This window comes from uncultured Microbulbifer sp. (assembly GCF_947504145.1).
GTDB lineage: Bacteria > Pseudomonadota > Gammaproteobacteria > Pseudomonadales > Cellvibrionaceae > Microbulbifer.
Window position 1 is genome coordinate 114037 of the sequence record NZ_CANNGQ010000002.1, and the last position, 57671, is coordinate 171707.

The window sequence follows — 57671 nt, forward strand, 5'->3', positions numbered from 1 at the left end:
GCGGGCTGCGCCAGTTACCGGGGCTATTTTGACAAGCGCGATGCCGAGGCCCAGGCCGGACACCTGCGCGCCGAAGGCTACGATGTTTACCTGGGGCCGGTGCCCGCCTACAGCACTCTGGGTTGGTTTGACGACCCGGTGCTGTCGAGCTTTGTGGACTGGAGCCCGGACCGGCTGGCGAGCCTGCTGTTCCACGAGCTGGCTCACCGGCGGGTGTATATCGCCGGCGACACCCGTTTTAACGAGAGCTTCGCCACCGCGGTGTCGCGTATTGCGCTACCCGATTGGCGCCGGCGCAACGGTCTCCCCGCCCCAAAGGTGGCCAATGTCGAGCAGGCGCGGCGGGTCAATGGTTTGATGGTGGCTGCGCGCAAACAGCTGCAGGATATTTATGCCTCGGATCTGGCGGATAGTGAAAAGCGGTCGCGCAAGGCGAGCACCCTGCGGCGGCTGCGCCAGTGCTACCGCAAGGAGTCGGAAGGCTGGACGCAGGACGAGAAATTCGCGCAGATGATCGAGAAAACCAACAATGCCACCCTCGCTCTGGTCAGTGAGTATCAGTCACAGGTGCCGGCGTTTGTGCAGCTGTATAAAGATAGCGGTGGGGATTGGGATGCGTTTTACCGCGCGGTGGAGCAGCTGGGGGCGCAGTCCAAACAAGAGCGCAAGGCGCGGCTCGAATCCCTGAACAAGCGCGCCCAGGCGTCAGTGGAGGCTCAGGCCTCCAGCAAGAACGTCACCGGCCCATCGTTGCAGAGCGAAACCTGCATGTCCGCGGCAAACTGACCGCCGGCAACCGCACAGCCTTCCGCGATCACCTCCCGCGCCCGCTCAAGGAAGTAGTCGTACAGCTCTTCCGCCTGATGGGGGCTGGCACCGCGGCTGAAGCTGGGCCGCAGGCCCTTGGCGGTATCCGCCACCAGGGTGAACTGGCTCACCACCAGCAGGCCGCCGCCGGCCTGCTGAACATTCAGATTCATCTTGCCCTGGTCGTCGCTGAAGATGCGGTAGTGCAGCACCTTGTGCAGTAGTTTGTCGGCGGTTTCCCGGGAATCCGTAGCCTCGACCCCCAACAACAAAAAGATCCCGTGATCAATGGCGCCGACGGATTCACTGCTGACTTCCACTTTCGCGTGTTTTACCCGTTGAATCAGGCCTTTCATCGATAACCTCTTCTAAAATGCAGTTGCCCGCTGGATGCTTGGCGGCGAATTTTCTAGATTAGCCTATCAGGTTGCTGAAAAGCCGAAAATTAAAAACCGGAAGTCCCAATGAACAAGACCGCACTGACCCTGATCGCCGGTGCCGCGATTCCCGTGCTGGCCGCCGTCGTTGCCATCGCTGCCAATAGCGACAAACCCGCTGCCGACACCGCCAAGACCGCACACCCCGAGACCCGCTATCCCGAAACGAAAGTCGTCGCCCAGAAGGACGAGTACTTCGGCAAGAGCGTGAGCGACCCCTACCGCTGGCTGGAGGATCAGGATTCAAAGCCGGTCAAGGAGTGGGTGACCGCGCAAAATGATTTTGCACTGCCCAAGCTGAAGGCCCTGCCGGGCTGGGAGAAGATCAACAAGCGCCTCACCGAGCTGTGGCAGTACGAGCGCTACGGTGTGCCCTACAAAAAAGCCGGCCAGGTGTTCTACGAATACAACGACGGCACCTGGGATCAGAATGTGTTTTACAGCACCCGGGATATCCACAAAGACGGCGGCGTGGTGCTGGACCCCCGCGCGCTGAGTGAAGACGGCACCATCGCGGCCAAGCGCTACTCCGTCAGCCCCAACGGTCGCTATCTGGCCTACGGCACTTCCGACGGCGGCACTGACTGGACCGACTATCACTTACGCGATCTGAAAACCCGCCGCCTCATGCCAGACCACCTCACCGGGATCAAATTCAGTGGCGCCAGCTGGGCCAAGGACGAATCCGGCTTCTACTACAGCCGCTATCCGTTCAACAAAGACGGCAGTGCCGACGACAGCAAACAGGTCTCCGTCTATTTCCACAAGATCGGCGAACCCCAGAGCAAAGATCAGTTGGTGTACGAAATCACCGATCACCCCACCCGCAATCCCGGGGCGGAAGTGAGTGACGATGGCAAATACCTGATCCTGGGCATTTTCGACGGCTACGACAGCAACGGTATCTACTACAAGGATCTGACCGATCCCAACGCCAAGGTGGTGAAGCTGCTCGACAGCTGGGATGCCCTGTACAGCTTCCTCGGCAACAACGGCAAAACCTTCTATTTCGAAACCAATGCCGACGCCACCAATGGCCGCATCGTGGCCATTGATCTCGACAAGCCGGAAAAACCCCACTGGAAAACCCTGGTACCCGAGCAGAAAGACGCACTGCAGAGTGCCAGCCTGATCGGCGGACGCTTCGTACTGCACTACCTGGAAGACGCCAAATCCAAGGTGCTGGTGACCGATCTGAATGGCAAACAACAGTACGCACTGAAACTGCCGGGCATGGGCACCGTGGAAGGCTTTCACGGCGATCCGGACGACAGCGAGACGTACTACGCCTTCAGTAACTTTCTGACCCCGCCGAGCATTTACAAACTGGACGTGGCCAGCGGCAAGAGCGAAAAAGTCAAAGCGCCGAAATATCCCGCAGACTTTTCCGATTACACCGTCAGTCAGCATTTTTTCACCAGCAAAGACGGCACCCGTGTACCCCTGTTCCTGGTGAATAAAAAAGGCCTGAAGAAAGACGGCAAAAATCCCACCCTGCTGTACGGCTACGGCGGATTCAATGCCGCACAGCTGCCGCAGTTTTATACCCGCTTTGCCGGCTGGCTGGACATGGGCGGCACCTTCGCCATGGTCAGCCTGCGCGGTGGCAGCGAATACGGTGGCGACTGGCACAAGGCCGGTACCAAACTGCAAAAGCAGAATGTGTTCGATGATTTTATCGGGGCTGCGGAATGGCTGATTAAAGAAAACATTACCGCACCGGAGAAGCTCGGCATTATGGGCCGCTCAAATGGCGGACTATTGGTAGGCGCCACCGAAGTACAGCGCCCGGATCTGTTCAAGGTCGCGCTGCCCATCGTCGGTGTACTGGATATGCTGCGCTATCACACCGCATCCGCCAACGCGCGCCAGTGGTCCAGTGACTACGGCCTGTCGGAAAACAAAGACGAGTTTGCAGCGCTCTACGCCTACTCGCCGGTGCACAACACCAAAAAAGGCACCTGCTACCCGGCCACCCTGATCACCACCGCCGATCGTGACGATCGCGTAGTACCCTGGCACAGCTACAAGTTCGCCGCCGCCCTACAGCGCGATCAGGGCTGTAACAACCCGATCTATCTCGCGGTAGAAACCCGCGCGGGCCACGGCGCCGGCAAACCGGTGTGGATGCAGGTGGAAGACTTCACCAACCAGTATGCGTTTCTTGCTCATGAACTCGGGCTCAAGATCCAGTAGTCTCTGATCTACCCGGGCGCGTACCTGCGCCCGGAAGTTGAGAGGCAAATTACAGAATGCGTGCATTTGTCACCGGCGGCACCGGCTTTCTCGGTGCCAACCTGATCGAGCAGCTGGTTGCGGACGGCTGGCAGGTCACCGCCATGTACCGGCCGGGCGGGAATACCGATCGCCCGCAGGCACTGGGTGCAACGCCGGTGCAGGCGACTCTGGATAACCCGGAGTCCCTGCGCGCAGCACTGCCTGAGGAGCTGGATGCGGTGTTCCACATCGCCGGCAACACCAGCATGTGGCGCGGGGGCAATGCCCAACAGTGGCAGGACAATGTGGTCGGCTCGGCCAATCTTGCCCGGGTTGCCCGAGCGCATTTTGCGCAACAGACCAGGCCGGGGCGGATGATCGTCACCAGTTCCATATCCGCCTACGGCTATCACCGGGGCGTCATCACCGAGGCCAGCCCCAAGCTGGCTACTCATCCCCGCGACCACTACCACTATTCGAAGCTGCACGCGGAGCTGGCGGTGCAGGAGGAAATTGCTCAAGGTCTGGATGCCGTATTTCTCAATCCCTGCGCCATCGTCGGCAAGTACGATGTCTCCAGCTGGGCACAGACCTTTTTTCTGCTGGCGGAAAACAAACTGCCCGGTGTGCCGCCGGGGGGCGGATCTTTCTGCCATGCGGGCGCAGTGGCGCGCGCGCATATCGAGGCGTTCCACCGCGGCCGCTGCGGTGAGAACTACATCCTTGCCGGCACCGATGCCAGTTTTCTCGAATTCTTCCGCCTGATCGCCGATCTGGTGGGCGTGCCCGCGCCCCGGCGCACCACACCGGCGTTCGCCATTCACACCGTCGCCGCGATTTCCGATTGGGTTTCCCGCGTGAGCGGACGCGAACCTGCGGTGACCCCGCAAAAAGCGCGCATGCTGACGGACCGTGCGCTGGCGGATTGCACCCGCGCACAGCGTGAACTGGGTTATCGCAATTCGGTGGCGCTTGCGGATATGCTCACTGAATCCCGGGACTGGTTGGTGGAGGAAGGGCTGCTGACGCTGCCGCGCTCCCAATAATTTGCTAGATACTGGTTATGAATCGTCAAAATATTATTTTTCTTCTGGTGTTGACGCTGTTGGTACTGCAGCTGGTGCAGCACTATTTCTTCTCCGGCGCCCCGTAGCGCCCGGGGCCTTGCCTGTCTTATGCTTCGCACTGCATTTTATTACTAGTCGGGGGATCGCTCTGTGGATGGATTGAAAGCGCAACTGGAAGAACTGTGGCCAGTGGTGATGGAAGTTGGCCTGAATGTGTTGTGGGCACTGATGGCGCTGGTGGTGACCTGGATCGCCGCAAAAATCGTGTCCCGCGCGGTCAATCGGCTCACCGAGCGCGGTATCGACGAAACCCTGGTACCGGTGCTGGAAACCCTCGCCGTGTGGGGCACCTATGTGGTGGGTGGCCTGGTGGTGCTGGACATCTTCGGCGCCAACACCACTTCGCTGGTAGCGCTGCTGGGTGCCGCCGGCCTGGCCATTGGCCTTGCACTAAAGGACACGCTGCAGAGCATCGCCGCCGGTTTTGTGCTGCTGGGGCTGCGGCCTTTCCGTGTGGGAGAGACCATCCAGTTCGGCAGCATCATCGGTACCGTGCGCAAGATCGGCCTGTTCACCACCGAGCTGGATACCCCGGACGGCCTGCGCATTTCTGCTCCCAACGACAAGGTGTGGGGTGAGACCCTGACCAATTTCACCCGCAATGCCAGTCGCCGTATCGAGATCATCGCCAGCATTGCCTACGGCGACGACATCGAGACCGGCATGCGCGTACTGCGCAACCTGGTGGCGGAAGAGCCGCGTATCCTCACCGACCCGGAGCCGGCTTACGCCGTGCGTGCGCTGGCCGACAGCTCGGTCAACCTGCACCTGCGCGCCTGGGCCAAGACCGATGAATACTGGGATGTGTACTGGGCGCTGATGAAGAAGCTCAAGCCCGCACTGGAGGCCGAAGGCCTGACCATTCCCTTCCCCCAGCGCGAACTGCATATCGTCAATGGTGCGGAAAAGAATATTTCAAAGGCGGAAACTCTGGAGCAGGAGTGAGCCGGCCAGTGGCATGGAACCTGCGCTTGAAAGTGAGCAAGTGCCAATTCTGTGTCATTCTGTAGCCCAATCGGCTCCGCCGCCCCGCACTGCCGTGCGAGTCGGCTGATTTTTTGTGACAAATCTGTATCGTTACCTTCGATATTCGAAGTTGAATTCTGATCGAATTCTCCTTCCCGAATCCACCTAATAACTGCAACGCTTTTACAAGAGGCTAAATTATGCGCAAGGCGCTCCTGAGTTTGGTGATCGCAGCGGCCGTGGCCGGCTGTCAGCAGAGTGAAGATCCGAAGAAAAACACTGAACAGGCCAATGGGGCCCAATCCGGCGAACAGGCCACCCAATTGCCGCTGACCCCGGAAGACCACCAGCAGGACGAGACCAAGCGTCTCACCGAGTGGTTTGACAGCAAATTTGAGGAGCAGCTGCAATTCAGCCCCATCCAGCTCAGCTACCTGGGCCGCAAGGAGCAGTACGACAAAATCGACGATATGACCAAGGCCGCCGACGAGCGCGAGCTGGCCTGGAAGAAAGCCACCGTCGAGGAAATGAAACAGCAGTTCGACTACGACAAGCTGGCCGCCGAGGGCAAAGAGTCCTACGACCTGTGGATCCAGCAATACGAACAGCAGAAAGCCAACCAGCCGTGGGCGGATCACGGTTACTTCGCCAGCGAGCTGGGCGGCCCGGAAGCGCAACTTCCCACCTTCATGATCAACCAGCACAAGGTGGAAACCGAGCAGGACATGCGTGACTACATCGCCCGTATCGGCGGTATCAGCACGGCCCTCGACCAGCTGCTGGAGCGCGCTCAGGGTTCCGCCGAAAAAGGCATTCGCCCGCCCCAGTTCACCTATGACCTGGCGATCGAGCGTGCCGAGAAGGTCACCACTGGCCAGCCGTTTGGTGATGGCGAAGATTCCCCGCTGATGGCCGACGCGAAGAAGAAAATCGCAGCGCTGAAAGACGCCGGTACCATTGATGAGACCACAGCCAAGGAGCTGCAGGCGGAAGTGGCGAAAGCCCTCACCAGCCAAATGAAGCCTTCCTACGACGCCTACATCGCCTGGCTGAAGGAAGACAAGCCCAATGCGGACGAAGTGCCGAGAGGTGTTTCCAACCTGCCGGACGGTGACGATTACTACAGCAACCGCCTGGCCCACTACACCACCCTGCCGATGACTGCCGACGAAGTGCACCAGCTCGGCCTGGACGAAGTGGCGCGCATCCGCAAGGAAATGGAAGCGATCAAGGACAAGGTAGAATTTGACGGTGACCTGCAGGAATTTTTCACCTTCATCCGTACCGACGACAAGTTCTACTACCCCAACACCGATGAAGGGCGTAAGGAATATCTCGAAGAAGTAGAGGGCTACCTCGCCGATATCGAAGCGAAGTTGCCGGAATACTTTGGCATCCTGCCCAAGGCCAAGCTGCAGGTGAAGCGTGTGGAGGCATTCCGCGAAGTACCCGGCGGCGCCCAGCACTATTCATCCGGCACCCCGGACGGATCGCGTCCAGGTACCTACTACGTACATATGTCTGACATGAGCGCCCTGTCCACCGCGGATATGGAAACCGTGACCTACCACGAGGGTAACCCCGGTCACCATATGCAGATCTCCATTGCCCAGGAGCTGGAAAATATCCCGCAGTTTCGCACCCAGGCGCACTTCACCCCGTATATCGAAGGCTGGGCACTGTACTCTGAAAAACTTTCAAAAGAGATGGGCCAGTTCCAGGATCCTTACCGCGACTTCGGTCGTCTGACTGCAGAAATGTGGCGTGCGATCCGCCTGGTGGTGGATACCGGCATGCACTCCAAAGGCTGGAGCCAGGATCAGGCGGTGGAATATTTCCTGGAAAACTCCGCGATTCCAGAAGGCGCTGTGCGCTCCGAAGTACGCCGCTACCTCACCTACCCGGGCCAGGCGACCTCGTACAAAATAGGAATGCTGAAAATCGAAGAACTGCGCGGCAATGCGGAAAAAGAACTCGGCGACCAGTTTGATATCCGCGCTTTCCACGACACCGTTCTGGGTGGTGGCGCACTGCCACTGCCGCTGTTGGAAAAACGTGTTAATGACTGGGTGGAAAGCGTGAAAAAATAATTTCATCGGGAATGAAGATAGCGGGCCAGGTGCCCGCTATTTTTTTGCCCAGAATGAACCCGACGTGAAATTCAAATAAAAATTACGCTCGACAAAATAATACGGATCACTAAATGCGCGCCGAATGACGATCTTGTGATTAAAGGCACAGAAAACCACGATCTCCCAAAATCTGATAATCCACACCCGAATTCCTACCGTAATTATTTCCGCAACGAATTAACAACGGGTTTGGAATATGTTGAATATCAAACAGAGTCTATTGGCTGCCGCCATGGGCGTGGCAAGCGTAAACGCTTTGGCGGATGGTTTTTATCTTTCCGGAAGCCTCAGTTACAACGAGATGGATGATACCTATAACGACGGTAGTTTTACCCAGCAATTCATCACCGGTCCTGGCACCGCCATTCCCGCTGGCGTTGTGCTACCCGTCGGTACGGCAGTGGGTTGGAATACGGACGTGGACAGCGGAGCCGGTGCCAATCTCGCTATTGGCTGGCAGATGAACCAGTTGCGTTTTGAAGCGGAATACGCCTACGCCAGCCATGACGTGGATTCACATTTCAATGTAATGGCGGCTGGGATCGATCTTAGCAACGAAGACGCTGGCGTGCTGGTGAGCGGCTTGCCCGGGAACCTGGGTATTTCCGTAGCGGACCTGGTTGCCGACGGTGCCGGAGACTTTACCGCGGACTATCTGTTCATCAATGCGTTTTACGATTTCGATATCAGCTGGACGCTGAAGCCATATATTGGTGCGGGTATTGGTAATGCCTGGGTAGATGTTGAGTACAACCCGTCGGGGGTGGGGATCATCGATGACGATGACAGCGTATTCGCCTATCAGGTAATGGCGGGGTTGAACTATTGGTGCAGCGAGCAGCTGAGCTTTTTCGGCGGGCTGCGCTGGCGTCAGACAGATGATATTGAAGTGAGAGCGGACCTGCTGCCCGCCAGTTTTGAAATAGAAAACGAAAGCTGGCTCGCAGAAATTGGTGCCCGCTGGAAGTTTTGAAGTATAAGAGTCATGCCCTCGAGTTGCCCCGTTCAAGCCGCCTTACAGGCGGCTTTTTTCTACGCCTTGCGAAATAGTTGCCTGGGGTGTCGCTCCATTTAACAGTCTCATCATGGAGACTAACCTGGAGCACAGAAGCCCCATGCGATCTGATTGATATGGTACTGCTAGATTGTAGTAAGGGCTCTCTCCCACAGATGGCCCCAGTATTCGTTTGTGCGAAAAGGGCATAACGTGCAGCAATCTACTCCGCCGGCGGCGTCGACAACAGCGAAAGACCTTGAAAAGGCCGACCTGGATAGCGTGTACGCCAAACTGAAGACATCCGGCAAAGGCCTGTCCGCTGCCGAGGCAGATACGCGCCTGCAACAATACGGTCCCAATGCGATTCTCGCCAAAGAAGAAAGCGCCTTGAAACGTTTCCTGCGCTATTTCTGGGGGCCTATCCCGTGGATGATCGAAGGTGCCGCATTGCTGTCGGCGATCATTGGGCACTGGGCGGATTTTTCCATCATTGTGCTGTTGCTGTTGTACAACGCGGCCACCGGGTTCTGGCAGGAGCGCAAGGCATCGATGGCGCTGGCGGCGCTGAAGGCGGGCATGGCGCCCAAAGCCGAAGTGTTGCGGGACGGCAAATACCAGAGCATCGATGCCGTGTCAGTGGTGCCCGGGGATATTGTACGCATCCGCCTCGGCCAGATAGTCCCGGCGGATGTGCGCTTTGTTGATGGCGAATCCATCAGCATCGATCAGGCGGCGCTGACCGGGGAATCTTTGCCGGTGGACAAGAAGGTCGGCGACATCGGCTATTCCGGCAGTATCGCCAAGCGCGGCTCCATGAGCGCGGTAGTGATTGGTACCGGCTCGAACACCTTTTTCGGGCGCACCGCCAGTCTGGTGGCCGGTGCCGGCAAGGGACTTTCCCACTCGCAGCGGGCGATGACGCAGATTGGCGATTTCCTGATTGTCCTGTGCTTGTTGCTGGCGTTGATACTGGTAGGCAGTGAGCTGCACCGGGATATCGTTTCCGCGGAACACTGGCACTGGTCCGATGCGCTGGATATTTTGCGCCTGGTACTGGTGTTGCTGATTGCCTCCATTCCCGTGGCCTTGCCTTCGGTGGTCACGGTCACCAATGCCCTGGGTGCCCTGGCGCTCTCGCGCAAGAAAGCCATTGTGTCGCGCCTGGAGGCCATTGAGGAGTTGGCCGGTGTGGACATCCTGTGCACCGACAAAACCGGCACCCTCACCAAGAATGCGCTTTCCCTGCACGAACCGCAGCTGTTTGACGCGGAAGACGCCGATACCCTGATTACCGGCGCGGCGCTCGCCTCCGAAGCGGGCTCCTCCGACCCTATCGACGCGGCAATTTTTGCCGGCGTCACTGATCCCGGCGCGCTGCAGAAATATCGGCGCGGCACCTTCACCCCCTTCGACCCAGTGAGCAAACACACGCTTTCCGAGGTCACCGATGCCGATGGCCATGCACTCACCTTTGCCAAGGGCGCACCCCAGGCGATCTCGCAGTTGTGCGGGCTGAAGGGTGAGGCGGCGGAAAAAATGGACCGCAGCGTGGCGCAATTGGCCGAACGCGGGTTGCGTGCTCTGGCCGTATCCATGTCCGCCGATGGCGGCAGCCACTGGTCGTTTCTCGGCATTCTGTCGCTGGAGGATCCGCCGCGGGAGGACTCCGCCGAAACGATTCAAAAGGCGCGCGAGCACGGCTTGGCGATAAAAATGATTACCGGCGACGACGTCGCCATCGGACGGGAAATTGCCCAACAGGTGGGCATCGGTACCAATATCCTCAACGCCGCCGATGTTTTCCCAAAAGACATGAACCCCGATCACCTGCCGGAAACCTGCATTGATAGTGTGGAAAAAGTCGACGGTTTTGGGCGCGTTTTCCCCGAACACAAATACGCCATGGTAAAAGCGCTGCAGGGCCGCGGACACCAGGTAGCCATGACCGGTGATGGCGTCAACGATGCGCCGGCGCTAAAGCAGGCGGATTGCGGCATTGCGGTGAGCGGTGCCACCGATGCCGCGCGCGCGGCGGCGGCGATTATTCTCACCGCGCCGGGCCTGTCCACGGTGGTAGATGCCATTGACGAGGCGCGCAAAATTTTCGAGCGCATCCTGAATTACATCCTGTTCCGTGTCGCCATGACCCTCGACATTATGGCGGTGGTGGTGATCGCTACGGTGTTTTTCAATTTTTCACCGCTCACACCGGTGATGATCGTTTTGATCGCATTGCTGGACGATGTACCCATCATGACTATCGCCTACGATAATACCCGGGTGCCACCAAAGCCAATGCACTGGCATATGTATCGCCTGTTGTTCTGCGCGGGTATCCTCGGCCTGTTTGCCATTGCGCAGACCGTCGGCCTGTTGCTGATCGGCATGGAGTGGCTGAGCAACCCGCACTGGCAATCCTGGATCAGCCTTAGCAAAGAGCAGTTGCAAACCATCGTGTTCCTGCAAATCGTCGCTGGCGGCCATTTACTGCTGTTTGTGGTGCGCGCGCGCCATGCATTTTTTGCCCGGCCCTGGCCGGCATTGCCGCTGTTTGCCGCCATCGCGGGCACGCAGGTTCTGGCGGTGCTGGTGTGTGGATTCGGCTGGCTGGTGCCCGCCATTCCCTGGAAAGTGATCGGGCTGGTGTGGCTGTATATGCTGGTGTGGATGTTGGTATTGGATATTGTGAAAAGGGTGCTTTATCGGCACCTGCAGAATGCCGACCAGGCGCAGGAGGTAGGCCGGTGAATTACTACGATGAATTCCGGGTGAAACCCGGCAGTAAGATCCGCCTGGATAAAATCGATGCGTCGTTTCACGGCGAGCATAAAGATGAAGATTCGGCGCTGCCGGTCATCGAGGAATACAAGCGCAAACTGCGCGAATTACAGTATCGGATGTACGCCGAGCACAAACGCTCCCTGTTGATCTGCTTGCAGGGGCGCGATGCCGCCGGCAAAGACGGCACCATCAATCACGTACTCGGCGCGATGAATCCGCAGGGTTGTACGGTGACCGGGTTCAAGCAACCGTCTACCGCGGAGCGGGAGCACGATTTCTTATGGCGTTGCCACAAGGTGACCCCGCGGCGTGGGCACGTAGCCATTTTCAACCGTTCCCACTACGAAGATGTACTGATCCAGCGGGTGCACAAGATGGTGCCGAAGAAAGTGTGGTCCGGGCGCTACGAACACATCAATAACTTCGAAAAGTTGCTTGCAGACAACGACACCGCCATCCTCAAGTTTTACCTGCATATCGATCCAGAAGAACAACTGGAGCGTTTCAAAAAGCGGATTGATGATCCCGCGCGTCACTGGAAAATCAGCGACAGCGATTACAGTGAGGCGCAGTACTGGGATAAATACACCAAGGCGTTTGAGGCGGTACTGAAAAAATGCAGCACTGATCACGCGCCCTGGTTTGTGATTCCCGCCAATCACAAGTGGTTTCGCAACCTGGCCATTTCCCACATTGTGGTGCGGGCACTCGAGTCGATGAACATGCAATTCCCCGAGCCAAGTGTGGATATTGACGAGATCCGGGAGAAGTATCACTCACTTCATCGGGCGCACAGCGACAGGGAATAAAATTATCAGAATCTCGTCGGCGTACAGCGCGGTTTGGCGAAAACAAACTGCGCCGTACTGATGGCGCGCTCAAGGAAACCACCCTCGCAGTAGCACAGGTAGTAGTCCCACATATGAATGAAGCGCCGGTCGAAGCCCTGTGCGCGCACCGCATCGAGCTGGGCGAAGAATGCCTCACGCCATGCGTGCAGAGTACATGCGTAGTCGTGGGTGATGTCTTCCAGGCCAACGATCTGCATATCGGTACTATCGGCAATGTGCTCGGCAATAATCTGGTTGGAGGGCAGGCAACCGCCGGGGAAAATATAGCGTTGAATAAAATCCACACGCTTGCGGTAGCTGTGGAAACGCTGATCCTGGATCGTGATCGCCTGCATCACCATCCGTCCTTCCGGCTTGAGCAGGTGGCTGCAGCGGTGAAAAAACTCGTGGTAGTGGGAGTAGCCGACCGCCTCGATCATTTCGATGGACACGATCTTGTCGTATTCGCCCTGTAAATCGCGATAGTCATTCAGCAGTAAGGTGACGCGGTCCTGCAGCCCCTCTTTTTCCACCCACGCCTTGGCATACTGATACTGTTCACGGGAGATGGTTGTGGTGGTTACGTGGCATCCATAATGTTTTGCCGCATGTACCGCCATGCCACCCCAGCCGGTGCCAATTTCCAGCAAATGATCGTTCTCAGTGAGCTGCAGTTTCTCGCAGATTTTTTCCAATTTGTATACCGATGCCTCGTGCAGGCTGGCGGATTCGTTGGGAAACACCGCCGAGGAATACAGCATGGTGGGATCGAGAAAGAGCTGGAAAAAATCATTACCCAGGTCATAGTGGGCGGCGATATTGCGCTGTGAACCGCGGCGACTGTTGTCGTTCAGGCGGTGCAACACTTTCGCTATTGCGCTGGAGATAAGGCTCCAACTGGAATCCAAATTTTCCAGCAGCGCCATATTCCGCACCATCAGGCGCACCACAGCGACCAGGTCCGGGGAGTCCCAATGCCCATCCATATAGGCTTCGCCAGCGCCGATGGAGCCACCGAGAAGAATCTGAATGTAGGCCTCCGGGTCTCGTACCCGAATGCGGGCGTTCGCGCCGGATTTGTCGCCGAACACAAACAGTTTGCCGGCCGGCTCCTCAATGGTCAGCCCGCCGAACTGAAGGCCCTGCAGGCGATCGTGCACCAATCGGCGGGCCAGACGCGTGCGCCAGCGCGGCTGGGTATTGGAAGCATCCGGTGTGGCATCGGTTGCTGAGTGCGCCAAATGGTGAATACTTTTCATCAGCGGAACCTTCTATCGGCGAAATTCTTTATCGACGAAATCTTTAATCGGCGAAACTTGTTATAAAAAACGCGTCCTATTCGGACTGCTCTTCCGGCTCTCGCTGTGGCGGTGATTGCCGTGAGGGATGCGCGATCACCGGTATACGCTTGAGCCATAGTTTAAGTGCCTGCCAGTATATAGCGGCAATAACTTTTACGGTCATCAGTGGGTATTGGATCAAAACCCGGTTGAGTGTTTTTGCGGAGACTTCGTGGCGGGTCAGTGACAGGGTGGCGTCGTGCACTTTCGTGTCTTCTTGGACATTCTGCAGGAATGCCGTCAACCGTTTACCCGGGGTACAGCTGCGCCAGTGGTATACCTGTTCCATTGGCATAAATGGGGAAACATGCATGGCTTTATCAAAGCGGGTTTTTTGGACGCTGTTCTGGTTTCGGCAATCGAGCACATAACCGTGGCGTTCGTTCCATGGGGTGTTGTGAACATCCAGTAGCAGCCACTGCACTTGGCTGCCGGTTTCGTCGAAGCAGTAATAAATGGAAATGGGGTTCATGTTCACCCCGAAGTAACGCCAGTTCGCCAGTACGCGAATGGGGCCGGTGGGTCGGGTGCCGGCCTCTTCTTCAATCCGGTTGCGCACCGCTTCGTCGAGGGGGATTTGCGCATCGCCAAAAAAATCCGCGCGGCGAAAACGCGCCAGTGCCCAGGGACCCTCTCCCCAGAAAACCGAGCGCGAAGATAGCTGGGCGAGTTCCGCCAGATCCAGGTAGACCATAAACACCTGGTAGCGGAAGTGGTGCGCCCGGGGTGCAAAGCGGCGGTGCTGTACCCAGCCGCTATAGATTGCGCTGTGCATGGATGAGATCGGTGTCGGCTGTTGCATGATTCTTCTCCCCCGGGCAGTGCTCGGATTCAGGGGGTAATGTGGCGGTGGCAGATTGCGCAGGCAGGGATGCGCCAAACTGCCGGGCGACACGCAGGGCGCTGGTCACGCCGTCCTCATGGAAACCATTGGCCCAGTAGGCGCCGCAGAACCAGGTGCGGCGGACGCCATTAATAGTTGCCCAGCGTTCCTGAGCCTGTCTGCCTGCCACCGAAAACTGCGGGTGTGCATATTCAAATCGTTGCAGCACCTTGTCCGGGTCGATCGAGCTCTCGGCATTGAGTGTAACGCAGTAGGTTTTCTCCGTGTCCAGGCGCTGCAGGATATTCATGTTGTAGGTGAGAATCGGGGGGCTGGATGCGTCTTCGCCGAGCCGGTAATTCCAGCTCGCCCAGGCTGTGCGACGACTGGGCAGCAGGCTGGTGTCGGTGTGCAGTACCACCGAATTGTTTGCGTAGGGGATGGCCTCGAGAATTTCGCGCTCGTCCTGGCTGGGATCGCTCAGGCAGGCCAGTGCCTGGTCCGAGTGGCAGGCGAAAATGACCTCGTCGAAGCGCTCGACCTCGCCCGTCGCAGTCTGAATATCCACATGGGATTCCGAACGGATTACCCCGGTGACCGGTGTGTTCAGCCGAATGCGCTCGGCGAAACCGCGCACCAGTGGTGCGATGTATTCCCGGGAGCCGCCGCGAATAACGCGCCACTGGGGCCGATTAAAAATATTCAGCAGGCCGTGGTTGACGAAAAAACGGATAAAAAACGCTGCGGAGAAGCTGCGCATCTGCGTCAGGCTGGCAGACCAGATCGCCGACCCCATGGGGATCAGGTAGCGCTGGCAGAACTCCTCGGAATAGTGATTGCGCGTGAGGTAGTCGCCAAGTGAGATCGCCTCGTCAATGTTTCCGTTGTTGAGGTCGCGCACGGCGCTGCGGTTGAAGCGCACTATATCGCCGAGCATTCGCCAGTGGCCTGGGCTGAGCAGGTTGCGGCGCTGGGCGAACAGGCTATTGAAGTTATTGCCCGCGTACTCAAACGGCTGCTGTGGATTACTGACACTGAAGCCCATGTCCGTGGGCTGTGACTCCACGCCGAGTGTGTCCAGCAGGCGGATGAAGTTCGGGTAGGTCCAGTCGTTGTAGACGATAAAGCCGGTATCAATGGGCAGGGTGCGCTCACCTTCCTGCACATCGACGGTGGCGGTGTGCCCACCGAGCCGGGGTCCGGCCTCGAACAGGGTGATGTCGTGCTGGCGGTGCAGCAGGTAGGCGCTGGTGAGGCCGGAGATACCACTGCCGATAATGGCGATTTTCATATTCTGTGTCTCAACTGGTGAATGCGTGTCAGGCGCGGTGCCACCAGCCCGAACCACAGGCTTTGCATGCAGCCCATGAGTCGCAGGGGCCAGCTCAGCCGGCGGGGAAAGTCGATGGTGCGCGCGCCGGAGGACAGTCCGGCGAGGATACGTTGTGCGGCTTTTTCCGGCGTCATCAGAAACGGCATGGAAAAATCATTGCTCGCGGTCAGCGGGGTGTCGATAAACCCCGGGCGAATCTCCACGATACGCAGGGGAACACGGGCGGTGTCCGCGCGCACCGCATCGAGAAAGTAGCCGAGCGCTGCCTTGGACGCGCCATAGGCCTCCGCTCGGGGCATGCCGACGACGGAAGACAGGCTGCCCACGGCGGCGAACACCGGCGGTGTTTTGCCCGCAGCGCGGTGATTCAGCAGGGGCAGTGCGGTGCGCAGGGTATTCACCACACCAAAAAAGTTGCTGTCGAAAACCCGCCGGTAGCTGGCGGTGTCGAGGCGCAGGTCATCCTCATATTCACAGGTGCCGGCGCAGGCAATCACCAGGTCGAGCTGGTCGGTGAGCGATTCCAGTTCGCTTTTCGCGCGCTGCATATCCTCGTCGTTGCCGACATCACAGGGCAGCAGGCGTATCCGTTGCGGGCACAGTTTCTGCACCTCGAGTAGCTGCTCGCTGCCGCGGCCGCTGATGATGAGGAAATTGTTTTGCGCGACCAGCAAACGCACCAGTGCCTGGCCGATACCGGAACCGGCGCCGGTGATCCAGATGCATTGGTCGCGGATTTCGCTCATGGCTCAGGCCTCCGGCGGCAGTTTGGCGAGACGGGACTTCACCCCGCGCACCAAAGCGCCAAGCAAAGGCACCCGCTCGTAGGTCATGGCGCCGAGGTCATAAAAATCTTCGTGGTAGTCGATGCGGTCTTTGAATCGCACCAGGCTGCAGCCACGCAGGGTCAGGTCCCGGCCGCCATTGAGGGCGGGGTGCGCGTAGTGCATCTGCCACGGCAAGCAGGCGCTGCCGTCGCCGAGGGTGGTGGCGTCAAACTCGAATTCGCAGCGTTTGAGCCCTGCGCGCATCTGGGTGAAGTAGTGGGTCACCGAATCCAGCCCGTGCAGCTCGTGCAGCGGGTCGCGAAATACCAGAGACTTATCGTAGAACCGCGTCAGTGCTTCAGTATCGGCGCGGAGAAAGTCCTGGTAGTAGGTCTGCAGTTCGGTGATCAGCGAGGACATGTCCGCCTCCGTGTTGACGGGTGAGTTCTTTATGACTGTTGGAGTTTACGCCGGCCAGCCCAGATTGGATCTATAGCCTGCCCCGGAAGTGACTTGCTGGTGCAGCTACGACTTGTCAGTCAACTTTTCTGCCGCAGCGGGCAGAGGCGCCGGACACTAAAGTGATCCAACCTGCTGGAATCCACGTAGTAAACCGTCGACAGGACAGTTCAGATGGCTAAGATGGTGGAACCATTGGGCGGAATAATACAGTTCGGAGACAGGGTGCAGCCTGAACAGCGGCGAGACGACGACTGGAGCAGATTGCTCGTGCTGGTTGGCGACAAGCGCGACCGACGCGCGTTCGAGCAGCTGTTCGGCCACTATGCACCGCTGATCAAGGGGTTTCACTACAGCCGCAACACCCAGGCGCTGGCCCCGGAGGCCGCAGACGAGCTGGTGCAGGAAGTGATGTTCCGTGTGTGGCGCAAGGCGCCCAGCTTCGACCCGCACAAGGCGTCTGCCAATACCTGGGTGTACACCATCATGCGCAACTGTCGTATCGACCTGATGCGGCGCGGCAGCCGCCACGTTACGGATAGTGAAGTGGACGTGGACGATATCTGGGATGAGAGCGCGGATAACCAGCCGCTGATCAACCTGCAACAGCGTCGCAACGAGAGCGAGATTGCCGAGGGTATAAAAACCCTGCCGGCGGACCAGAGCCACGTTTTGCACAAGGCGTATATGGAGGGCAAATCCCACAGTGAAATTGCACAGGAACTGGGTTTGCCACTGGGGACGGTCAAGTCCCGAGTGCGATTGGCGCTGAAGAAGCTACAAACCGCGCTGAAACGTGTCGAGTAACGAGGTCAGTATGATTCGCCACCACCCCGAAAAAGAAATGCTGCTGGAATATGCCGCGGGCACCCTGCCCTGGGCGCAGAGCCTCGCCGTCAAGGCGCACCTGGAAATGTGTCCGGCCTGCCAGCAGCAGCACCAACAGTTGAATGGCATCGGCGGCACCCTGCTGGACAATTCCGATCCCCAGCCGGTGGCCGGCACCGCGTTTGATCAGTTGATGCAGAGAATTGATCGTGCTGATCAGGACTCCTCACCGGAACAAGATTTGCCGAATAACGATGCGCGTCAACCGCGGTCAAATAATCCATCCACGGACCCGGCGCTGGCGTCGTTGCCGCGGGTGGTGGGCAAGCTGGTTGCAAAGAATGGGCCGCTGAAATGGCGACGGGTTTCGCCCGCGTTGAAAATGACCCGCCTGAAAACCGGCCAGGATAAATACGAGGTGGCCTTCCACCGCATCTGCCGGGGCGGGCGCACCGCAGAGCACGATCACCGCGGGCAGGAAATCATCATGGTGTTGCACGGTGCCTTTTCCGATGCGGATGGATTCTACCGCCCGGGGGATTTCCTGGTGCGCAACCCCGGTGAAGTGCATCGCCCGATCGCCACCGAAGATCAGGAGTGCCTGTGTTTATCGGTAGTGGAAGCACCGGTGTCGGTCACCGGGGTACTGGGCTGGCTGGTCAATCCGTTTCTCGGATTTCGGCCGGGGTAAGGCTGCTCTTCGGGATCCATTGGCAACAGCTGCCAACAAATAAAAAAACCGCGGATTTCCGCGGTTTTTTTATGGGGCGCTACTATTTTTGGGGCAGTGTTTTTTGGGGCAGTGTTTTTTGGGTCAGTGTTTTTCTTGATCCGTGTTCTGAATCAGAAAGCCACGCGCCGGTAGCGCCGGTAGTTTGGCGACCAGAAATTTTTCTCGATATTCTTTTCCAGCTTCTCGCGGGTAATCCCCGGCGCCACGCCGTCTTCCTGCGCCTGCAGGCCCACGGCCATGGCAATGGCCCTGCCCACTTCGCGGATATCCGACAGGGAGGGCAACAGCGCGCCGCTGCCCTTCTGCACCACCGGTGCGTTTTCCGCCAGCGCGTTGGATGCGGCCATCAGCATATTCTCGGTCACCCGGTTGGCGTTGGCGGCGATCACACCGAGGCCGATGCCGGGGAAGATATACACATTGTTGCACTGGGCGATGGGGTATTTCTTTCCGTTCAGTTCCACCGGCTCAAATGGGCTGCCGGTGGCCACCATGGCCTCGCCGTCCGTCCACTCCAGCACTTCCTGAGGGGTGGCTTCGGCGCGGGAGGTGGGGTTGGATAGGGGCATTACCAGCGGGCGCTTGCAGCCCTTGTGCAGCGCCTCGATCACCGGCTGGGTAAACAGGCCGCCCTGGCCGGATACGCCGATCAGGATGGTGGGTTTGACCTGTTCGATCAGGGTCTGCAGATCCCACTCCGGGGATTGCGGGTATTTGTCGGTGCTCTGGGCCAGTTTTTCCTGGAAGTCGTGCAGGCCCTTCATGTCGCTGGTGACCAGGCCGTAGCGGTCGAACATGAAGATGCGTTCGCGGGCCTTGGCGTCGCTCAGGCCGTCGTGCACCATCGCCGACACCACCTGCTCGGCGATGCCACAGCCGGCAGAACCGGCCCCAACCACTAGCACCTTCTGCTTGGAAAGCTTCTCGTCTTTTGCCTTGCACGCCGCGAGCATGGTGCCGAGCGCCACAGATGCGGTGCCCTGGATATCGTCGTTGAAGCAGCACACCTGGTCGCGGTAGCGATTCAGGATCGGCATGGCATTGGCCTGGGCGAAGTCCTCGAACTGGATCAGCACCTTGGGCCAGCGGCGTTTCACCGCGGCGATGAACTCCTCGATAAATTCGTCGTATTCCTCCTGGGAAACACGTTCGTTGCGCCAGCCCATATACATGGGATCGTTCAGCAGAGTCCGGTTGTTGGTGCCCACATCGAGTGTGACCGGCAGTGTGTAAGCCGGGCTGATGCCGCCACAGGCGGTGTACAGAGACAGCTTGCCGATGGGGATGCCCATACCGCCAATGCCCTGGTCGCCGAGGCCGAGGATACGCTCGCCATCGGTCACCACGATGACTTTGACGTTCTCCTTGGTCGCGCTGCGCAGAATGTCGTCCATATGTTTGCGGTCCGGGTAAGACACAAACAGCCCGCGGTGGTTGCGGTAGATATTGGAAAACTCTTCACAGGCGGCACCCACGGTGGGGGTGTAGATGATCGGCAGCATCTCTTCGATGTGCTGCTCGATCAGACGGAAGAACAGGGTCTCGTTGTCGTCCTGAATCGCGCGCAGGTAGATGTGGCGCTCCAGGTCGGTATTGCACTGCTCGTACTGATGATAGGCGCGGCGCACCTGTTCGCTGATGGATTCCACGTTGGTGGGCAGCAGGCCGATCAGGTTAAATTCGATGCGCTCCTGCAGGGAAAACGCACTGCCCTTGTTGAGCAGGGGGATTTCCAGCAGGGACGGGCCGGCGTGGGGGATGTACAGGGGGCGTTTATCTTTCTGGCTCATAAAACATCGCGGAATCAGTAACGGGAAATCAATCAATGCAGCGCAGATTGTTGCGTTGCAGATCTTAGGGTAGTGGATTGTGGTTGGGGAGTTTACTTTCCATTGACCGGGTCTGCCTTAATTGTTGGCAGATTTTTCCAGAGGGAAGCCGGTTTGGTGAAAAATGCGGTAGGCTGCAGCAAAACCGGATAAAACTTTGCGAGGATTTTGATGTTCACTTATCAGGTAGAGCCGCGCTTCAGCGAAACCGATGCCCTGGGGCATATCAATAACACCGTGGTACCCGTGTGGTTCGAGCAGGGGCGCACACCGATTTTCCAGTTGTTCAATCCGGACCTGAGCCTGAACAAATGGAACCTGATTCTGAAGAAGATGGATGTGGATTTTGTCGCACAGATCTATCTGTATTCACCGGTGGAGATTCGCACCAGCCTGAGTGCGGTGGGCAATACCTCCATGACGATTCATCAGGAGGTGTGGCAGAAGGAAAAGTTGGTGGCACAGGGAGATTGTGTGATGGTGCACTTTGACTATGAACAGCAGTCGAAAGCGCCGATTCCCGAGCAGGTGAAGGAGGCGCTGTTGCAGCACCTCGCGTGAGTTAAGCGCAGGGGGATGCGTCAGGCGCTGATCACCTGGTTGCGCCCGGCGGTCTTGGCGCGGTACATACGGGAGTCCGCCTCTGCCAACAGCTGGCTGTGCCCCGGCTCCGCGGTGCCGCCTTCCGCCACGCCGAAGCTGATGGAGACGCGTACGTCCTCTGCATAGTGTTCGCTGAGAGCTTCCACTTTCTTGCGCAGCTTTTCCGCTAACACGCCACCGCCTTCCACATCGGTGTTTGGCAACAGGATCAGGAACTCCTCCCCGCCCCAGCGCGCGACAATATCGTCGCCGCGGGTATTCTCTCGCAGCACATTCGCCACATCCTGCAATACGCGGTCGCCGAAGCTGTGTCCGAAGGTATCGTTGATCGCCTTGAAGCTGTCCAGGTCGCCGATCAGCACGGTGTAACGTCCGGCCAGCTCGTGGTTGCGGCGTTCCAGCTCATTGATCGCCTTGTAAGCCTCGCGGCGGTTGGAGAGCCCGGTCAGAGCATCGGTGCAGGCGTGGCTCTCCAGCTCGGCGGTCAACCGGTGCAGCATCTGCTGGGTCTGGTGGCGGCTACTGTCGAGGATCGCGGTAAGCGCGGTGAGGGCGCCGAACACGGCGATAAAGCGCGCACGGTGCGCGGTGTCGTACTGGGCCAGCAGGCCGGGGAAATCCGGGTAGAACAGGATCAGGGCAGTGGCACCGCCCACACCGGCCAGAGTCACGGTACCCCATTTGTAGCCGTACAGGTTGATAAACCCTGGTACCAGCATCACCGCCCACATTAGCCCGGTGTTGTTCACGCCGCCAGACAGCAGCAGGTAGAAATACAGTACTAGCAGCAGTGCACCGACGAGAACCGGTGTTTTGCGGCTAGGGCCAGCCACGTTCACGCCGATATAGGCCAATAAAATGACCCCTGCCACCCCGAACAGGGTGGTGGAGAGAAACAGGTCCGCACCCATCAGCGCAATCACACCCATGGCGCCGGTAATGGCGAGGGCAAAGATCAGCATATAGCCGGAGGCCTGGATACGGCGGCGCAGGTCCAGCCCGCGCGCCTGGGCAACCGGGTCTGAACTGGCGGTGTCGCGATAATTCGCGTTGTTATTCTGTTGTGCTGCGATTTCCATAATCTCGGTGGTATTTTCCGGCCAGATCCATCGGCCGATTGATCCCAGTCCCGGCTGTGGGACACCAGCGGGCTATAGTAAAGGCGAACTGGTTTGGCGCGGAGACCACCATGGGACCACTGCAACTGATTTGTGACGACGTTCTCACTATTGAGGCCGATGCCCTGGTCTGTCCGGCGCATAAACATCTGATTCGGGGCCGCGGACTGTCTGCTCAGGTCTACGACCGCGCCGGTGAAGCACTGGTCAGTGAGTGCTCGCAGTTGCCGGAGTGCCCGGTGGGCGGCGCCCGCATCACCAGTGCGCCCAACTTACCTGTGCAATATCTGCTCCACACAGTGACACCGCAATGGAGCAGCGGAGACCAGTGGGGAGCGGAGGGAGTGGCGCAGTTGCGGGAATGCTACAAAAGCGTGCTGGCTCTGGCGCGGGATAGAAAGTTACGGCGACTGCTATTCCCGGCCTTGGGTGCGGGCACCAATCGTTTCCCTCATGAGATAGCCGCACATCAGGGGTTGGAAGTTTTACACGACGCACAGGATGACTTTTCCCTGCTTACGGTTTGCCTTCATTCCCCGGCGGCCCTGGCAGCCTGGCAAAGTGTGGACCAGCGCTTTTTCGGATAGCGCATATCGAATAGAGCACAGGAGCAGAGCCCATGGGAAATGTGCGTCGGCGCCAACTACTACGCGATCACCACCCGGACAATATCGCCCGTCGGCTGGATCAATCACCGACGCCGAGTCACTTGTCGGACGCGGTACTCGGTGCAATCGATGGCTGCATAACGACATTTGCCATTGTGTCCGGCGCGTTTGGTGCCGGCTTTTCTCCTGTGGTAGTACTCGTTATGGGGGTGGCAAATTTACTGGCTGACGGCGTCAGCATGGCGGTCAGCAATTTTGAAGCGGTCAATGCGCAGAAGTCCGAGGTCGAACACGCGCGGCGCACGGAAGAACAACATATTCGGCTGGTGCCGGAGGGGGAGGTGGAAGAAATTCGCCAGATTTTCGCCAGAAAGGGATTCAGTGGCGAGAGCCTGGAAAATATCGTCAGCACGGTTACCGCCAATCGCACACTGTGGATCGAGACCATGCTGCGGGAAGAGTACGGCCTGTCGGATATCCCGCCGAACCCCTTGGCATCTGCCGGCTGGACCTTTGTCTCCTTTGTTGCCGTGGGCATGGTGCCACTGCTGCCCTTCCTGTTCCGTGGTTTATCCATGCCGCGGCAATTTTTGATTAGCACCTTGCTGGCCGGGCTGGTGTTTTTTCTGATCGGCCTGGTTAAAGGCTGGGTGCACAGCAGCTCGCTGCTGCGCGCCGGCATGCGTACGTTTGCCCTCGGTATCTTCGCTGCGGCGGTGGCCTACTTTGTGGGCAAACTGCTGGGGGCAATGGTGTAGCACCGGTGTAGGTACGAATTTAGGTACGAGTTTAGTTGCTGGTGTGATTGGCTAATCTCGCTGCGACTATGCCTGACTACCTGCGTCTGTATACTAGCGTCAGGTCAGCAGCCAGCGTGTACTGATGGCAAGCGAAAACGGCTAAAAACAAGGGAGCAGTTACGTGATAAAACTCTTCGGCAGTCTGACCTCACCATTTGTACGCCATTGTCGCATTGCGCTGATGCAGTCGGGACTCGAGTGGGAAATGGTGGAGCTGGATATCCACACCAATGAAGATCCGGGTACCCCGACGTTGCGGGTTCCGTTTCTGGAAGATGGCGACGTAAAGCTCACCGATTCCACTTCCATTGTGAAATATGTACGCGAAAAATCTGGCCAGGTATTTATTCCAGGCGCAAAAGATCTGGATCGCTACTGCCTCGCGAACACGCTGCTGGATGCGGCGATTAACCTGTTTCTGCTGGAGCGCAGCGGTATCGATATCTCTGCGAACAAGTACACCTGTCGCCAGCAGAAGCGGGTAGAGATGATTCTGTCCGAACTGGATTTGGCACCGCTCCCGCAGGCCGGCCATCTGGACGATGCAGACTACCGCGTTGCCGTGGGCGTAGCTTGGGGGCAGTTCCGCAACCGCTTTTCGATCGACGCACACGCTAACCTGCAGGGTTTGCTGGAAATTGCCGGGAAGGATCCGATTTTTGTCGAGACAAAACCGCCGGAAAGTTAAATAAAGTTAAATTCTGAGAAATAAAAAACGGGCCGATTGGCCCGTTTTTTATTCGCTTGCGAAGAATTACTTCTTCGCGCGCTTGCGCATATTTTCCGCCAGGATTTTCTTGCGGATCCGGATGCTTTCCGGAGTCACTTCCACCAGCTCATCGTCTTCGATGAATTCCAGTGCCTGCTCCAGGGTGTGACGAATGGGCGGTGACAGGGTCAGCGCGTCGTCAGTACCGGAAGCGCGCACGTTGGTGAGCTGCTTGGCCTTGGTCGGGTTCACTACCAGGTCGTTGCCGCGGGAGTGAATGCCGATCACCTGACCTTCATACACTTCTTCGCCGTGGCCCAGGAACAGGCGGCCGCGGTCCTGCAGCGCGAACAGGCCGTAGGCCAGGGTCTTGCCCTTGGTCATGGAGACCAGTACGCCGTTGATACGCTTGGCCACATCGCCCACCTTCACCGGACCGTAGTGGTCGAAGATGCTGGTCATGATACCGGAGCCACTGGTGATGGTCAGGAACTGGGAGCGGAAACCGATCATGCCGCGGGACGGTACGATAAAGGTCAGGCGCACACGGCCTTTGCCGTCCGGTTCCATATTGGTCAGGTCGGCTTTACGCAGGCCCAGCTCTTCCATGATCGGACCCTGGTGCTGCTCTTCCACGTCGATCACCACCTGCTCGTAGGGTTCGTGGATCTCGCCGTCGACTTCGCGCTGCACTACTTCCGGGCGGGAAACACCCAGTTCGAAGCCTTCGCGACGCATGGATTCGATCAGTACCGAAAGGTGCAGTTCGCCGCGGCCGGAAACCTTGAACTTGTCCGGGGAATCGCCCTGCTCCACACGCAGTGCCACGTTGTGGATCAGCTCCTGGTCCAGACGGTCTTTGATATTGCGCGAGGTGACGTATTTGCCTTCGAGGCCGGCGAACGGAGAGTCGTTCACCTGGAAGGTCATGCTCACGGTGGGCTCGTCTACCGACAGTGCCGGCAGTGCTTCCGGCTTCTCCGGGTCGCACAGGGTGTCGGAGATATTCAGGTCGCCTACACCGGTGATACACACGATGTCGCCGGCGCTGGCCTGTTCGACTTCCACTCGCTCCAGGCCGAGGTAACCCATTACCTGCAGTACTTTCGCTTTGCGCGGTTTTTCGTCGCGGTCGAGGATGACTACCTGCTGGTTCGGTCTCAGTGCGCCGCGCTTGATACGGCCCACACCGATCACGCCCACGTAGCTGTTGTAGTCCAGTGCGGAGATCTGCATCTGGAAGGGGCCGTCGCGGTCGACTTCCGGCGGCTTGACCTTGTCGACGATCAGCTGGAACAGCGGGTTCATATCGTCCGCCATATCCGTCTCGTCCATGCCGGCGATGCCATTCAGGGCGGAGGCGTAGATCACCGGGAAGTCCAGCTGCTCGTCGGTAGCGCCGAGGCTGTCGAACAGGTCGAACACCTGGTCCATCACCCAGTCAGGGCGCGCGCCCGGGCGGTCGATCTTGTTGATCACAACGATCGGGTTCAGGCCCTGTTCGAATGCCTTGGAGGTTACGAAGCGGGTTTGTGGCATGGGGCCGTCTACCGCGTCGACCAGAAGCAGAACCGAGTCCACCATGGACAGTACGCGCTCTACCTCACCACCGAAGTCGGCGTGCCCGGGGGTGTCCACGATGTTGATGCGGTAGTCATTCCAACGGATGGCAGTGTTTTTGGCGAGGATGGTAATTCCGCGCTCTTTTTCCTGGTCGTTGGAGTCCATCACGCGCTCGGAGTCGGCGCTGCGGCGGTCGAGGGTGCCGGACTGCTGCAGCAGCTTGTCCACCAGGGTGGTCTTGCCGTGGTCAACGTGGGCGATGATCGCGATATTGCGAAGATTGTCTATCACTGGGGGCCTCTGGGCGTATTGCGTGATTGGGCGCGACACTGTCCTGTAGAGAGTGGTCACACCCGGGAATTTGGGAGGCGGGGGCTGGGCTGAAACGAGATACAGCGGCTATCCGGCCAAAGCGCGCGCATTATAGAGGTGAAGTGTGGCAATTGGGAGTCGAATTGGCGGAAATTTGTGCGGTTTGGTGGGATGCCGGGCCGGAGCCCGGCTCCGAGATCGCCAGAAAACAGGCTAATCGGTTGCGGATCCGGCCTACAGGCGGCGCATTGCACAAATCTTGTTGCCTGCCGGGTCACGCAAGTACGCCAGGTATAGCTTCAATCCGCCCCCCTCACGCACACCGGGCGGGTCCTCACTGGGAGCGCCGCCATTGGCGAGGCCAGCCGCGTGCCAGCGGTCGGCCTGTTCCGGACTTTCTACCGCAAAACCGATGGTGCTGCCGTTACCGCAGCTTGCGGCCTGGCCGTCGATGGGTTTGGTCAGAGCGAAGACGCCGGTATCGGTGAAATAAAAGCAGCGGCCCTTCTGGTCGATAACGCCGGGCTTGTAGCCCAGCTCGCCGAGAATCGCATCGTAGAAGGCCTTGGATTCCTGAATATCATTTGCCCCAAGCATGACGTGGCTGAACATCGAAACTCCTAAAGATTGTATAAGGGTTGTTGAGAGTGTACCGCGGCTCCGGTTTGTGCATGCTACAAACTGTTACAGTTGATCTGCCCGGTCACGCTGCGAGCCGCGGTAAAGTCACATATGGCTGAAAACTGGCCAATGAAAATAATGACTGGGTCCGCAGTAGCGGACCGTAACGCAACTCCGTGGTATCGAAATGAGTGACGCAGAAGTGACCGCCGAAGCCGAATTGCAGTCGGCAGACAACCAGGTAGAAAACACCGCGCAGCAGCCGCAACAATCTACCGAAGCCACCGAACAGAGCGAGCCCACCGCTGGTGAAAAGCAGGCCGCCAAGCCCGAGCCAGTGCGGAAATCCTGCTCCGCGGGTCTCGCCCAGTGGATGCACCAGCGCCAGTTATCTATCGCGTTCACTTCCTACCAGTCCGGCCGTGTATATATGGTCGGCGCCGAGCCCGGCGGCAAACTGTCATTCCACGAGCGTATTTTCCAGCGCGCCATGGGCATCGTCGGCAACCAGAAGCGTATTTATATGGGCGGCCTGTATCAGGTGTGGCGCTTTGAGAACGTGCTGCAGCCGGGCCAGGTGGCCAACAAGATCTTCGATGCCTGTTACGTACCGCGCAACGCGCAGTTCACGGGCGAGGTGGATATCCACGAGCTGGGCATCCAGAAAGACGGCAAGATCATCTTCGTCAACACCAAGTACAACTGTCTCGCCGAGCCGAGTCTGACCCACAGCTTCCGCGTAATCTGGAAGCCGGAGTTCATCAGCAAGATCGTGCCGGAAGACCGCTGCCACCTGAACGGTCTGGCCATGGTGGACGGTAAGCCCAAATACGTCACCGCGGTGTGCAAGTCCGACACTATCGATGGCTGGCGTGAACGCCGTGACAACGGTGGAATCATCATTGATGTCGAGACCAACGAGGTTGTGTGTGAAGGCCTGTCCATGCCGCACTCGCCGCGCTGGGCGGACGGCAAACTGTGGGTGCTGAACAGCGGCACTGGCTACCTGGGTTACGTGGACTTCGAAACCAAATCTTTTGTGCCGCACACCTTCTGCCCGGGCTTTATGCGCGGCCTGCAGATTCACGGCGACTATGCCATTGTCGGCCTGTCCAAGCCGCGCTACGAGCGCTTCGAAGGCCTGCAGCTGGATCAGAACCTGGCCGACAAGGATTCCGAGGCCTGGTGTGGAGTGCAGTTTATCAATCTCAAGACCGGCACCGTGGATCACTGGATACGCCTCGACGGCCCGGTATCCGAGCTGTTCGACCTGACCGTACTGCCCGGCGTGCGCTGCCCGATGGGGATTGGCCAGCAGAGCAAGGAAAACCTGACCATGGTGACCTATGAGGACGCCACTGGTAGTACTGCTGCTGCAGGCACTGGCAGCTAAGGGTGCAGGGCGATTACCGTCCGTTAGCGGACTACAACGGCTATCAGCTTTTCGATGTATACCGCAAGCTTGCCCCGCAGGATGTTCACGCGGTGATCGACTTCTGGCGGCGCAACGATGCGTTGCCAGGGGGCCTTGCCGACGTTGAGCTTCGGCGCCGTGCGCAACAGGTGGTGGTGATGGTGTTGCGCGACGGCGACATTGTCGCGCTTACTTCGGTGTATGTGGCGGTAGCGCCGAGGGACGGCCAGCCCTACTACTTTTATCGCAAGTTCGTGGAGCCCGGACACCGCATCTACCTGATGTGGCGCGAGATGCTTGCGCAGAGTTACGCCACCCTCAAACACTGGGAGCCTAGCGTATTGCTGCGCAAACCACTTGGCATAATCGTGGTTCCGGAAAACCGCAAGCTCACCCGCCGCAGTGTGCTGAGGGCGGGCAATAAAATCGGTTTCTTTACCGTGGGATACCTGCCTAATGGTGACCCGGTCTATGGGCGCAAATTCGACGAGACGGTGAAAGAAAACCTCTCCGCGCAGGGTGTCGCCCAGATCAGGTAGTTTTCTAATCGATACGCACGGGCATAGGGCTGACCTGGGTTACGCCCGGTTGGGCCAGCGCAGGGTCGCGCGGGTGCCGCCCAGGCTTGGGGACTGATCCAGACGCAGCTCGCCTTCGTGCCACATCATCACTTTCTTCACGATATACAGGCCGAGGCCGTAACCCTGGCCATCTGTGGCGGAGCGGGTAAAGGCATCGGTTAGTTCCAGCGCGTCACCGCCTAGCCCCGGTCCGTTGTCCTCTACCGCAAGACTGCAAAAACCCTGTTCGCCATCAAATTCAAAGCGTATATCGACCCGGTCGCGTGCATATTTTGTCGCATTTACCACTAGGTTTTGAATTGCGATGGTCAGTGAGTCTGGCTCCAGCCAGGCCTGTTCATCGGGAAAATAATAGGCAATTTTCAGGGCCGGGCACTGGTGTTCCAGGTGCGAACCCAAGTCGGCAAAAAATGTCTCAAGCTCGATGGATTTTCTTGCGAGAAACTGCTCGTGCACCTCGACTTGGGCAAAGCCCAGGTATTTTTCCACCAGTTGTTCAATATCGCGCGTGGCGCGGTCGATGACCTGTGCACTTTCAGAATCTTTTTCGGGGCCGCTTGCAGACAGCGCCTGCTGGAATTTAATCCGCGCCAGCGGCATACGGATTTCGTGGGCGATGGTGCGCGCCAGGTCCTGATTCATCTGAAAATGGCCGGTTACGATATTGGCCATGCGGCGAAAGGTTTCCGCCAGGGGAAAAATAGGGGACCGGCGGCCGAGTTGCTCGGGGATATAAAAGGGCTTTTTACTGAAACGAATGGCCTGGTTTTGCAGCCGACTAAGGTCGCTGAACATGGGCCAGATCAGCAATAGAAGAACCACCAGCATGGCGCCGATAAACAGCAGCCGCCACTGGGTAACGCTGTGCGCCGGCTCGTGGGGGAAAGGCCCTATCTCCAGCACCGAGTTGCCGCTGCGGTGGTAAAATAGGATTTGCCCATCGCCAGCGTCTAGGCCAACCACCTCTCCGCTATTAAGGCGCTGGCGCAGAGCGCTGGAAAAGTGAATGGCGTCCGCAGGATAACTCTGGGCCAGGGGGGCATCGCCCCTCTCCAGTGCCTGTGCCAATTGTGAGGCACTGATGGTGTACTCATGGGGAGCCGTGGAATAGAGGCCATACAGGGCCGCAACGGACGAGTAAACCACCACCAGTGCCAGCGCCAGCACGCTGACCATGCGCAGCATCTGCAGGCGCATCAGGACGTACTGTGAACTGTATTGAGGGAATAGCCCCGACCGCGAATAGACTGGATGGCAACACCGTCGGCGATGGCATCCAGTTTTTTACGCAAGCGGCTCACGCGCATATCGATCACGCGGTCGAGCCCGTCAAACTCCCGCCCGATAACACGCCGGAACAGATATTCGCGGCTCAGCAGGCGTGCCGGTTGTTCGGCGAAAATCTGTAGCAGGTCAAACTCGTTGGTGGTAAGTGGTAGCAGTTCGTTGTGCACCTCGGCCTGACGGCTCACCAGGTCGACGTTGAGTGGGCCGAAGACAATACAGGAACTGGCCGGCACCTGGCCGCTAGTGGCGCGCAGGTGGGTTTCAATTTTTGCCCACAACAAGTGTGGATCCACCGGCTTCACAAGATAGTCATTGGCGCCGAGGCGCAAGCCCGCAACCTGATCGTCCACTGAGCTGAGCGCGCTGAGGAAAATCAGCGGGCAGCGCAGCTGGCTGCGAAATTGCTCCAGCAAGCGGAAGCCGCTGGCATCCGGCAGGACCACGTCGGCGATTATCAGGTCGTATTCCTTGTGGTGCACGGCCTTCATAAAGTCACTGCCACTGGCCGCATAGGTCACTTCGCATTGGCGCTCAGTCAGGAAGCGCACAATCAGCTCGGCCAGTTGCTCATCATCTTCCAGCAGTAAAATCCGGTATTTGCCGGGTGCGCTCTCTCCCTCGGGTAGCGGTGCGCAGTTGGTGGAATCAATCATGGCGTTCATCACAAAAGCCCCCAGCCGTAGCGACGGCGGTGGCGCTTGGGCTGGTACTGGCCAACCTTTAGTATCGCGCTGGCTACGCTTTGCCCGTTCTCGTTGGCAGTCACCTGGAATCGAATATCAGCGGCGCTGCTGACGTACACTTTCAGGTCGTCGTTATCGCCCCAGAAGCAGCTTACCCGGCCCTGGCCGATAATCGACAGGCAGTAGCGGGCCTCATCGTCTGCCTCAAAATCAAGCTTTACCAAAACACTGCACTGGTTCTCGCCCTCGTCGAGAGCACACACGCTGGGTGTAACCCGCAACTCGGCGGTTGTTGCCAGGCCGGGCGCCAGTGTCAGGAGCGAAAGAAGTATGGTCCGCTTCATGGTCAGTGTCTGCTGCCAAAGGAGTACTGCAGGCCGACAAACCAGCTGAGGGTGTACGGGTTTTCGAGGATGTCTAGATTTCTTCCCGCTTCATCGTAGTCGTTGTAGCGCGCCGCCAGGCGCAACTCGAGCCGCTTGCCCAGCGGGTAGGAGAAGTGCAGCCGCGCGTAGGTATCGGTGGCATCGGCAACCGGGAACCATTGCAGATAGCGGTTGTAGAAAACCTCTGCCTCATCTTCTGTGAACTGGTAATAATAGCTCACCAGGTCGGCATCTTTCTGTACCGCGCCAACGCCAAAACCGATGGCGCCACCGAGCAGTGGATACTGCTTGTCAAAGCTTAAGTGGGTTTCACTGCCGTGATGCACATTGCTCAGGTCGTGAAACCAGGAGAAGGACACGTCCACCCACCTGGATACCAGCGTCACGCTGGGGCCGCCGACGATCGAAGCCTTGCGTTCCAGGTCCTCGGCGTCGGTTATCTGTGCCTGAGTAAACCAGTTTGTCACCAGTCCGTTGCTGGCTGCGCTGTTCTTGTCCAGCTGGTAGAAGAGCCCATCGTCGTTGGGGCGCGCCACCAGATCGAGATAAACGTGCTCGTTTTCCAGCAGGCTGTAGCCGACGGTCAGGTCACTGACAAAGAAGCGTTTTCCGTAGTAGCTGAAAGAGGGCAGAACATAAGTCTCTGCGTGCCGCTTTCCGGCCAGCGGATTTTCCAGAAAGCCATGACCCGCGGCGAGGCTGATCTCCCATTCGGGTGCATTAATCTCCGACGGCGCGGCGGCCTGGGCTTGCGCAAAGCCAAGGGCGAGAGCGGCGAGGAATATCAGCGGGATTAGTCGAGTACTTCTGGTCATCTGGCGAGCCGCGACGCGGTGTTATTGGTATTGTGCTGTTTGTATTTTGAACGTTTGTATCACAGCGTAACCGGCCGCTCCAGAGTCCCATTGCATTCCTTACAAACTGTTACAAAACGTGATTTTCTGGGGTTTTTTTCGTCAGGCTGGACGTTTGTCAAACAAATTGTCTGCGGAAATTTCTCGACTTATGGGTCGATTTTATTCGCTTCGTACCTTTCAATATTTCTGTGCCTGGACCTCAATCCCGTTGGCCCTAAATCCCGCCCTAAATAGGGGCGCCGCGCCGTGTGTGGTGCCCCCGGCTGGTGCGATTACAAACTGTTACGTGAAACCCTTGGAGACCTTGATTCACCCCGTGGTTTTATCGGTCGCTGAAAAACTTCCGATAACAGCGTGCACACGCAACCATTCAACTTGGGGAGAGAATCGATGGCCGCTAATAAAGGCTTTCCCAGCAACCCGAGCCTGCTGACCTCTGCGGTCCGCAAGGCTCTGTTTACTTCCGCCGCGGTGACTGCAATCGCGGTCGGCGCACCCGGGCACAACGCCTACGCCCAGCAGGTAGGTACCTGCAACCCGATTTCCACCGAATTCACCAGCGGCACCGTACAGTGCAGCGGCGAGTTCGATGCGACCATCGAATACCAGGTGCAGGACTTTACCGTCGTTGGCGGTGAAGTGGCGCCCGGTGATATCAAGGTGGTGGTTGCCGAGGGCAGCGTGGCCACCGGTATCGAGATCAGCTCCATTGTCCCGGCCACCGGCGAAATCGTGGCCCAGGGCTCCGTTACCATAGAAAACCACGGCGACCTGACCCAAGCCGCCGGTGCGGCGCTGGAAGTCCCCGAAGAAAATATTATTCATTTTGGTGACGACTACGGCCTGCGCAAATCCGGCACGCAGGGTAATTACAGTGGTTACACCTATACCGGCTCTGTTCAGCTGGACTCCGATGGCAATCCGGTGGGCGATGCCGCCACCTTCGCCGAGGGCGTCGCGCCCGGCGATATGGCCAGCTATCTGGGGTTGGACCAGTCTGTGCTCACCGGCCCACTGCAGGACAACGGTGGGCCCATCGAGGATCTGAGTATTGTGATCGCCGACCAGGGCGAGCTGGACTTTGATGATATCGCCGCGATCAGCGCCGAGACCGACGCGGGCACTATCGATATCGCCAATACCGGCGATATCAGTATGGGCAGCGGCCTGAAAGTGGAATACCACACCCATTACAGCATCTCCAGCGGTGGTGTTAACCCGATCGATGTAGATACCGATGGCGACGGCGTTGACGACCTGCGTCTCTATGCCGACCGTAACCAAGTGTTCCTGCCCAACCAGAGCCGCGGCGGCACCCAGTACCGGTTTGAGACCTCCGCCAGCGTCATCGGTATCGACGCGGCCAGCGCCACTGGTGATATCAATATCAGTAATGCCGGCAGCATCGACGCCGGCGACGTGGCCTACGGTGTGCGCAGCCATACCGACAGCGGCGACATCGGCATCAGCAACACTGGCGATATCGCCCTGGGTGCCGACTCCGTGGGCATCAGTGCAACCACCGCAGCGAATGCCGAGTTGGTTTACCAGTACGGCTACAGCGTCGATAACGGCGTTTCCTACCGCCCGACAAGCGGCGCGCCTGGGACCAGCAAATACAAAGCCCCGGCTTACTTCCACAGCAGCACCGAATATGTCGGCAAGATCTTCAATGCCGATGGCGGTGATAGCCGTATCCAGATTGCCAATGCCGGCACTATTACCGTCGGCGCTGCGGGTACCGGTATCCTTGCCCATAACCCGTCCGGCGACGAGATCATTATCGACAACAGCGGTGATATCACGGTAGGTGCCGGCGAAGGCGGTGCCGGTATCGACGCCAGCGCCATGGCCGGCTTTTCTACCCAGTACACCGTCGAATACGCCCAGACCCCGGGCTGTGGCGGCTTTTTCGGCCCGCCCTGCGAGCCGCTGCCCTACGAGACCAATGTGGTGCCCGGTGATGGCGTCGAGGCGGGCGATGCGTGGTACGCCACTGACCTGGACGGCGACGGTATCGAAACACCCACCAAGCACTACTACAACCAAACCGTGAAGGAAGGTCGCGGCTACGTTGAAGACCTCGGTGATATCACCATCGTCAACAGCGGTACCATCGACATCACAGCGGCCACCGGTGCCACGGCGATCAATGCGGCTACCATGGGCGCCACCGCCATCGAGAACAGTGGCAGCATCCTAGTGGGCGCTGACAGCACCGGCATCCGTACTTCCGGTGTGGGCGAGACCCAGGTCATTAATAGCGGCGACATCCAGCTGGTTGGTGACAGCAGCCGCGGTATGCGTATTTCCTCCTACGTTTACCACATCTTGTTTGGCAACGACAGTATCGGTAATGAGGAAATCTACGGCGGCTTCGACCGCGAGGTATTGAACGACACCTATGCCGGCTTCGGTGGCGATACCAATGTGCTCAATAGCGGCAGCATTACTGGCACCATGGATAAGGCCGATGTGCTGGTCTACAACGAAGCCGGTGATCTGGAGACTATCAACCCTTATCTGGTGACGTCTGTGGGCATCTCGGTGTCCACCACCAACAGCAACCTCAAGGGCACCGACCTGCCGTTCGCGGCTTATGGGCCGGAATCTCTTGCCGCCTGGGAAGAGCGCACCGGCACTGAGCTCTCTTATCGCGACAGCATCGAGTTCTTCGAGACCAATGTGGTCAATACCGGCGACATCGCCATGGGCGACCTGTCCACCGGTATCCGCCTTTCTGCCACCTATGGTGAGGCCACAATTATCAACAGCGGCAGCGTGTCCGTGGGTGACGGCGTACTGGGCGAGCGCTTTGATACTTACAACCCTGTGCGCGTGCACTCCGTCGCTATCGCTGCGGACCCGGGTGGTGACAGCTGGGCCAACAACACCGTGATCAATACCGCCGACGGCGTGGTCAGCGCCGGCGAATTGGGCAAGGGGTTAATTGCGGCCAGCGTCGGCGGCGATGCCATGGTGATCAACGACGGCACCGTTACCGTTGGCAGTGGCGCCGTCATCGAGGCCAGCGACCACCGCGAAACCGCGTTTACCATTAATTCTGCCGGCCTGCAGTCCAGCACTGTGCTGGGTATTGATTCCTATGCGATGGTCGCCAACAACGGCACCGTCACCACAGGAGACAACTCCGCCGGTATCCAGGCAACCAACGCCACCGGGCCGGGCTTCTTCACCAACGCCTTCGAAGGCCAGGCCACGGCAGTTGCTGTCAATACTGGGCAGATTTCCAGCGGTGACCATAGCTTCGGCTTGGCCGTGGGTGGTGCCAGCAGCCTGGGTTACAACAGCGGTGATATCACCATCGGCAGTGGCGATTTCTACTCGACCAACTACTCCATGGGCTCCGCCGCCATGGCAAGCGCCGGCGGTCTTCAGATGAATCGGTACAGCACCCTGGTCAATGCGGGCACCATCACCACCGGTGATGACACCGCCGGCATCTTTGCTCAAGGCTTTTACATGGCCGCGGCGGTGCAGCTGGAGGGTGGCGAGATCGTAACCGGCGACGACACTTTTGGCATGCACGCCATTGGATACGTGCAGGCAGCAACGCAAAATGCCGGCAGCATCACTACTGGTGACAACAGCTTCGGTATGCGCACCTACGCAATTTACGCCAGCGCAGTGAACTCCGGTGATATCACCGTGGGTGACAACGCCATCGGCGTACAGGTGACTGGCGCTTCTGCCTATGCGGTCAATACCGGCAATATCACTACCGGTGACAACAGCACCGCCATGTCCGTGTTTAGCGGCGGGTCGCCGGCTTTCGTAGTTAACACCGGTACTATCACCACTGGTGCAAACGGTGTCGCACTGGATGTGCGCGGTCAGCACTTCGAGGACCTGGAGACCGGAGAGGTTGCTCCTAACCAGATACTTAACTACGGCAATATCACTGGTTCCATCATTACCGGTGACGGTGCCGATTACCTGAAGAACGGCGTGGCCGTAAATCAGTACGGACTGGTTACCAGCGCCGGCCGCATCACTCTGAACGACGCGGTCATCGACATGGGCGACGGTGTGAACACCTTCGTCAACGAGGTGGGTGACATCCTGTTCTCAGGCGACAGCGTCATCGACCTGGGTGCCCAAGGCCAGATGATCAACCTGTCATCCGGCGCTAACTACATCACCTTCAACGGCGTCAACGGTGTAGTGGGCGATACCCTCACCATCAATGGCGACGTGGTCTTCAACGGCCGCTACGACAACAGTGGCGAGCTGATTGTCGATGTAGCCGGCGGCAGCAGTGACCGCATCGTGATCAATGGCGATATGGTCGCGCAGGAAGTATTCAATTCCGGTGAAACCCGCAGCCTGTCGGTTCGTCTGGGTATGGTCGTGACCGAGCAGGCTCAGGGTGAAATCACCACCGGACCTGTACTGCAGGTCAATGGCGATGTAGAGGCGGATGCGGTGCAGTTTGCCGGTTTCGGCGGCCAGTTCGCCGACACTATTCTGTCTGCGGAGCTGCAGCAGGACGGCGGCGGCAACTGGGTGATCGCCTACACCGCTGGCCTGTCTAACCTGGGTGCCGCGGCCAGCTCTGTGTCGCACCTGGCCGAGAACATGTGGATGAAATCCGCCTCGGTTCAGTTCGATGAGCAGCGCGGCGCCAGCAGCAGTGAGCTCGGTCGTCAGCAAGGACTGCGCGCCTGGTCCACCATGTTCCACAGCGACAGCGACGTGGAAGTCAGTGGTGCGGTGGCGAGCCAGGCGCTGGGCTTCACCCAGCAGCTCGGTGGCCAGATGGCGGGTGCCACTTATACCACTCGCATCGGCGATCACTGGGTTTCCGTTAGCCCGATGGTGGGGCTGGGTACCGCCGATGGTAACCAGGTTGACCAGCAGTCCGGCGCACTCCTGGATACCAAGAGCTACGGTATCAGCGGCAACTGGAATTTGGGTGCCTTCTATGCCAGCGCCATGTATCAGGTGATGGATTTCGACGCGAATATCCAGGCTTATGATTCTGTGGCTGCTACCTCCGGTCAGGCGCACGGCTTCAGCCTCACCGGTGGCTGGCGACATCAGCTGGAATCCGGCCTGTCGTTGACCTCCTTTGCCCAGTGGGATGACGTCAAGATGGAGATGGACGCCTTCGCCTCCTCCGACGGTGCCTACAACTACGCTACCGATCTCGGCAACAGCAAACGCGCGCGCCTGGGTGTGAGCCTGAGCAAGTCCTTCTCTATGCCGGAAGGCTACGCAATGCCCTACGTGACCTTCAGTGTTGCCGATCGCGTGACCAATGACACCCATGACCTCCACAGCAACGGTGTGGCATTTACCAGTGATGTTTCCGGCAACGGCTTCAATATCGATTTTGGCGTCGATGGCCGTTATCGCGTCTGGGACATCAAAGGTGGCCTAGGCGTGCATAGCGGTGAGGTGGACAAGAATGGCCTGAGTGCCAAGTTCTCTGTCTCGCGCAGCCTGTAAAACACTGTGGTCGGGGGCGCCCTGCGCCCCCGTTGGTCATGAATTTTCATTGGGGTTGATACCCCCGGGAAATGAATATGTTTGAGAAGAAAAAGCTCTCATTTTGCGTGGCGGCAATCGCTTGGGGCCTGGCAGCAGCCATGCCGCTTGCGGCGCAAGAGTCTGGCGAAGAGCGAAAGCCAGCCAGCGCCGAAGAGCGCTCGCAAAGTAACGACACATCTGGCGTTAAAGAAACCAGAGTTAAGCGCACCGGTGAAGACCCGAACGAACTGATCGTAAGCGTACCGGAGACTGGTATCGAAACAATCGAGGTCACCGGCTCCCTGATTCCACGTACCGGCTTTGATGGCCCGGATCCCATTACGGTTATCGATGCCGATGACATGAAGAAGATGGGGCTCAATACGGTCTCTGATGTCATTGATACCCTGACTGCGAACTCCGGCTACTCGGAAGGCAAGTCGGGCGCCCTGACCACCGGTTTTACCACCGGTGCCAGCGAGGCCAACCTGCGGGGCCTGGGCGTTGGCCGCACCCTGGTGCTGATCAACGGCCGCCGCATTGCCGATTACCCGATGCCATTTGGCGGTGAGCAGAACGGTGCCGACCTGGGCACGATCCCGTTCTCCGCGCTGTCGCGGGTGGAAGTGCTGAGCGGCAGCGCCTCCGCGACCTACGGTTCTGATGCAGTGGGCGGGGTGATCAACCTAATTACCAACCGGGATATGGAGCGCACTTCGCTGTCCGTGAATACCGGCGCCTACGAGGAAGGCTACGGCTTCTTCAACCAGATGTCCTTTACCACCGGTGCCGTATTTGACCGCGGTTCCGTGACCCTCAGTTTGGAAAATGTGCGCTCCGAGCCGGTGGCGGCAGATCAAGTGAGTTTCCTGGACAGCAACGAACTGCCCTACACCGGCATCCGTGCCCAGCAGCGTGATCTGGGCAATGCCGCGGGCAATGGTTTCGTGTCCCCGATGGGGTTCAGTTGCGACGACCGGGGTATGTCTGCGTCGGAAAGTGCCAACGCCGATGGCGCTACGGTTTGTAATTACGACCTGCGCGAGGGCATCGCCCTGCAGAACGAGCTGGATCGCTCGTCACTGTTTCTGGATGGCCGTTACCAACTGACCGACACCATCACTGGCTTTGCCACGGTACTGGCCTCGAAGCAGGCGGTCAGCACCAAGCGCAATGCCACGGGTTGGAGCAATTTCCAGATCACCAATGATGACCTCGATAAAATCATCCGGGTCGATCGCAGCTTCGTGCCGGACCTGGGCTTTGTCACCACCAATTACGACCAGGAAATGTGGACCCTGATGGCGGGCCTGCAAGGCGAATTTGCGCTGGGCGACAACGCCTGGAACTGGGACCTGGGTTATTCCAAGGCCCGCTTCAAGGTGCAGCAATCCTCGCCGCAGCTGCGCGAGGAAGTACTCGAAGAGCTGTTGCTGGAGGGTGCCAGCAGTTATACCAAATATGGCATAGGGCAATATCGGGTCGACAACAACTTCTTCGAGAACGGCCTGGTGGACAATATCTTCCGCGATATGTCCCTGGAGCGGGATGCGCTGGTAGGTACTGCCACCATCGATGCGGCATCCGGTGCGCAAACCCTGAATGCCAAGGTGGTGGGTGAGCTGGGTGACCTCGGCGGCTGGCTGTATAACCCGGTGACCATGGCGGTACTGGCCGAATGGTCACACCAGGACACCGGTATCAGCCCTGATGAGCGCTACCTGAACGACTCCGGGCTGAGCTGGTTCAGGCAGTCTTCGGTGGTCTCTGCCGGCGACCGCTCCCGCAAGGCCATTGCCGCGGAATTCCTGGTGCCGGTGGTTGAGGACCTAGAGGTTACGCTGGCAACCCGTTTCGACCGCTACGATGACAGCACCGCGATTGGCGGGCGCAACACAAGCACGGCCAAGTTTGCCTATCGCCCGATCGATACAATGATGTTTCGCGGCCATTTTGCCCAGAGCTTCCGCGCGCCGGACATGTTCGCGATCTATGGCGAGTCCGGGGGCAATACTGATGTAGTGGACCTGTCCGCGGCTGGCTGTTACGACGATGGCAACATCTCCGGCTGTCCGCTCACTAGCGTCAACTTTATTCGCCAGGGCCGAACCGACCTGGATGAGGAAAAGGGCGATGACGTGGGCTTTGGCATTGTGCTGACTCCCACCAACAATGTCAGCGCCTCGCTGGACTGGTACCGGGTCAAGATGGAAAACCTGGTGGCACTGCAGCTGCCGCAATACCTGATGGAGTACGAGTACGGCTGTAACAACGGTGAGTACTCCATCGGCAGTCGCTTCTGCCAGGATGTGTTCAACCGGGTAGTGCGCGACGAATTCGGCCAATTGGAAACGGTAATTACCTCGCCGGCAAACGAGGCCTATCGTGAGGTTGAAGGTATCGACGCCGAAGTGCGTGCGACCTTTGAATCCCAGCAGTACGGTAACTTTGGTGTAACCTTGAACTACACCAACACCCTGGCCCATGACTGGCAGAAATTCGCCGGTGATGAGGCGCTGGACGTGCGCAAGGGTGAGATCGGTAGGTCCACGCCCGCGACCAGCACCAACCTGGTGTTGAGCTGGGCCAACCCGCTGAGTGCCTTCCAGTCCGTCGGAGGTGCGCTGTTTATTCGGCGTCAGGGGAGTGTGGATAACTATGCGCATACCAAGGAGTTGGAGCCCTATTACACGGCGGACTTGATTGCCCGCTACCAGGTCGATGCACGCCTCAACATTGGCTTGACGGTGAAGAATCTCACCAACGCCATGCCAGTCGAGGATGAGACCTATTCCTGGCCCAATTACTGGCAGCACCTGCAGACCCCCTTGGGCCGCAGCTATACCCTGTCCGTCAACTACTTCCTCAGTGACTAAATCCTGTAGATGTGTCGGTCGGCCCCGCAAATGGGCCGGCCACAGGAGAATAATTATGAAAATCAAATCTTTGCTTGGCTTTGCCGTGCTGGCGGCAGGCCTCGCGGGCGCGACGGCCTGCTCCGGCCCAACCGCTCAACCGCAAGTCAGCGATGAACAGGCCAAGCCCTTCGCCAGCCTGGGCGAGATGCCGGTCCCCTTTGAGGACCTGTTCCGCCCGCTGGCCTACAGCAATATTCGTATCTCTCCGGACGGCCGTCACCTGGCCGCGGGCAAGGTCCGCGATAATGGACTGATGGATGCCGTGATTATCGACCGGCGTACCATGGAGATTACGTCTAGCCTGGAAATGGCCGGCAATATGGGCGTGGCGGATATTCGCTGGGCCAACAACGAGCGTGTGCTGTTCAGTTTCAGCCGCAAGTCTGCCTTGGCCGAGGGTGCGGGCAACTTTTCCATCGCCGGCATGAATGTCGATGGTAGCCGCAAGGATGTGATCTGGCGCGGTTCCAATGACTATGGTGGCAATGAAAGTGCGATGCTGTCCGGTAAGATCGACGACGAACACTTCCGTGTGGTCGTCTACCCCTCCGGCAGCAGTACCAATTTCCCGCTGAACTATATCTACAAGCTGAATATCTACACCGGCAAGTCGACGCGCATTGCCCGCTCGCCGATCCGCTTGTCCCAGCCCATTTTCAAGAAGGGTGAGATCACCCACTGGGTGGGCCGCCTGGCCAACAGCTTCGACCACACGGTGGTTGCCACCCGCGAGGACGACGGTGGCTGGGAAGAAACCGTGTACGACAACTCCAAGGGCGTATTCGCGCCGGTGGCCTGGACCAATGAAGACGACTGGATGTGGTATTCCGATACCATCGAGGCGCCGACCAAAGGTCTGTACAAGGTCAATGTGAAAACCGGTGAGAAAAAACTGGTGTACCGCCATCCTAAAGTCGACTACTCGCAGACTTACAGTGATGACGACGGCAATCCTTGGGGCGCTCTGGTTAACTACGACTATCCCGAAGTCGTATACCTCGATGAGGACAACCACTACGCCAAGACCCACAAACAGCTGCAGGGTACTTTCCCCAACAGTGCAATCCAGATTGTAAACCGCACGGCCGATGGCAACGAATGGGTTGTGCACGTTGCCAGCGATCGTCACCCGGGCACCTACTACCTGTATAACCAGTTCGACGGCGCCATGAAGGAGCTGGCCAATCGCGCGCAGTGGATCGACCCGGCGAAAATGCCGGCGACGCACCCGATCCGCTTCAATGCGCGCGATGGGCTGGAGATTAATGGCTATATCACTTTGCCAGTGAGCAAAGAAGCCAAAGACCTGCCGCTGATCGTCTTGCCGCACGGTGGGCCTCATGGGCCGCGCGACTACTGGACGTATGATCGCGAGAGCATCCGCTTCGCCAACGCCGGCTATGCGGTAATGCATGTGAACTACCGCGGTTCCGGCGGCTATGGCCGCGAGTTTCTGTTCGGCGGCTATGGCAAGTGGGGCCGGGAGATGCAGGACGACCTGACCGATGCCACCTACTGGGCCATCCAGTCCGGTATCGCGGATCGCGAGCGCATCTGTATCTACGGTGCATCTTACGGCGGCTATGCGGCCATGATGGGTATCACCAAGGAGTCAGACCTGTACAAGTGCGGTATTGGCTATGTGGGGGTGTACGACCTGAACATCTTTATGACCGAGGGCGATATCCCCCTGCGTGAAGCCGGTCGCACCTATCTGAAGGCAGCCGTCGGCACCGATCCGAAGGAGCGCGCGCGTCGTTCCCCGGCGGCCAACACCGATCGTATCCAGGCGCCGGTCTTCCTGATTCAGGGCAAGCGGGACGTGCGCGTTCACTGGGCGCATTATGAAGCCATGCGCGATGCACTGGTCGCGCAGGATCATGCGCTGGAGACTCTGGTGGCACCGCGCGCAGCTCACGGCGCCCGTGAGGAAGACAGTCAGCTGGAAATTTACTGCCGTATGATCGATTTCTTCGATCGCCATATTGGCGACGGTAAGCCAACAGACGCGCCTGCCGATGACTGTGTCCCCGCAGGTGCGCTCGGACTTGAGTACAAATACTACGAGGGAGTGAAACGTGGTTAAGTTGCTCGCCGGTGTCGCCACTCTTTTGCTGGCCACTCTGTTGCTTGCCAGTAATGCGCTTGCCGAGGACTGGCAGCGCCCCGACTGCTCGACGTTCGAGGAATTCAGTGCGTGTCGCAATGCGGAGCGCAATGACTACCGTCGGCAAAAGCAGCAGGAGTTTCGCGCAAATGGGTTGTCATTCTGGTACTACGAACGTCCGGATTTTTCCGAAAACAAAGTGGTCGAAAAGGCACTGAAGGATAAAGTCGAGGGCGCGCTGTTTTTCTCATTCAGCGTGGAGCGTGATGGCAGCGTTTCCGCGGTCGAGCTCAGCAAGAAAAGCAGCGAGGAGGTAGCGGTCTACGCCGGGCCTATCCTCGCCGCGATGAAAAACTGGCAGTTTGTGCCATCGGAAAAATCCTGGGCGAACCAGGAGTGGCGCTATCAGTTTTTCTTCGAGCCGGAACAGTGCAATGAAGATACGCAGGAAGAAAGTTGCGAATCAGGTTCTGACTCCGGGCACGGAAAACAAAAATCTCTCTTGGTCGAGAAATAACGGCAGCCGCGGCTGCCGGACCCCCAGTTTAGCCCGGGCAATTGCTCGGGCTTTTTTTGTGCGCGCACAAACCGGTGGCGAATGCTGGACACAGTTGTGCTCTTACGCCGATACGACCGGGGAAACAGGGAATAGAAATATAGGAAAGAAGAGAGGTGGTGCCCAGGAGAAGACTTGAACTTCCACGACCGTAAGGCCACTAGCACCTGAAGCTAGCGCGTCTACCAATTCCGCCACCTGGGCAAACAGCGGGCTTGCCGCTGAGGCTGCGCATTATGGCGGTTTTGTTTCGCCAGTCAATTACCAATTGTGACTGGTGAGTGCGTTTGAGATCTCTGCTCTCAGAGGTGTCCGTTTTCCACTCAAAATTTGTAGTTAAATTACAAAAATGGGCGCCGAGCCATCTCAATAGACGTCGAAATATGTAAAAATACCGCCCCATGTTTGTTCCGATGAGGGGGGAAATTCCGTGGATCAAGATCAGAATGCACCGTTAAGGGAAGATGTTCGCCTGCTGGGCGAGGAACTGGGTACTGTGTTGCGCACCCAGGCTGGCGATGCCCTGTACGACACTGTGGAGACCATTCGCCAGGTGGCGGTCGAGAGCCGCAGCCACGGGGAAATGCCTGTAGGAAAACTACGAGAGCTGCTGGATCCCCTCGACGACGCGACGCTGCTGGAAGTGGCCCGGGCATTCAGCCAGTTCCTGAATCTGGCCAATCTGGCGGAACAGCGCCACCGCGAGCGCCTGCGCCGGCAGCACGAGCGCTTCCCCGGGGATCCCGACACCGACCGCGGCCTGCGTCAGGTGCTGACCGAATTGAAAAAAGCGGACGTGGACCAGAAGCAGATTCTGGACGCGCTGTCGGAACTGTCGGTAGAACTGGTGCTGACCGCGCACCCCACCGAGGTGACCCGCCGCACCCTGATCCGCAAGTACGATCAGATCGCCGACCTGTTGGCGGGCCTGGATCGCCCGGACTGTACCCGGGAAGAGACTGATCACCTGCGCCGCCTGCTGCGCGAGCAGATTCTCTCCGCCTGGAGCACCGACGAGATTCGTCGCGAGCGCCCCACGCCGGTAGACGAAGCCAAATGGGGCTTTGCTACCATCGAGCAGTCCCTGTGGCAGGCGGTGCCTCAGGGGATGCGAAATATTGAAGAAGAGCTGGCGCTCGCCGGTCTCGACCCGTTGCCGTCCGACTGGGTGCCGATCCGCTTCGCTTCCTGGATGGGCGGCGACCGCGACGGCAACCCCAATGTCACCGCCAAGGTGACGCGGCAGGTACTGAACCTGGCGCGCTGGATGGCCGCCGACCTGTATCTGCGGGATGTGGAAAACCTGCTCGCCGATCTCTCCATGCACCGCGCCAGTGACGAACTGCTGGCCCGCACCGGAGAAAGCCCCGAACCCTACCGGGTACTGCTGCGTGCAGTGCGTGACCGCCTGCGCAACACCCGTGCGCTGATGGAAGCCCGCGTGAACGGCAGTGCGGAACCGGAAGGCGAAATCTACCGCAGCGGCAGTGAGCTGTATGAAGAGCTGACCCTGATCGACCGCTCCCTGCGTGCGGTGGGTCTGGGCGCGATTGCCGATGGTCAGCTGAAAGACACCCTGCGCCGCCTGAACTGTTTCGGCATTACCCTGTTGCGCTTGGATATCCGTCAGGAGTCCACCCGTCACGCCAATGTGATCGATGCCATCACCCGCTTCCTCGATCTGGGCAGCTATGCCAGCTGGGGCGAGAAGGTAAAGCAGAAATTCCTGATCAGCGAACTGGAAAGCCGCCGGCCACTGATCAATGGTGCCTTTTTTGACAGCGAGTTCTGTACCGACGAAGTGCGCGAGGTGCTCGACACCTGCAAGGTAATTGCCGAGCAGGGGCCGGAAGGCCTGGGTGCCTACGTCATCTCCATGGCAAGAACTTCCTCCGACGTACTCGCGGTGATGCTGCTGCAGAAAATTGCCGGGGTTAAAGAGCCGATGCGGGTAGTGCCGCTGTTCGAAACCCTCGATGACCTCAACAATGCCTTTGGCACCATGAGCGCGCTGCTGGATATTCCGTTCTATCGCGAGCGGGTCAAGTCCGGCCAGGAAGTGATGATCGGGTACTCCGACTCTGCCAAGGACGCCGGTTTTCTTGGAGCCGCCTGGGCCCAGTTCCGCGCCCAGGAGGCCTTGACCGGCACCTTTAAAGAACACGGTATACCGCTGACCCTGTTCCACGGCCGCGGTGGCTCTATCTCCCGTGGTGGTTCTCCCACCCGTATGGCGCTGCTGTCTCAGCCTCCCGGGTCCGTGGCTGGCCGCATCCGTGTAACCGAGCAGGGCGAAATGATCCGGGTGAAATACGGTCGCCCATCGGTGGCTGCGTATAACCTGGAGCAGTATGTGGCCGCGACGCTGGAGGCGACCCTGCTGCCGCCTGCGGAGCCGCGCCCGGAATGGCGCGCGGAAATGGATCGTCTGACCCAGGCCTCCGTTGGCGCCTATCGCGAAGTGGTACAGGATGACCCGGCGCTGGTTTCCTACCTGCGCACCGTCACTCCGGAAACCGAGCTCAGCCGTCTTGCCCTCGGCAGCCGTCCGGCGCGACGCAAGCCCGGTGGCGGCGTGGAAACCCTGCGTGCAATTCCCTGGGTATTCGCCTGGACCCAGATGCGCCTGATGTTGCCCGCATGGCTGGGCACCGGCGCCGCGCTGGAAACCGGCCTGGAAAATGCCCCGGACACTCTGCGCGAAATGAGCGACCAGTGGCCCTTCTTCCAGACCGTGGTGGATATGCTGGAGATGGTACTGGCCAAATCGGATACCCGCGTCGCGCTGTGGTATGAAGAGCGGTTGAGTGACGATGCTGAACAGCGGCGCCTCGGCGTTGAGCTGCGCAGCCGACTGGCGCGCACCGTCGCCGCCCTGAGCGAGCTCACCGGCCGTGAAAGCCTGCTGGATAACAACCCGGTCATGCGCTGGTCCATCCGCGTGCGCGATCCTTACACCGATCCCCTGCATCTGCTGCAGGCAGAGCTGATGGCGCGCCTGCGCACTCGCGAGGAAGATCCTGTGCTGGAAAGTGCCTTGATGGTAACTATCGCTGGTATTGCCGCGGGGATGCGTAACACCGGCTAATCTTCCGGTGTTATTTCGGCGGCCATGAACGGCCGCCGTGTCTCTTCGTTGATTAAGTGCTCCAGCGCTTGGTTAATGCTTCAGGATCTCTCTGGATAGAATCTCCGCTGCCGCGAGTGATGGGTGGTCATCATCGTAATACAGAGGCTTGGATTCCTGCACCGCATAGCAGTATTCACTGTCGCAAAATAATTTTTCCGGTTCAATCAGGTAAACATTCTCCGGATAGTTTACTGCGTCAAAATGATTCAATATCAGGCTGTTTCGCTTTCGATAATAATCCAAGGACGTCCCTCGAATTAACTCCAGCGGCAAGTCGGTGTCGAGTGCATCATTTATCAGGTTTTGCACACTGACTCCGAGTTCCGGCATCGGCAGCAATACAAAAACACGCTCTTTTTTCTCCGCCAGTGCAAAGATAAGTTTATCCATGGATTGAACCATGACAGTTACCGAAGCAGAGACATCTTGAGAGGGTAATTCGGGATAGGTCTCAATATTGTCGCCCCAAAAAGCAAAAGACCAACGATGACCGACCACTACGTTCCTGATATCCGGATCATTCGCAATATATTGAAACGAATCGTCGTACCATGCTGCACATTCACTGGAATCGCTTTCAAGCTCAAAGGAAGGCGGGCAACCGGAAAAGCTAAAATGCTTGAGGCCCTGTCCTTTTTCTCTCAACTGTATTGCCAGTTCGTAAGCGAGCTCAATCGTGTGGCTGTCTCCGAGTGTCGCCCAGGTCACATTGTCTGAAAAATACTCGCAGGATTCCTCTGGCGCACGATAGCTTGAAATGTGGCAGTCAGATCGATAAGGGCTGGTCAAGCTCGCCATGTGGTGCAAATCGTTGAATAGCTTTGGGAATCTCGCTTCCAGCCCGTTGGAAATATATATTGCGAACGCCAGGCAGCCAGGAATAACCGCCAGAAACACAGGCTTGGATAGAAATGCTCTGTGGAACGTCTCGTAGTTTCTAAAATTTATCGACTCAACGTATTTGTAGCTCAGCCAGCCGAGTAGTAACGACAGCGGGATCCCTGGTAGCCACCAGTTGTCATAGCCAAAGTGAAATCCAAAAACGACGATTGGCCAGTGCCAGAGATAAATGGAATAGGACCTTTTTCCGACAAACTGAAGAAACCGGTTATTGGTGATTCGACTATCCTGGCGGTTCGCAAGAATTACCAGGTACGCGCCAAGCGTTGGCACCACGGCATGATAACCTGGCCAGGGCACAGTGCTGTTTATAAGAAAGTATGACATTGCGATAAGTGTCAGCCCGACCGATTCGAGTACCGTACGCGTAACATTAGACGCCCTTAGCGGATACGCGTACGCTACGCCGCCCAGGAGCATTTCCCAGGCTCTGGTCGGTAGTAAATAATAGGAGGCTTCGGGCCAGTTGTTCGCCGCAAAACAGCTAAACAGAAAGCCAACGAGGGTGCCGGCTACAAGTATCGCTTTGATTCGTTGTAGAAAAAGCAGTCGGCTCAGGGCTAATAGCATCAACGGATACAAGAGATAGAACTGCCACTCTACCGATAGCGACCATGTGTGAAGCAGCCATTTGTCATGGGAAGATGTATCGAAATATCCCGACTCTTTCCAGAACAGGATATTGGAGAAGAAGCCGGCACTTCCCACGATATGTTTGCCCAGAAGCTTGAACTCTGGCCCATATAGATAGAGGTAGCCGAATGCAAGCATGAATAGGCACAGCACGGATAGCGCCGGAATGATCCGGTTGGCGCGGCTCATGTAAAACCTCAGCAAGCTGAAGTTCTTGTTCTCCATGCCGGAGAGGATGATTCCGGTCATCAGGAACCCGGATATCACAAAGAAAACGTCGACACCTGCAAAGCCACCCGGAACCGTGTGCGGCAAAAAATGGAATAGCACAACAGAGATGACGGCCCAACCGCGCAGTCCATTGATGTCTACTCGAAAATCCCTTTTAGCCAAAATAGCAACCTCAGACCAATTTTATGCCGTGATTAACTCTTGAAAATAGCACGTTTAAGCTGTCACTCATGCTTGATGAAAAATCTATATCATTCTGGATAAGCCGAAGACTAAGGCTATGACCGTAAAAAATGAAAGATCCAGCTTCCAAAGCCAGAGATTGTGGCGACGGTAGACGGCAACTTCAAAGAAATAGTTGACGATGCCCGCTACCACGGTTCCATAAATGACCCCGGGTACCCCGAAAAGGTGCCACCCCCCAAGCATGCAGGAAAATACAATGACCGTTTTTAAAGCAACCAGCGTTGTAAATGTTCTTGAATCGCCGCGGCTGAGAAGAAACGGGCCGACTTTCGTGGCTACCCGGATAGCCACCCCGAGTGCCAGTGCTTCCAGCATCCACCCTGCATTTATATAGCGTTCATCATATAGGAAGTTGATTATTTCCTTGCCAAACACAACGAAAATTAGCGTAATCGGGAGGCAACTGCTTCCCAAAATCAATCGCATCTTGAATGTATGTGAACGAACTTTTTCAATGCTCTCATCCTGAACTTTCGAATAAATTGGCATCATCACTTTGTTGCTGATGTTGGATGAGATACTTTCGGAAAGCTGAGCCAGGGTAAATGCAATAACATATACCCCAAGTTCGCTCATTGTTAACACTTTACCAAGGAACAGTTTGTCCATCTGGTTGGCGAAGAATCCAATTAATGAAGAGACGAAAATCCACTTCCCAAATCGGATAATTTCTTTCAGGTGCGTTGTTTCAATGCGAATCGCATGTGTATGCGCGCTTTTCAAAAAGATATGATTGAGCGTGACATTGACAAGTGTCGCCAGCACGCTACCGAATACCAGGGCCCATATACTTGGATGGTAATAGCTCCAGCAAATCATTATTGAAACAGCAAAAATCTGCGTGGAGATCTGAATGATAGTCTGTTTGCCGATAGTAAGGTTTTTCTCGGCTGTTGCGTATGCCGTTGTTTGGAAACCTTGAATAAGTGCACTAAGGCCAAGTGTCGCAAGCACCGGGAAGATGTCGGGTTCATTGTAGGCAAGTGAAATGGGGTATGCGAGGAGTAGGCAGATTAGAAAAATCAACACTCCTCGAATAATCTGTATGGTCCACGCGGTATTGAGGAAGTCGCTATCGGCTGTTGATTTGTGCCGGATTATGGATGTCTTGATCCCGATGTCACTAAACATCATCGTGCCGGTGATGAAAACTTGGGCCAACGCCATCAGCCCGAACATTTCCGGCGCGAGTAATCTTGTCAGAATAAGGTTGGATGCTAACCGTATCAGCTGGCTTGACCCGTATCCTACTACCGTCCACCCCGCGCTTCGAATACCTCGAAACTTCATCGAATCACTATGCTTAATGCGCTGGAGAAACATAGTGCCACGGCTGGCTAATAACATTTAACTATCCTTGAGAATCTTAATCCGTTGCCCTTTAGTTGCAGGGCGCCAGCGATAAATCTAATTTATATATAAGGCCTGATACGCCGCACTGGAACAGTAGTGGCACACACAGCTGCATCCCGGCGCTACTTCACTTTGCATAACTCTTAGTACAAACGAGTGCACGCAATAGCCCAGTCAGAGCGGGCGCGGTGGAACCCTAGAGTTGCCAAGTGAGGAAGTTTGCCGGTTAGAGTTGCGCCCCGAAGAAGGTGCTGCAACTAGTCAGGCATTGATTTTGAATATTGTGACACTCCATGTCCTTACAATTGATTTGGTCTAGACCAGACGCCAGCGGGGTGGGGGCCGACTGTACACCTAGTGTGCTTTCTACTTTCGAGCAGATCCATTGCACCTGTGTTGCGCATGTATTGCACCGTGTGGCAATCACTGGGTAAGAAACGCGGAAAGATAAATTGTGCGCCAAAAGCGATGGTGGCTACAACGCACATCAATCACGGCAAGTGGAAGCAATATTGATACCTACATATTCCCCTGCAGCGGGTGACGCAGTATTTTGGCCGACAATAAGTTGAATTACGTCACATTTCTGCTTCATATTCAACAAGCATAACAGTAACATTGGGGGAAAAATTCTGCCAAGACGTGATTTGAGCGCCAGTCGAAGGCGCTCAACTTATTGAATTTCCACGCTTTTGCTGGCTCATGGACGTTTAGGCGATAGTGGATGTTCTGCTGGGAAATTCAAGAGGCCTGCGGCTCTACACCTTACGCCGTACAAAAATATATGCCTTAAAAATATCTAATTCTATAAATACATGGAGAGTATAGGATGCGTCCTGTTATCGCTTTGGGGTTGGATTCCGCCGATTCAGAATCAATTAAAGCCTGGGTCGAGAGTGGAAAGCTTCCGAATATCGCAAAGGTCTACAACGGTGGAAGCGTTTGCGCATTAAAGAATTATGACTGGTACCGGGCAGAGACGCCCTGGACGACCTTTCTGACGGGGGTATCACCGTCGAGTACAGGCTATTGGTCACCAATAAAATTTGATGGTAGTCAGTATAGAACCAAGCTAATACACAGCTTTGATTTTAAAAAATACCCGCCATTTTATTCTCGAATGAAAGGTAAAAGGATTGCCATATTTGATATGCCGCAGACAGCGATAGACGAATCTGTTGATGGCATACAAGTACTGGCCTGGGGGACCCATTCTGGCCAGACCGAAAGTATTTCCGAGCCACCCGAACTGTGGGGGAATCTTGTCGAGAAGTACGGTCCGCATCCATTATTAAATAATGATGGCGCAAACTGTTACAGCTATGAGCGCCTGCTCAGTTTGTTTGAGCGGATGAAACTGGGAATCCAGCGCCGAGCAGATATATGTGTGGATCTTATAAAGGATGGTCAGTGGGACTTTTTCTTGACCATTTTTGGTGAGTGTCATGTTGCTGGTCATTACTTCTGGCATCTGGGAAACGAGCATCCCATTAATCAGGTTCTAGGAAAGGAAGAGTGCAGAGATCTGCTGCTGGAAGCCTATCAGGAGGTCGATAAGGCAGTGGGTCGAATCCTGGAGGTCATACCCGAGGAAGCCAGGCTGATTGTGTTTTCGGCGCACGGAATGGGGCCGAACACAATGGACCTCCCCAGCATTGTATTTTTACCGGAGTTTTTATATCGCTGGAATTTTCCTGGCAAACGTGGAGTCTCCGGCATTTCTACTGCCCTGAATAAGCGGACAACCAGTAAAGAGTTTCAGCAGCGGTTTGGTATGGCCGCTTCGCTCTGGTCAATAACCAGAGAGCGCAGCGCTATCAATAACCTGTTGAAGCGAGTAACAAATCCTCGAAATTACAGAAGGGTTCAGAAGGCTATAGCGCCCTTTGTGCAATTGAACTCGATGTCAGACGCTATTGTGGATCCGATAGTGCTGAAGCAAAACGCGCGCGACGAGCCGTTTCAGTGCCCTAATTGGTATGAAAACCTCTGGCCAGAGATGAAGGCATTCTCGCTGCCCAGCTTTTCCGAAGGCTATATTCGCATCAACCTTCATGGCCGGGATGCCAATGGCACGGTGCCGCCCGAGCAATATGAAAGTGTATGCGACGAGCTGATTCAAGAGCTATGCGGGATGCAAGATGCTGTCAGCAAGAAAAAGATCGTTGATAGAGTCATTAAAACCCGTTCTGGCCCAAATGATACCGACCCGAATTTGCCGGATGCCGATTTAGTGGTTATCTGGAATGAAGAGGTCGTCTCGAATCATGTGACGACTCGCACGACGGGGGATATTGGCCCAGTTCCTTTTTGGCGAACTGGCAGCCACCGAGCGAATGGCTTTGCCGTTGTCTATGGGGAGGGAGTCGACAAGGTTGGGGTGTGTGAAAAAGGCCACGCCATTGATCTAGGAGAAACTTTTATAACCCTGGTCAATGGTATTCCAAGTGGGGATACAGAGGGGAGTTCTCTGGTTTCATTCACGCGCGAAGTCGAATTTTCGGAGTAACGTCAATGGCTAGCGTTGCCGTACTTCTTCCTGTTTACAATGCGGAGCGATACCTCGATATTGCTCTACAGAGTATTCTCGGTCAAAGCTATAGCGATTTTACACTGTGTATTATCGACGATGGTTCCACCGACAGTAGTCGTAAAATAGTCCTGGATTATGCGGCGCAGGACTCGAGAATTTTATTTCGATCCCGTGAAAATAGAGGGCTGGTTAGTACCCTTAACGAACTAGCCGCGATGACAGCTTCTGAATATCTCATCAGGATGGACGCTGATGATATTTGTGAAACCCGCAGGTGTGAAGAGTTGGTGCGCTTTATGGAGGCCAATCCCGACTGTGTGGCCTGTGGGAGTGAGGTGTTGTTGATTGACCCTTTCGGGCGGCCTATCCGGAAAATGGGGAGCCTTCAAACCCACGACAATATCGATGCGGCGCATCTAGCTGGTGCTGGCGGCGCTATCATTCACCCGGCAAGTATAATACGCACAAGTGTTTTCACCGCTATTGGCGGATACTGCGAGGACTACATGCATGCGGAGGACCTCGATCTGTTTCTTCGCCTCGCAGAGCAAGGGCGGCTTGCCAATTTGCCATTGACATTGCTTCAGTACAGGCAGCACTTCAATAGTGTTGGTTATGCGCACAGGGTCTTACAGCGAAATTCTACGTATAAGGCACTTCAACATGCATATATGCGGAGAAATATACGCCGCACCGTTGATTACAACCCCGAAGATGCCCACCCTATTACCAAGCGGGTGGTATTCCTCAAATGGGCCTGGTGGGCCCTTTCCTCCGGATATCGATCTACTGCCAGACACTATGCCCTTAAAGCGCTGGCGAAAAACGTATGCTCTTTTGATAGTTGGAAGCTTTTTATATGCGTGATCAGGGGGTATTGAGCTTCGCCGCTTGATTGTACCTCTTGGGTTTTTCTGCCTTGATGAAAATGGGCCGTTTCAGTGCGAATCGATAAGGAAGTTGGCTATGCCGGATGGAAATATGAAAATTGGTATTCTGGTGGTCTACTATTTGAATCCATCGGAAGAGTGGGTTATTCAGGAGCATTTCCGACGATTGGAGGCCTGCTACGATAACCAGTTCAAAATATATGGTGCGTTCAATCGTCTGGACCCCGGGTTGCACCACTACATGCACGGAAAAGAATATCTGCAGCCCGTGCGCTTGCAGGACACGGACCTGCGGGGAAGCCTTGAGCATATTTGGTACCTGGATCAGCTGAAATCCATCGCGCTGGACGATGATTGTGATTACATCTGTACTTTTGATGTTGATAGCTGGCCTATTTATGACGATTTTTTTGATCGTGCGAAGTCTTTATTGCAAGAAAATAAAGCAGATCTTATGGCTGTGCAGCGGGAGGAAAATGGCGATTCCTATCTTCCTCATCCCTCTTTTATATTTGCATCGGCAGCCCTGTTTCGGAAATTCAATTTATGCTTTGGTGCTCCGTCAGGAGACAGCGAGAAGGCTGGCTATAACCGTTTTCTTCAGCAGACCAAGCAGACGTTCGATACTGGGATAGGTATCGGGTATCGATTATGGCAGCAAAATATCCCATGGTTGAAAGTGCTTCGCTCCAACTCTGAGGATTATCATTTCCTGATGGGAGGCACTTATGGAGGATTGGTATTCCATATGGGGTCGTCTTCACGGGTCAAAAGATTCAGGGCTGAGGGCAAGCCCTGGACCAAAAGATTTGGTGATTGGTTGAAATCGATCCCCTTACTAAAAACGCAAGCAAAGCGAATTGTTTTTTGGCTGGAGAAATTTTTTCCCGATAGAATTTCAAAGCAGAATACTGGTAAATACCAAGCCATTCGTCGCGATTTGCTCAGCAATCCGGATGCGTTTTATAAAAAATTACTTGGGGGCTCCGGAGCCCGGAACCCCAATGTAGGCGGGAGTAAGACCGCGTTAATGGCCGGTGCAGACGGCTATGGTGGTCATTAGAGATCAGTGCTTGGGCTTTTCCGGCCGAAACACGCCAACATTGCGATACCCCTCATCCAGCAGGTGTGAGGCGTGCAGCTGGCTCATTACCCCGCGCGCGCAATACAGCAGGTACTGTTTGTCTTTGTCCAGTTTCTGGAAGGCGGTACTGAGGCGATAGAAAGGAATGACTTCTACCTCTGCGCCATCCAGCTCCAGCGGATTTATTTCTTCTTCGGTGGGGTGGCGGATGTCGATGACGGTGGCATCGCCAGGTTCAGTGAGGATATCCACTGGCGGCGCATCCTCGCCCAGGTCATCCATTACCTGATCGATGTTTTGCATTACCCGGTTGCCGATGGCGCGGTCCAGCACGGTAAAGTCGAAGCGGGTTTCCTCGTGTTCGACTTTTTCCATTTTCGCGCGGGTGGTGGGTTTGACCGAGATCACACCGCAGTATTCGGGCATGTTCGCGGCGAACTCCTCGGTGCCGATGGCGCGCGCAGTGCGGATGATGTCGGTCTTGTCGGAAGTGATCAGCGGGCGCAATACCAGGGTGTCGGTGACACTGTCGATAACCGCAAGATTTTTCAGGGTCTGGCTGGATACCTGGGCGATGGCTTCGCCGGTTACTACGGCATCCACGTCCAGCTCCTTGGCGACGACAGAGGCCGCGCGCAGCATCATGCGTTTCAGGGTTACCCCCATATAGGAGTCGTCTACCTGCTCCAGGATCTCTGCGACCACCTCATCGAAAGGTACGGTGATGAATTTCACCCGGTGGGAGGCGCCGTACTTGTCCCACAGATAGAAAGCCACTTCCTTGACGCCAAGCTCGTGCTGGCGCCCGCCCAGATTGAAGAACAGGAAGTGGGTGCGGATACCGCGTTTCATTGTCAGGTAGCTGGCCACGGTGGAGTCAAAGCCGCCGGAGACCAGGGACAGCACTGGATCCTGGGTGCCCAGTGGAAAACCGCCGAGCCCCTGGTGCAGCTCTTCAATGACATTCAGATTGTCGTGGCGCACTTCCAGTTTGACGGTAATGTCCGGGTTTTTCAGTTTCACCCCGGCGGCATCGGTATTCATATTCAGGCCGCCGCCCACATATTGCTCCACGTCCAGAGACTGGAAATCGTGCTTGCCGGTACGCTTTACCCGCACGCAGAACGTCTTGCCAGCCAATTGCGGGCCCCAGATGGCCAGGGTCTTTTGGTAAATGTCGTCCAGATCGCCGAGGGGGAACTGTTGCACCCGCGCAAAGTTGGCGATGCCCGGGGTGTGCGCCAGTACCTCTTCTATTCGGTCAGAAAGATGGGATACTGCATCCGGCGCCTGTGTCTCATCAAACACGACATCGATTTTTTCCCAGTCTTTCTGTACCTTGATCCGGTCGTCCAGCTGCCGCATCAGCTTGCGCAGGTTGTCGGCGAGCTGCCGCGACATGCGCCTGCGCACCGGATTGCTCTTGATGGTGATCTCTGGGAAAAACTTGACGACGAAGTGCATGAGAATGTGCCGGAACCGCAGGTGAATTTGAGGCCGGGGAGGGGTAAGCCCGCTTCCCGGGGAAAGGTGGCGAATTATAAACTCGCTGTGGGGATTTTGCTTGTAGCACCGTTTTGGTGCTTTCCGTGACTGACTGGCCCCAAATTGGTGCAATTTGCTCTTTTGAGGCGCCAAACTTGGGACTACTGTGGGGGTGTTGTTGCGGTAGGTGGCCGGAAACCGGTGCCTGCGGCCGGATTCAGCACCCCAGAACTCTTCTAAAGCCCGTTTGCCCCAATTTGGCACACTCCTTGCTTCGTCTGTTGCCACAAGATAAAGCGAATTGGCGCAACACATAATTTTTCATTCTTGGAGGACTGAAATGTCAAAGACGCTCGACCTGATCAAAGAGAGCGAAGCGAAGTGGGTAGACCTGCGCTTCACCGATACCAAAGGCAAGGAACAACACGTTTCCATTCCTTCAAAGGAAGTTGACGGCGAGTTCTTTGAAGAAGGCAAGATGTTCGACGGTTCCTCCATCTCCGGCTGGAAGGGCATTAACGAATCCGACATGATCCTGATGCCGGACGACGAGACTTCTTTCCTCGACCCGTTCACCGACGAAGCGACCGTTATCATTCGCTGTAACATCGTCGACCCGATCACCGGCCAGGGCTACGAGCGCGACCCGCGTTCCATCGCACTGCGCGCCGAGGAATACCTGAAGTCCACTGGTTTTGGCGACACCGCGCTGTTCGGTCCGGAGCCCGAGTTCTTCGTATTCGACGACATCACCTGGGGCGCCGAAATGGGCGGTGCTTTCTACAAGATCAATTCCGAAGAAGCGGCCTGGTCTTCCGGTGCTTCCTTCTCCGAAGGCAACATGGGTCACCGCCCGGGCGTGAAAGGCGGTTACTTCCCGGTCCCGCCGGTCGACTCCCTGCACGACGTGCGTGCCGCCATGTGTTCCGCCATGGAAGCCATGGGCCTGGATATCGAAGTGCATCACCACGAAGTGGGTACTGCTGGCCAGTGTGAAATTGGTGTTGGCGCCAACACCCTGACCAAGAAAGCGGACGAAGTTCAGATTCTGAAGTACGCGGTACACAACGTAGCGCACGCTTACGGCAAAACCGCCACCTTCATGCCCAAGCCGCTGGTTGGTGACAACGGTTCCGGCATGCACATCCACATGTCTTTCAGCAAAGACGGCACTAACCAGTTCGCTGGCGACGCCTACGCTGGGCTGTCTGAAACTGCGCTGTACTACGTTGGCGGTATCATCAAGCACGCACGCGCCCTGAACGCGTTTGCGAATGCTTCCACCAACTCTTACAAGCGTCTGGTACCGGGCTTCGAAGCGCCGGTTATCCTGGCCTACTCCGCGCGTAACCGCTCTGCGTCCATTCGCATTCCGTTCGTGCCGAGCCCGAAAGGCAAGCGTATTGAAGCGCGCTTCCCGGATCCCACCGCTAACCCGTACCTGGTGTTCGCAGCCATGCTGATGGCTGGCCTCGACGGCGTTAAGAACAAGATCCACCCTGGCGATCCTGCAGACAAAGACCTGTACGACCTGCCGGCAGAAGAGCTGGCCGAGTACCCGACCGTTGCCTCCAGCCTGGAACAGGCCCTGGAAGCACTGGATCAGGACCGCGCCTTCCTGACCGAAGGTGGTGTATTCACCGACGACGCTATCGACGCGTTCATCGCGCTGAAGCAGGAAGAAGTACAGCGTGTGAACATGACCACTCACCCGGTCGAGTTCGAGCTGTACTACTCGGTATAAGTCGCCCCAGGCGCTTCCGTGTAAAACGGAGTATCATTGGCGCGCCGCCGCCGGATTCTTTCCTCTGGGAGATCTGGTGAGAACGGCGCAAAGATGACGAGAAAGCCCACACCTACCCGGTGTGGGCTTTTTTTATGCCCGTGTCGGGGCTGAGTAGTACGGCTGGGCGGGGTACACTAGCCTTAATTGAGCAACCTAAAACTGAAAGCGAGAGGCAGGAACGCCCATGAACAGGTGGATTGCACTGCTGGCACTCTTGTTGGCCGCGCCCGTGCTGGCGCTGCAGGACGCGGGTGCTGGCGATAAAAAGCCGGCCAGCTCTTCTGGCAGCGTGTACAAGATAGTCGGTCCAGATGGCCGGGTGACTTTTAGCGACAGCCCGCTGGCTGGTGAGAAGGCCGAAAAGGTCGAGATCGGGCC

At 57.2% G+C, this 57671-nt stretch carries 43 protein-coding genes and 1 tRNA gene (2 of these 44 only partly in view); 26 read left to right on the plus strand and 18 right to left on the minus strand.

All coding sequences use genetic code 11. The features are described from left to right. Nucleotides 1–786, plus strand: the 3' portion of a protein-coding gene (locus Q1A74_RS07065) for an aminopeptidase (RefSeq protein ID WP_299594107.1). The gene continues 411 nt to the left of window position 1, outside the view; the window shows 786 of its 1197 coding nt (coding positions 412–1197); its start codon lies beyond the left edge, outside the window; it ends in the stop codon at nucleotides 784–786. On the opposite strand, the gene dtd is transcribed toward Q1A74_RS07065, so the two are convergent. Then, on the minus strand, nucleotides 717–1163 hold the full coding sequence (gene dtd, locus Q1A74_RS07070) for a D-aminoacyl-tRNA deacylase (RefSeq protein WP_299594109.1): 447 nt from the start codon (nucleotides 1161–1163) through the stop codon (nucleotides 717–719). The two genes, Q1A74_RS07065 and dtd, sit on opposite strands and share 70 nt — an antisense overlap. A gap of 108 nt (nucleotides 1164–1271) precedes the next feature. Here dtd and Q1A74_RS07075 point away from each other — a divergent pair, with 108 nt between their 5' ends. The 7 genes from Q1A74_RS07075 to Q1A74_RS07105 all read left to right on the plus strand — a co-directional run bounded on the left by Q1A74_RS07075 (nucleotide 1272) and on the right by Q1A74_RS07105 (nucleotide 12273). After that, entirely contained in the window at nucleotides 1272–3440 is a 2169-nt protein-coding gene (locus tag Q1A74_RS07075) for a prolyl oligopeptidase family serine peptidase (RefSeq protein WP_299594111.1), read from the plus strand. A gap of 56 nt (nucleotides 3441–3496) precedes the next feature. Next, entirely contained in the window at nucleotides 3497–4507 is a 1011-nt protein-coding gene (locus Q1A74_RS07080; RefSeq protein WP_299594113.1) for an NAD-dependent epimerase/dehydratase family protein, read from the plus strand. Nucleotides 4508–4678: 171 nt separating this feature from the next. Then, a complete protein-coding gene (locus tag Q1A74_RS07085) occupies nucleotides 4679–5533 on the plus strand; it encodes a mechanosensitive ion channel domain-containing protein (RefSeq protein WP_299594115.1) in 855 nt (284 codons plus the stop codon). Nucleotides 5534–5754: 221 nt separating this feature from the next. Then, nucleotides 5755–7644, plus strand: a complete 1890-nt coding sequence (locus Q1A74_RS07090; protein WP_299594117.1) for a DUF885 family protein — start codon at nucleotides 5755–5757, stop codon at nucleotides 7642–7644. Between the two features lie 238 nt (nucleotides 7645–7882). Beyond that, the gene (locus Q1A74_RS07095; RefSeq protein ID WP_299594119.1) at nucleotides 7883–8659 is read left to right on the plus strand and encodes a P44/Msp2 family outer membrane protein; all 777 of its coding nucleotides are present in this window, start codon (nucleotides 7883–7885) and stop codon (nucleotides 8657–8659) included. 234 nt (nucleotides 8660–8893) lie between these two features. Beyond that, nucleotides 8894–11431, plus strand: a complete 2538-nt coding sequence (locus tag Q1A74_RS07100) for a plasma-membrane proton-efflux P-type ATPase (RefSeq protein WP_299594121.1) — start codon at nucleotides 8894–8896, stop codon at nucleotides 11429–11431. Then, nucleotides 11428–12273: a polyphosphate kinase 2 family protein gene (locus tag Q1A74_RS07105; protein ID WP_299594123.1), complete on the plus strand. Its 846-nt coding sequence runs from the start codon at nucleotides 11428–11430 to the stop codon at nucleotides 12271–12273. Before Q1A74_RS07100 ends, Q1A74_RS07105 begins: the two co-directional genes overlap by 4 nt. A 5-nt stretch (nucleotides 12274–12278) precedes the next feature. Here the strand turns inward: Q1A74_RS07105 and Q1A74_RS07110 are convergent, their stop codons facing one another. From Q1A74_RS07110 to Q1A74_RS07130, 5 genes are all read right to left on the minus strand, one after another. Beyond that, nucleotides 12279–13553, minus strand: a complete 1275-nt coding sequence (locus tag Q1A74_RS07110; RefSeq protein ID WP_299594125.1) for a cyclopropane-fatty-acyl-phospholipid synthase family protein — start codon at nucleotides 13551–13553, stop codon at nucleotides 12279–12281. A 76-nt stretch (nucleotides 13554–13629) separates the two neighbouring features. Beyond that, complete coding sequence (locus Q1A74_RS07115; RefSeq protein ID WP_299594127.1) at nucleotides 13630–14436, minus strand: DUF1365 domain-containing protein; 807 nt, start codon at nucleotides 14434–14436, stop codon at nucleotides 13630–13632. Continuing rightward, on the minus strand, nucleotides 14390–15748 hold the full coding sequence (locus Q1A74_RS07120) for an NAD(P)/FAD-dependent oxidoreductase (RefSeq protein ID WP_299594129.1): 1359 nt from the start codon (nucleotides 15746–15748) through the stop codon (nucleotides 14390–14392). The genes Q1A74_RS07115 and Q1A74_RS07120 overlap by 47 nt, the downstream gene beginning before the upstream one ends. Further along, complete coding sequence (locus tag Q1A74_RS07125; RefSeq protein ID WP_299594131.1) at nucleotides 15745–16536, minus strand: SDR family oxidoreductase; 792 nt, start codon at nucleotides 16534–16536, stop codon at nucleotides 15745–15747. Before Q1A74_RS07125 ends, Q1A74_RS07120 begins: the two co-directional genes overlap by 4 nt. 3 nt (nucleotides 16537–16539) lie before the next feature. Continuing rightward, nucleotides 16540–16977 (minus strand): nuclear transport factor 2 family protein, encoded by a 438-nt coding sequence (locus Q1A74_RS07130; protein ID WP_299594133.1) that lies wholly within the window; start codon nucleotides 16975–16977, stop codon nucleotides 16540–16542. A gap of 264 nt (nucleotides 16978–17241) precedes the next feature. On the opposite strand from Q1A74_RS07130, the gene Q1A74_RS07135 reads away from it, so the two are divergent. Continuing rightward, nucleotides 17242–17823 (plus strand): sigma-70 family RNA polymerase sigma factor, encoded by a 582-nt coding sequence (locus Q1A74_RS07135; protein ID WP_299594135.1) that lies wholly within the window; start codon nucleotides 17242–17244, stop codon nucleotides 17821–17823. 10 nt (nucleotides 17824–17833) lie between these two features. Then, entirely contained in the window at nucleotides 17834–18535 is a 702-nt protein-coding gene (locus tag Q1A74_RS07140) for a ChrR family anti-sigma-E factor (protein ID WP_299594137.1), read from the plus strand. A 152-nt stretch (nucleotides 18536–18687) separates the two neighbouring features. Here Q1A74_RS07140 and Q1A74_RS07145 read toward each other — a convergent pair whose 3' ends face one another. Beyond that, nucleotides 18688–20367, minus strand: a complete 1680-nt coding sequence (locus Q1A74_RS07145) for an NAD-dependent malic enzyme (RefSeq protein ID WP_299594139.1) — start codon at nucleotides 20365–20367, stop codon at nucleotides 18688–18690. A 210-nt stretch (nucleotides 20368–20577) separates the two neighbouring features. Between Q1A74_RS07145 and Q1A74_RS07150 the strand changes: the two genes are divergently transcribed. After that, a complete protein-coding gene (locus tag Q1A74_RS07150) occupies nucleotides 20578–20967 on the plus strand; it encodes a thioesterase family protein (RefSeq protein ID WP_299594141.1) in 390 nt (129 codons plus the stop codon). Nucleotides 20968–20987: 20 nt separating this feature from the next. Here Q1A74_RS07150 and Q1A74_RS07155 read toward each other — a convergent pair whose 3' ends face one another. Beyond that, on the minus strand, nucleotides 20988–22088 hold the full coding sequence (locus tag Q1A74_RS07155; RefSeq protein WP_299594143.1) for a GGDEF domain-containing protein: 1101 nt from the start codon (nucleotides 22086–22088) through the stop codon (nucleotides 20988–20990). A gap of 110 nt (nucleotides 22089–22198) precedes the next feature. Between Q1A74_RS07155 and Q1A74_RS07160 the strand changes: the two genes are divergently transcribed. The 3 genes from Q1A74_RS07160 to Q1A74_RS07170 all read left to right on the plus strand — a co-directional run bounded on the left by Q1A74_RS07160 (nucleotide 22199) and on the right by Q1A74_RS07170 (nucleotide 24223). Continuing rightward, complete coding sequence (locus Q1A74_RS07160; RefSeq protein ID WP_299594145.1) at nucleotides 22199–22714, plus strand: macro domain-containing protein; 516 nt, start codon at nucleotides 22199–22201, stop codon at nucleotides 22712–22714. A gap of 32 nt (nucleotides 22715–22746) precedes the next feature. Next, nucleotides 22747–23493, plus strand: coding sequence for a VIT1/CCC1 transporter family protein (locus tag Q1A74_RS07165; protein WP_299594147.1), 747 nt, complete (start codon nucleotides 22747–22749; stop codon nucleotides 23491–23493). Nucleotides 23494–23656: 163 nt separating this feature from the next. Next, nucleotides 23657–24223, plus strand: a complete 567-nt coding sequence (locus tag Q1A74_RS07170) for a glutathione S-transferase (RefSeq protein WP_299594149.1) — start codon at nucleotides 23657–23659, stop codon at nucleotides 24221–24223. Nucleotides 24224–24289: 66 nt separating this feature from the next. On the opposite strand, the gene typA is transcribed toward Q1A74_RS07170, so the two are convergent. Both typA and Q1A74_RS07180 read right to left on the minus strand, forming a co-directional pair. Beyond that, a complete protein-coding gene (typA, locus tag Q1A74_RS07175; protein ID WP_299594151.1) occupies nucleotides 24290–26098 on the minus strand; it encodes a translational GTPase TypA in 1809 nt (602 codons plus the stop codon). Nucleotides 26099–26353: 255 nt separating this feature from the next. Continuing rightward, nucleotides 26354–26731, minus strand: coding sequence for a VOC family protein (locus Q1A74_RS07180; RefSeq protein WP_299594153.1), 378 nt, complete (start codon nucleotides 26729–26731; stop codon nucleotides 26354–26356). A gap of 196 nt (nucleotides 26732–26927) precedes the next feature. On the opposite strand from Q1A74_RS07180, the gene Q1A74_RS07185 reads away from it, so the two are divergent. Both Q1A74_RS07185 and Q1A74_RS07190 read left to right on the plus strand, forming a co-directional pair. Then, on the plus strand, nucleotides 26928–28133 hold the full coding sequence (locus tag Q1A74_RS07185; protein WP_299594155.1) for a TIGR03032 family protein: 1206 nt from the start codon (nucleotides 26928–26930) through the stop codon (nucleotides 28131–28133). Between the two features lie 2 nt (nucleotides 28134–28135). Beyond that, the gene (locus Q1A74_RS07190) at nucleotides 28136–28693 is read left to right on the plus strand and encodes a hypothetical protein (RefSeq protein WP_299594157.1); all 558 of its coding nucleotides are present in this window, start codon (nucleotides 28136–28138) and stop codon (nucleotides 28691–28693) included. Between the two features lie 39 nt (nucleotides 28694–28732). On the opposite strand, the gene Q1A74_RS07195 is transcribed toward Q1A74_RS07190, so the two are convergent. The 4 genes from Q1A74_RS07195 to Q1A74_RS07210 are packed head-to-tail and all read right to left on the minus strand — an operon-like array spanning nucleotide 28733 to nucleotide 31906. Next, nucleotides 28733–29932: an ATP-binding protein gene (locus Q1A74_RS07195; protein ID WP_299594159.1), complete on the minus strand. Its 1200-nt coding sequence runs from the start codon at nucleotides 29930–29932 to the stop codon at nucleotides 28733–28735. Next, nucleotides 29932–30684, minus strand: a complete 753-nt coding sequence (locus tag Q1A74_RS07200) for a response regulator transcription factor (RefSeq protein WP_299594161.1) — start codon at nucleotides 30682–30684, stop codon at nucleotides 29932–29934. Before Q1A74_RS07200 ends, Q1A74_RS07195 begins: the two co-directional genes overlap by 1 nt. Next, complete coding sequence (locus Q1A74_RS07205; RefSeq protein ID WP_299594163.1) at nucleotides 30684–31049, minus strand: DUF3019 domain-containing protein; 366 nt, start codon at nucleotides 31047–31049, stop codon at nucleotides 30684–30686. Before Q1A74_RS07205 ends, Q1A74_RS07200 begins: the two co-directional genes overlap by 1 nt. A gap of 2 nt (nucleotides 31050–31051) precedes the next feature. Then, on the minus strand, nucleotides 31052–31906 hold the full coding sequence (locus tag Q1A74_RS07210) for a MipA/OmpV family protein (RefSeq protein WP_299594165.1): 855 nt from the start codon (nucleotides 31904–31906) through the stop codon (nucleotides 31052–31054). A gap of 432 nt (nucleotides 31907–32338) precedes the next feature. Between Q1A74_RS07210 and Q1A74_RS07215 the strand changes: the two genes are divergently transcribed. The 4 genes from Q1A74_RS07215 (at nucleotide 32339) to Q1A74_RS07230 (ending at nucleotide 42983) form a co-directional block, all read left to right on the plus strand. Further along, on the plus strand, nucleotides 32339–37420 hold the full coding sequence (locus tag Q1A74_RS07215) for a hypothetical protein (RefSeq protein WP_299594167.1): 5082 nt from the start codon (nucleotides 32339–32341) through the stop codon (nucleotides 37418–37420). Between the two features lie 77 nt (nucleotides 37421–37497). Continuing rightward, nucleotides 37498–40317 carry a TonB-dependent receptor gene (locus Q1A74_RS07220; protein ID WP_299594169.1) on the plus strand — a complete coding sequence of 940 codons (2820 nt, stop codon included), beginning with the start codon at nucleotides 37498–37500 and terminating at the stop codon, nucleotides 40315–40317. Nucleotides 40318–40372: 55 nt separating this feature from the next. Continuing rightward, the gene (locus Q1A74_RS07225) at nucleotides 40373–42445 is read left to right on the plus strand and encodes a S9 family peptidase (RefSeq protein ID WP_299594171.1); all 2073 of its coding nucleotides are present in this window, start codon (nucleotides 40373–40375) and stop codon (nucleotides 42443–42445) included. Further along, nucleotides 42438–42983 (plus strand): hypothetical protein, encoded by a 546-nt coding sequence (locus Q1A74_RS07230; RefSeq protein WP_299594173.1) that lies wholly within the window; start codon nucleotides 42438–42440, stop codon nucleotides 42981–42983. Before Q1A74_RS07225 ends, Q1A74_RS07230 begins: the two co-directional genes overlap by 8 nt. Nucleotides 42984–43139: 156 nt before the next feature. On the opposite strand, the gene Q1A74_RS07235 is transcribed toward Q1A74_RS07230, so the two are convergent. After that, a tRNA-Leu gene (locus Q1A74_RS07235) sits at nucleotides 43140–43226 on the minus strand. Nucleotides 43227–43452: 226 nt separating this feature from the next. Between Q1A74_RS07235 and ppc the strand changes: the two genes are divergently transcribed. Beyond that, nucleotides 43453–46110 carry a phosphoenolpyruvate carboxylase gene (gene ppc, locus Q1A74_RS07240; protein WP_299594175.1) on the plus strand — a complete coding sequence of 886 codons (2658 nt, stop codon included), beginning with the start codon at nucleotides 43453–43455 and terminating at the stop codon, nucleotides 46108–46110. A 72-nt stretch (nucleotides 46111–46182) separates the two neighbouring features. Here ppc and Q1A74_RS07245 read toward each other — a convergent pair whose 3' ends face one another. Both Q1A74_RS07245 and Q1A74_RS07250 read right to left on the minus strand, forming a co-directional pair. Then, nucleotides 46183–48078: an acyltransferase family protein gene (locus Q1A74_RS07245; protein ID WP_299594177.1), complete on the minus strand. Its 1896-nt coding sequence runs from the start codon at nucleotides 48076–48078 to the stop codon at nucleotides 46183–46185. An 84-nt stretch (nucleotides 48079–48162) separates the two neighbouring features. Then, the gene (locus Q1A74_RS07250; RefSeq protein WP_299594179.1) at nucleotides 48163–49509 is read right to left on the minus strand and encodes an oligosaccharide flippase family protein; all 1347 of its coding nucleotides are present in this window, start codon (nucleotides 49507–49509) and stop codon (nucleotides 48163–48165) included. An 835-nt stretch (nucleotides 49510–50344) separates the two neighbouring features. Between Q1A74_RS07250 and Q1A74_RS07255 the strand changes: the two genes are divergently transcribed. The 3 genes from Q1A74_RS07255 (at nucleotide 50345) to Q1A74_RS07265 (ending at nucleotide 54001) form a co-directional block, all read left to right on the plus strand. Further along, nucleotides 50345–52024: an alkaline phosphatase family protein gene (locus tag Q1A74_RS07255; RefSeq protein WP_299594181.1), complete on the plus strand. Its 1680-nt coding sequence runs from the start codon at nucleotides 50345–50347 to the stop codon at nucleotides 52022–52024. Between the two features lie 5 nt (nucleotides 52025–52029). After that, on the plus strand, nucleotides 52030–52929 hold the full coding sequence (locus Q1A74_RS07260) for a glycosyltransferase family A protein (protein ID WP_299594183.1): 900 nt from the start codon (nucleotides 52030–52032) through the stop codon (nucleotides 52927–52929). 85 nt (nucleotides 52930–53014) lie between these two features. Next, nucleotides 53015–54001: a hypothetical protein gene (locus tag Q1A74_RS07265; RefSeq protein WP_299594185.1), complete on the plus strand. Its 987-nt coding sequence runs from the start codon at nucleotides 53015–53017 to the stop codon at nucleotides 53999–54001. 3 nt (nucleotides 54002–54004) lie between these two features. On the opposite strand, the gene thiI is transcribed toward Q1A74_RS07265, so the two are convergent. After that, nucleotides 54005–55486 (minus strand): tRNA uracil 4-sulfurtransferase ThiI, encoded by a 1482-nt coding sequence (gene thiI, locus Q1A74_RS07270; RefSeq protein WP_299594187.1) that lies wholly within the window; start codon nucleotides 55484–55486, stop codon nucleotides 54005–54007. Between the two features lie 361 nt (nucleotides 55487–55847). Between thiI and glnA the strand changes: the two genes are divergently transcribed. Both glnA and Q1A74_RS07280 read left to right on the plus strand, forming a co-directional pair. Next, nucleotides 55848–57251, plus strand: a complete 1404-nt coding sequence (glnA, locus tag Q1A74_RS07275; protein WP_299594189.1) for a glutamate--ammonia ligase — start codon at nucleotides 55848–55850, stop codon at nucleotides 57249–57251. A 226-nt stretch (nucleotides 57252–57477) separates the two neighbouring features. Next, nucleotides 57478–57671, plus strand: the start of a protein-coding gene (locus Q1A74_RS07280) for a DUF4124 domain-containing protein (RefSeq protein WP_299594191.1). It continues 472 nt past the right edge of the window; only the first 194 of its 666 coding nucleotides appear in the window; it begins with the start codon at nucleotides 57478–57480; the stop codon falls past the right edge of the window.

Bases quoted from the DNA above. Each gene is read 5' to 3' on its own strand.
- dtd (WP_299594109.1), bottom strand. From the start codon at position 1,163: ATGAAAGGCCTGATTCAACGGGTAAAACACGCGAAAGTGGAAGTCAGC.
- Q1A74_RS07075 (WP_299594111.1), top strand. From the start codon at position 1,272: ATGAACAAGACCGCACTGACCCTGATCGCCGGTGCCGCGATTCCCGTG.
- Q1A74_RS07080 (WP_299594113.1), top strand. From the start codon at position 3,497: ATGCGTGCATTTGTCACCGGCGGCACCGGCTTTCTCGGTGCCAACCTG.
- Q1A74_RS07090 (WP_299594117.1), top strand. From the start codon at position 5,755: ATGCGCAAGGCGCTCCTGAGTTTGGTGATCGCAGCGGCCGTGGCCGGC.
- Q1A74_RS07095 (WP_299594119.1), top strand. From the start codon at position 7,883: ATGTTGAATATCAAACAGAGTCTATTGGCTGCCGCCATGGGCGTGGCA.
- Q1A74_RS07110 (WP_299594125.1), bottom strand. From the start codon at position 13,553: ATGAAAAGTATTCACCATTTGGCGCACTCAGCAACCGATGCCACACCG.
- Q1A74_RS07115 (WP_299594127.1), bottom strand. From the start codon at position 14,436: ATGCAACAGCCGACACCGATCTCATCCATGCACAGCGCAATCTATAGC.
- Q1A74_RS07120 (WP_299594129.1), bottom strand. From the start codon at position 15,748: ATGAAAATCGCCATTATCGGCAGTGGTATCTCCGGCCTCACCAGCGCC.
- Q1A74_RS07125 (WP_299594131.1), bottom strand. From the start codon at position 16,536: ATGAGCGAAATCCGCGACCAATGCATCTGGATCACCGGCGCCGGTTCC.
- Q1A74_RS07130 (WP_299594133.1), bottom strand. From the start codon at position 16,977: ATGTCCTCGCTGATCACCGAACTGCAGACCTACTACCAGGACTTTCTC.
- Q1A74_RS07140 (WP_299594137.1), top strand. From the start codon at position 17,834: ATGATTCGCCACCACCCCGAAAAAGAAATGCTGCTGGAATATGCCGCG.
- Q1A74_RS07145 (WP_299594139.1), bottom strand. From the start codon at position 20,367: ATGAGCCAGAAAGATAAACGCCCCCTGTACATCCCCCACGCCGGCCCG.
- Q1A74_RS07150 (WP_299594141.1), top strand. From the start codon at position 20,578: ATGTTCACTTATCAGGTAGAGCCGCGCTTCAGCGAAACCGATGCCCTG.
- Q1A74_RS07155 (WP_299594143.1), bottom strand. From the start codon at position 22,088: ATGGAAATCGCAGCACAACAGAATAACAACGCGAATTATCGCGACACC.
- Q1A74_RS07160 (WP_299594145.1), top strand. From the start codon at position 22,199: ATGGGACCACTGCAACTGATTTGTGACGACGTTCTCACTATTGAGGCC.
- Q1A74_RS07165 (WP_299594147.1), top strand. From the start codon at position 22,747: ATGGGAAATGTGCGTCGGCGCCAACTACTACGCGATCACCACCCGGAC.
- Q1A74_RS07180 (WP_299594153.1), bottom strand. From the start codon at position 26,731: ATGTTCAGCCACGTCATGCTTGGGGCAAATGATATTCAGGAATCCAAG.
- Q1A74_RS07185 (WP_299594155.1), top strand. From the start codon at position 26,928: ATGAGTGACGCAGAAGTGACCGCCGAAGCCGAATTGCAGTCGGCAGAC.
- Q1A74_RS07195 (WP_299594159.1), bottom strand. From the start codon at position 29,932: ATGCGCCTGCAGATGCTGCGCATGGTCAGCGTGCTGGCGCTGGCACTG.
- Q1A74_RS07200 (WP_299594161.1), bottom strand. From the start codon at position 30,684: ATGAACGCCATGATTGATTCCACCAACTGCGCACCGCTACCCGAGGGA.
- Q1A74_RS07205 (WP_299594163.1), bottom strand. From the start codon at position 31,049: ATGAAGCGGACCATACTTCTTTCGCTCCTGACACTGGCGCCCGGCCTG.
- Q1A74_RS07210 (WP_299594165.1), bottom strand. From the start codon at position 31,906: ATGACCAGAAGTACTCGACTAATCCCGCTGATATTCCTCGCCGCTCTC.
- Q1A74_RS07215 (WP_299594167.1), top strand. From the start codon at position 32,339: ATGGCCGCTAATAAAGGCTTTCCCAGCAACCCGAGCCTGCTGACCTCT.
- Q1A74_RS07220 (WP_299594169.1), top strand. From the start codon at position 37,498: ATGTTTGAGAAGAAAAAGCTCTCATTTTGCGTGGCGGCAATCGCTTGG.
- Q1A74_RS07225 (WP_299594171.1), top strand. From the start codon at position 40,373: ATGAAAATCAAATCTTTGCTTGGCTTTGCCGTGCTGGCGGCAGGCCTC.
- Q1A74_RS07250 (WP_299594179.1), bottom strand. From the start codon at position 49,509: ATGTTATTAGCCAGCCGTGGCACTATGTTTCTCCAGCGCATTAAGCAT.
- Q1A74_RS07255 (WP_299594181.1), top strand. From the start codon at position 50,345: ATGCGTCCTGTTATCGCTTTGGGGTTGGATTCCGCCGATTCAGAATCA.
- Q1A74_RS07260 (WP_299594183.1), top strand. From the start codon at position 52,030: ATGGCTAGCGTTGCCGTACTTCTTCCTGTTTACAATGCGGAGCGATAC.
- Q1A74_RS07265 (WP_299594185.1), top strand. From the start codon at position 53,015: ATGCCGGATGGAAATATGAAAATTGGTATTCTGGTGGTCTACTATTTG.
- thiI (WP_299594187.1), bottom strand. From the start codon at position 55,486: ATGCACTTCGTCGTCAAGTTTTTCCCAGAGATCACCATCAAGAGCAAT.
- glnA (WP_299594189.1), top strand. From the start codon at position 55,848: ATGTCAAAGACGCTCGACCTGATCAAAGAGAGCGAAGCGAAGTGGGTA.